Origin of the sequence: Xanthomonas sp. NCPPB 3583 (assembly GCF_041475715.2) — a bacterium.
Lineage (GTDB): Bacteria > Pseudomonadota > Gammaproteobacteria > Xanthomonadales > Xanthomonadaceae > Xanthomonas > Xanthomonas euvesicatoria.
On the sequence record NZ_CM191263.1, the window covers coordinates 4,938,098 to 4,995,768 of the forward strand.

Sequence of the window (57,671 nt, forward strand, 5' to 3'; positions counted from 1 at the left end):
AGGCCAAGCCAGACGCGCTCGGAGGTTCCCAACGCGGCGGCCAGACGCACGGCAGTGTCGGCAGTGATGCCGCGCTTGCCCAGCACGATTTCGTTGATACCGCGCGGCGGGACGCCGGTGGCGCGTGCCAGTGCGTTCTGACTGATGCCCAGAGGCTCGAGAAACTCCTCAAGCAGAATTTCGCCAGGGTGGATATTGGGTAGGACCGTCATCGACAGATGCCTCCTGCTCAGTGGTAATCGACGATTTCGACCTGGACCACATCGCCTTCCATCTATCGGAAGCAGATGCGCCATTGATCGTTGATCCGGATGCTGTACTGGCCGGGCCGCTCGCCCTTCGACGCTTCCAGCCGGTTGGCGGGCGGAATCCGCAGATTGTCGAGATGCGCGGCGGCATTGAGCATGCGCAACGTGCGGCGCGCGACCAATTGGATGTCGGCAGGCAATCGGCGGGAACGCTCACCCAGCCCAGATCTTTTCGGCTTCCTTGTCGGTAAAGCGCCTGATCATGTGACCAATGTGCAGTCGGCCATTGCGGGACAGCGCCGGCACCGACTGGATTGATCAGAACAGCGCACCTTGCACAGGTGCACTGGGCGGCGGTTGTGGAAGCGGCGCTGGCGTGGGTGCTGGAACCGGCGGTGGCTTGTCGTCTTTTGCACCCAACCGCCACGCCAAGCCCGAGATCCGTGCGGCGTGGCGTGCCAGCGCGGCGCGCATGACCGCTTCGCTGCCGGCCAGGTGCAGGGCGCGGCGGGCGCGGGTGATGCCGGTGTAGAGCAGTTCGCGGCTGAGTACGCGGGCGTCGCGGGTGGGCAGTTGCAGCCAGACCTCGTCGAATTCGCTGCCCTGGGCCTTGTGCACGGTCATGGCGAAGGCGCTTTCGTGCGCGGGCAGGGCGGCGGGATGGAAGCCGCGCACCTGGCCGTCGCCGTCGCCTTCGAACCAGGCGACCAAGGGGCCTTGGGCAGGGCGGTCGGTGGCGGGGGCGTCATGGCGTGCGCTGTCGCCAGCGTGGCCCGGCCTTGACGACGGTGCCGCGTGGCCGCGCGCGGTCACGGCACTTGCGTCGCCCTGCCCGGGGGAAGGGCCCGCGTCGCTGCGCAGGCAGATACCGACATCGCCATTGAACAGGCCGTGGCGATAGCTGTTTTCGGTGATCAGCAGCAGGCGGCCCTGGAACCAGGGCGAGGCGCCGCCCAGACGGCGGGCGCCGGAGCCGGTGTCGGCGAGCAGTTGTTCGATGCGGGCGTTGAGGCCGCGTGCGCCTTGCGGGCCGGCACGCACCGCGGTGAGCAGGCGCAGACGGCCGGCATCGCGCAGGGCGGCGGCGGGGTCCTGGGCGTTGGCCAGCGCGCGCCAGTGCGCGAGCAGCGCGTCGCGGCCGAGTACCAACGGATCTTCGCCGTCTTCGTGGAAGTGCACGCCGGGCAGTTCGCCGCTGCGCAGCAGGGCCAGGGCGGTGTCGGCATCGCCGGCGCGGATGGCGTCGGCCAGTGGCGCCAGTGCGAAATCCTGCGCCTGGCGATAGCCGCGCAGCAGGTGCACGCGGTGGCCGTCCAGGCCGCCGCTGCGGGTGGCGGAGGTGACCGCAGGCGGACGCTCGACGGGCGCGCTGCCGAGCAGCGATTGCAGTGCCTGGGCGTCTTCGGGCTGCAGGGCATCGCCCGGGCCGGCGGCCTGCAGGATGGCGGCCAGCACGTCGCCGGCTTCCACCGAAGGCAGCTGGTCGGCATCGCCAAGCAGGATCAGCTGGGTGCCATCGGCGACGGCGTCGACCAGTTTGCACATCAGCGGCAGGTCGACCATGGAGGCTTCGTCGACGACGATCAGGTCGAACGGCAGCGGGTTGTCGGCGTTGTGGTGGAAGTGCGGGGAATCCGGGATGACGCCGAGCAGACGATGCAGGGTACTGGCGCCGCTGGGCAGCAGCGCTTCCCAGCTGGGCGGCCCGCCCTGCTCTGAGGCGGCATGCGTCTGCAGTTCCAATCCGGCGCCGGTGGACGCGGGCGCGGCGGCGTTGGTCGGATGCGTGGACGTGATGAGGCCGGCGCTTGCCGATGGTGCGGGGAGCGAGCCGGCGGCCGGGAGCTGGATGCCGTCGGCGATGGCACGCGCGATGGCGGCGCGCAGGCTTTCGGCCATGCGCTCGGCGGCGCGGCCGGTGGGCGCGGCCAGGGCGATGCGTGGGGCCGGCGTGCTGGATGCCCGTGCCTGGGCGATGCGCAGCAACAGCAGGCGGGCGATGGTGGTGGTCTTGCCGGTGCCCGGGCCGCCGGTGACCAGCAGTAACGCGCGGCGTAGCGCGAGTGCGGCGGCCTGGGCCTGGCGGTCCGGGGGGTGGGATGGCGTGGGGGGGGTTGTTCCCTCTTGGTAGTGGATTGGCGCGGGCAGGCCCGTACCCTCACCCGCCCGTCGGGCACCCTCTCCCGGGGGGAGAGGGGTTGGCTCCGCGGTGCGAGGGGTTGGGATCGCGTTCGGGAACAACTGCGCGAACAGCGGCGCCAGCGTGGCGGCGTCGACCGGCGGCAGCGGTTGCGCGGCGATGCGTTGCAGGCCCAGGGCCAGGCGGCGTTCGTACTCGCGGTAGCGGCGCAGGTAGAGCAAGCCGCGTTCGAGGACGAGCGGGCAATCGGCGGCGGCCGGGGCGTCGGGCTGCGGTTGGTCGACCCAGCGCGAGGCAGCCAGGCTGCGTTGCCAGTCGGCGGGGTCCGGGAAGGTGGGCGCCGGGCCGTCGCGCGCGTCCAGCAACATGGCGGCGCGGGCGGGGTCCAGGCCGGCGTGGCCGCTGGTGACCGCCAGCGAGGCGAGCGCGGCGCCGGCCAGCACCCGTGGGTCGGTGTCAGGCTCCAGGCGTTGCAGGCTTTGCGCGAAGGCCAGATCCAGGGTGCGCAGGGCGCCGCTCTGGTTGAGGGCGGCGAGCAGGTTTGGATGGGTCATGGCGTCGGCATTCCCTTGGCGCACGCGCGCTCGCGCCCCGTCATGCTCCGCGCACCTGTGCTGGCATGCGTGGCGCTGGCTTGCTTTGCGGGCGCGCAGCAGCATTGGCGCCCGTGGCTCGCGGGCGGTGCCTGCTCGGCGCGATCACGGAGAGGCTTGGACGCGGTGCGGGTCGGCCATGCCAGTGGCGTGGTGCGTTGCTTCATGGTGTGGGGGTCCCTGCTGCGGACGTACCCTCGCCCCAACCCCTCTCCCGGGGGGAGAAGGGCTCGAGGCCGTTGCGGGAACCTTGCGCTGGCGCGTCATTGGACAGCGCATCTACGGGCTTGCCGGCGAACAAGGCGTCCACGGCCAGCACCAGCGCCGGTTCGAAGCGCCAGGCGTGGATGCCCGGTGCCGGATCGCCAAGCGGCGCGCGCGCATCGCCGGTGGTGGTGGCGCCGGCGTTCGGAGCGGAATCGGGTCTGTCGCCCGTGGAATCGCGCGCGGTTGCGAACATGCGCTGGCCCGCGATGGAATGGCCAGGGGTTTCGGCAACGGCTTCCGACCCGGCAGCCTCCGCAGGGCGCCCGGCATCCAGGCCGCGACAGAACAGATAGCGCACGCCGCCGAAGTCGCGGGCGTAGTCGTAGGCCTCGCCCAGGCGAAAGCGCAACCAGCGGTGCAGCGCCACGGTGTAGATCAGCGCCTGCAGTTCGTACTCGCTGTGCGCCATGGCCCGCGCCAGGGCGTCGGCATCGTAGCTGGGCAGGCGGTTGGATTTGTAGTCCAGCACATACCAGCGCCCGTCCACGCTGTAGGTGAGGTCGATCAGGCCGGTCATCAGGCCTTCCAGGCGCTGGCGCGCGCCGAAGGCCTGGCGGTCGCCGACCACGCCAAACCGATGCAGCAGGGCCAGCAACGCATCGACGCGAGTGGGCCGCATGGCGAAATGGAATTCCATTTCGTTGCGGCGCTGCGGTTCGGGCACGTCGGCCAGGCGGGTGCCTTCGGGCAAGGCCACGGTGAGCGTGTGGCCGATCAGCGCGGTGAGCATGCGCAGGCCGTCGTCGAGGTCGTCCTGGGCGTAACCGCCGCGTTGCAGGGCCTGGAGGATGGGTGCGGCCTGGCCGTCGGGGGCGGGTTGTCCCGGCCGCCAGGCCTGCCAGGCGGCGAAGTCGCAACGTTCGAACACATCGTGCATCACCACGCCGAAGCGGTTGCCGGCAAAGCGCGGATCGAACGGTTCGGCGTCGCTGGCAACGGCCACGGCAACCGCTTCGCTGCCGGACGGTTCATCGCTGCCGCCGCTGCCGACGACGGTGGCGCTGGCCATCGGGTCGGTGGCCGCGCCGGCATCGGCGTTGGCCAGTTGGGTGAAGCTATACACCCACCATTCCGGGGCGATGTGCCGTTGCACGCTGCGCGCGGGCGGCACCTGCGCCTCGCTCGGCGCCGGCAGCCGCGGCAAGTGGGCCGGCGGCGTGCTGGTGTCCACCACCACGGTGCCCTCGCCTGCCGCGCCCTGCAGCGCATCGAGCGCACGCAGCATGGCCGACAACGCAGTGCGTTCGTGCTGATGGAACGGGCCGCTGGCGATCCACAGCGCGTGCTCGGCGCGGGTCAGGCCGACATACAGCAGGCGCGCGTCTTCGGCACGTTGTTCCTGTTTCCAGGCGGCTTCGGCGGCGCTCCAGCTCGGGTCGTCCTTGTCTGTCTTCCAATGCAGCTGACGGCCGAGCTCCGGCGCATGCACCACGCAATGGCGGCCGGCGCCCTTGTCGCTGCGGCCGATGCCGATATACGGCAGGAACACCAGCGGATATTCCAGGCCCTTGCTCTTGTGCAGGGTGACGATCTGCACGCGGCGCGCGTCCGATTCCAGCCGCAACTGCTGGGCTTCGTCGTTGTCGTCGGCATTGGCGATGCGCCGCGACAGCCAGTCGACCAGGCCATGCGGTCCGAGTGCGCGCGCGTCGGCTTCCTGCAGCAGTTCGGCCAGTTGCAGATAGTTGGTGAGGCGGCGTTCGCCATCGACCAGGGCAAGCAGGCGTTGCCCGTGGGTGGCGCCGAGTTCGCCGATCAGGGCGAGCGGGCCGCCGCGCTGCCAGCGTTCGCGCCAGTCCAGCGCCTGTTGCTGCCAGTGGCGGTGACGCTCGCCGTCGCGTTCAAGTGCGGCGATGGCGATGGCGTCTTCGCCGATCAACACCGTGGCCAAGGCGGCGCGCAGGCGGCTGTCGTCGCCCGGATCGAGCAAGGCCTGCAGCAAGGCGAGCACTTCCAGCGCCTGTTCGGTGGCGAACAGACTTTGCTTGCCGGCGGCCACCGCCGGAATGCCCACCGCGCCGAGCGCCTGCTGGATGCGCGTGGCCTCGCCGTGGCTGCGCACCAGCACGGCGATATCGCCGGCCTGCACCGGGCGGCCGCACACCGTGGCCGTGCCGTCGCGGCCGCCGGCCAACCAGCCGCGGATCGCTGCAACGCAGGCGGCGGTGGCCAGCTCGCGTGCGCGGCCGGCGCTCCAGGGCTTGGGCTTACCTTTCGCAGGCGGCGGCGGTTCCGGCGCGCGCCACAACGTCAGTGCCGGCGCAGTGACGCCATTGCGTTGCAGGTCTTCATCCACGCGCTTGGTCCCTGCCCGCACCGGGTGGAAGGCGATGCCGTCGGTGAGGAAGGCATCGGCGTAGCCGGCCTGTGCGTACAGCGCGTCGATGGCTGCCAGCACGCCGGGGCGCGAGCGGAAGTTGTGGCTCAGCGGCGGCGCCAGTTCGGCGGTGACGGCCGCGGCCAGATAGGTGCGCACATCGCCGCCACGGAAGCCGTAGATGGCCTGCTTGGGGTCGCCGATCAGAAACAGCGCCGGTTCCAGCCCTGCTGCTCGTGCGAGCCGGCCTTCGCCGAACACGTTGGAAAAGATCGACCACTGGCGGTCGTCGGTGTCCTGGAATTCGTCCACCAGCGCGATGGCGTATTGCGTGCGCAGGCGTTTGACCAAGGCGTCGGCCTGCGCGCCCTGCAATGCGTGCGCCACCCCATCGACCAGGTCGTCGTAGGTCTGCACGCGGCGTTGCCGCTTGAGCAGCGCCAGCCGTGCGATGGCATCGTCGCGCAGCGCGTGCAGCAATGCGATACGGCGACGGCTGCGCCATTCTTCCACGCGCGCCAGCGCAGTGAGATAGCCATCGATCTGGTGGCTCATCGGCGAAGACGGCGTGCGATCGACGAACTTCTTGTTGGTGCCGGCAGCCAGTTCCGCCGCGGTCAACTTGAGCAACTTGGCATGCGGCGCGGTGTTGAGCGCAGGCGCAGCGGCGAAGGTTTCGAACCAGTGCCACAGCGATGCCAGCCACTCGGGTTTGTAGCTGACCTTGCTCAGGATGCCGCCCTCGATGGCCGCCATGATGGCGTCGAAGAATGCGGTGCCGTGCGTCTGGAATGCGGCGGCCAGTGCGTTGGCTGCCGCGTGCGCGGCCTGCAGCAAGGCAGGTGCATCGTCGGTGATTGTGGCGACTGCTGGCAACAGCGTCGGGTGCCGCACCAGCGCGCGCAGATCGCTGGCCAAGGCCTCGGGGCCGCCCGACCACAGGGCGATGAGATCTTCGGCCATCACCGCATCGGCGGCGCGCTGCCGCCACAGATCGGCCGCCACTTCGCCAAGCAATTGGCGATCGTTGGCGAGCAGTTCCGGCGCGGCGAACGCCTGGCCGCTTTCCAGTGCGTGTTCGCGCAGCACGCGCGCGCAAAAGCCGTGGATGGTGAACACCGCAGCCAGATCGATTTCTTCCACCGCCTGCTGCAGGCGGCGACGCAAGGCGACGGGCGTTTCGCTGCCGCCGCCCAGATGGGTGGCGAGGATGGCGCGGGTGAGTAACACGTCGGGCGCTTCATGGAGGAGCGGCCCTGGCTGCGACGGGGCATCGGCGAGGTCGGTCGCGCCCAGGGCCGCTCCTGCAGAAGCCGATGGGGCGTCGGGCGACTGGATTGCGGACGACTCGGTCGCGGCCGAAGCCGCTCCTGCGAGAGGCGATGGCGCCTCGGGAACCAGGCTTGCGGCCAGCACCAGGCGTTCGCGAATGCGGCGGCGCAGCTCCTGCGTGGCCGCTTCGGTGAAGGTCACCGCAAGGATCTGGCCGATGCGCAAGCCACGCTCGACCACCAGCCGGGTGAACAACGTGGCCAGCGTAAAGGTCTTGCCGGTGCCGGCGCTGGCCTCGATCAGGCGCACGCCGTTCAGCGGCAACTGCAGATACGGGTCGGTGACGGGGCTGACGCTCATTCGCCATCCTCCTGCGCGCCGTGCCAGTGTCGCCAGCTGTCGATCACGCGCTCGGTCTCGAGCGGCGCGCCGGTGTTTCCCTGTTCGAGCAATGCATACACCCGATGGCTGGTGGCGGCGAACTCGGCGAAGCGTTGCGCGTCGGCAAACGGGTCGCGGCCGCGGGTGACCAGGCGCAGTTCCGGGCTGTGCGATTCGCTCCAGCCGAAGCCCGATTGCCACTGCCCGGCCGCCTCCTTGATGGCCTTGTCCAGGTCGCCGCCGCGTGCGGCCTGGTGATATTTCCAGCTGCTGTACGGCGCGAACGCCAGCGGCATCTGTAAGCCCTGGCGATACAGCTGCAGCAGCTCGGCCAACGCGGTGCGCGCCTGTGTCTGCGACAGCGGCTGCGCGTCGATGGGATGCGGGCCCAGGCCGTCGTCGTGTTCGAAGAAACGCACGTACGGCGCGTGCTCACCGGCGGCGCGCAGCAGCAGCCATTCCAGGCCGTGGCGAATGGCGCTACGGCCGCTGAGCGCGCCGACCTGCACGCGCCCCACGCCGCTTGCGTACCAGCCCGGCACACGACCGTGCAGTTCGATCTCGTCAATCTGCACCTGCAGCCGGCGCGACTGGGCCGGGGATTCGCCACGCCACTGCCGGAACGCATCGGCATACGGGCGCAATTGCGCCACGCGCTCGTCGAGCTGGCGCCGCCCCAGCGGGCCGGATGGCAGCAGCGCGCGGGCACGCAGACGCGCGTACAGGTGCTCGGTGTCGCCGGCCAACGCAGCGTCGAATATCTGCTGCTGCAACCCGTATTGATCCAGCCCACGCGTGGGGGCGAGCAACGGCTCCAGATCGGCGTCCTCTCCGGCCGGATCGGGCAGGCGCATGCCCAATCGATGACGCAGGAACTGCCCGGCCGGGTCGGTCAACAGGCGGCGCAGCGCGTCGATGGACATGCTGGCCGGCAAGGCGATCCCTTCGGCCGGCAATGCACCGGCCACCCACGGCGCCAGCGGTTGCCGCTGGCCGACCAGGCTGTCCACCGCCGGCCGCCACTGCCGGCGATAACTGAAACGGCGCGGGTCGGCACCGTCGTCGCCCAGCGCGCCGAACGCGGCAGCGGCGAAGGGTTGCAACGGGTGTCGCACCACTAGCGTGTCGAGCGCGTTGCTGGCGGCGTGGTACTGCGCAGCGCTTGCCAGTAATTCGCTGACCAGCACCGACGGCTCGCGCACGCTGCCATCGCGCGCATCGGCGCCGAGATAGCTCAGATAAAACACGTCCTGCGCGGAAGCGAACAACTGCAGGAACAAAAAGCGGTCGTCCTCGCGCGTGGAGCGGTCGCCGTGCCGGCGACGCTCGGTGCCCAGTTCCGCGGTGAGGCGATTGAGCCCGGCGGCCGGGTCGCGCCGCGGGAAGTCGCCATCGTTCATGCCGAGCAGGCAGATCACGCGGAACGGCAGCAAGCGCATCGGCACCATGCGCCCGAAACTGATGCCGCCGGTAAGCAGCGGCGCGCGCGTATCCGATTCGCCCAGCACCGCCGCAAAATGCGCACGCACTACCTCGGCAGGCACCTTGCCGGCGTACTCGGCGCGTATCGCGTCGCGGGCGAATTGATCGATCAACGCGCGCAAGCGATCCAGCGCGCGTTGCGCGCGCGGCGCAGTCGGCGTGGTCGGAATCAATGCCTCGAGCAGGCCCAGCAGCCGCTCGCGCCACTCGACCGGTGTCATCGCCTCGGCCAGCGCGGCTTGATGCCGTTCGAGCACGCGCAACAACCGCAACAAGGTGTCCAGTGCGGCCAGCGCGCTGCCTTCCAGCTGCGGCCACGGCGCCACCCCATCGATGTCCTCGTCGGCGCCGCTGGCATGGCCGAGCAGCAGCCGGTCCAGCGCGAAACGCCAGGTGTAGGCATCGTCGCCCGGTGCCTGGTGCTGCCGCCGGTGCGCTGCGTCCAGGCCCCAACGCGCGCCGGCCGCGTGCAGCCAGCTGCGCAGGCGTTCCAGCCCGGCTTCGTCCAACCCGGCCGCTTCGGCGATCGGCGCGCTGGCCAGCAGGTCGAGGATCTCATGCAGCCCGAAACGCGCGATCGGCAAACCGAGCAAGGTGAGGAACACCTCGGCCAGCGGCTCGCTCGCCAACGGGCTGGCATCGGCCAGCGCATAGGGCAGCGCGTCGTCGTTGCCATGGCTGCCGAACACCGCATCCAGATACGGCACGTACGGGTCGATATTGGGCGACAGCACCGCGATCTCGCGCGGCTGCAGGGGCGGGTCGAAGCGTGCATCGTCCAGCAGCGCACGCAGTTGGTCGTGCAACACCTGCAACTCGCGCAGCCGCGTGTGGCAGGCATGCACCTGCAGGCTGGGGTCGTGCAGATTCACCGCCGGCAATACCGCGTGCGCCGCAGGCGCGCGGCGATGGAACAGATCGCTCTGCATGCGCCGCAACAGGCTGTCGCCCAACCCGCCATCGGCCAGCGTGCGGCGGCCGGAATCGAGCGGGTCGGCGTAGGCGGCGATTTCGGCCAGCGGGTGCACCACTTCGTAATCGCCCACCAACGCCATGAAATCGCGCCCGGCTGCGCCCCAGGCCTGCAGCAACGGGTTTTCCTGTACCTGCTCGGCGAACAGTTGCACGGCGCCGTCTTCGCGCCGGCGTTGCCACAAGGTCTGCAGGTCGCCCCAGTAGCCTTGCGTCGGCGTGGGCAGATAGAAGTGCAGCGTGCCCACGCGCGCCTGCGTGGCCAGCACGCGCAGGACGTCCGGCGAGATGTTCAAGATGGCGAATGCGAACACGCGCGGCGGCAGGCCTTGCGGCAACGGGCCGTCGGCACGCGCATGGCGATCCAGATACTGGCCGATGCGCCGGGCGCGGTATTGCCGGCCGGTGGCGATGCTGCGCCACAACCGTGCCTGCGGGTCGTCCGGGTCGGCGCCTGCTTCCCAGCGCAGCAACCAGTCGCGGCGCCATGCCTGGTATTTCTCGAACACGCTGGCCAGCTCGCCGGCCAGCGCCCATGGCTTGAGCGCATCGCCATCGGACAGGTATCCGGCCAGCGGGGCCAGGGCCGCGTCGCTGCCCAGGTCCGACTGCAGGGCCGCATACAACCGCCACTGCGTGGTGGCCATGTCCAGGTCGTCGTCGGCCGCGCCGAGGTTGCGCTCCAGCGCGCGCGCGACGAATTCGCCGGGCGTGAGAAATTCCAGATTCGCCGCAACACCGTGCTCGGCCGCAAGCGTGGACTGCAACCAGCGCCGCATCGCCACCTGCGGAATCAGCACCACCTCCGGCTGCAGCAACGGCTGCCCCGGCATCGGCCGGCGCAACTCCTGCGCGAGCAAGGCGGCCAGGGTATCCAGCGCATTGGATGGATAAAGACGGAAATCGGGCGCGGAAGTGGCGTGCATGCGTGGCGCATTGTGCCGGATGCGCGCGTGAGGCGTTGTTGCCGCGCTGGGACGCAAGGCCGCACGGCACCGTGCAACAGCGCTGCGCGGGAGATGCCGATCGACGGCGCGCCGCACACCGTGCGTCACCCACTGCCATCAGGCTCAACACCACATTCGACGTACTGCGGTCGTTACGTGCAACCTTCGAGACGCCCAACGCAGCCATTCACTGCGTCCGCGAGCGTCATCGCAACCACGCGCGCAACACGCCGCCGACATCACAAACGTGATGGGCCGGGGCGTTCGCCCGGCCCATCGCGTTGCATGACCGCGTGGCTTACAACCCGATCAGTATTTCTTTTCCAGATTGATCATCCAGGTCTGATCGTTGTTGCTGTCGCCGTCGGTGATGCCGCGGTATTCCAGCCGCGTCGACAGGCCTTGTTCGGTCAACAGCGCTGCACCGATGCCCACCATCAACCGGTTGCGGTCGAACGCGCTCTGCGCGGTGCGATAGAACGGGCCACCGGTAAGGTCGGCGTAGCTCAGGATCGCATCGCCACGGCCCTGGAAGTCGCGCTGGTACTCCACGCGCAACTGCGGGGTCAGCCGTCCCCAGGCAACCTCGCGACGCCATTCCAGACGCAGGCCGAGATTTCCGGTGGTGGTGGCCACATCCATGTCGGCATAGCGCAGCGCGAACGGGGCCACGCCTGCTTCTACATAGCCGTCCAAGGTGGCGCGTGCCACATCCACCCGTGCGTACGGGGTGATCTGCAGCGTGCCGCGTTGCAGGTCGGCACCGGTGGACAGCGAGGCGATCCACTGCTTGCCGTCGCGGTTGCCCTCGGCCAGCGAACTGTCATCGGTGACGAAGCGGCGCAGGTCGTAAGACAGCAGCTGGTAGCCGACCAAGGTGTCGAAGAAGAACGCCTTGCCCGGATGGAAGCTGGCGTACAACGCCATCGTGTAGGCAGTGGCCTTGCTGTGGCTGCCGTTGTTGCCCACGTCGCTGTCGTCGCGGCCCCAACCCAGGCCCGCGCCGATCGCCAGCGACGAGGCAACCCGGTAGTCGGCACCCACGCTCAACCCATCGGTCTGGAAATCCACGCCGTTGCTGTTGGTCTGGCGGTTCAGGCTGCCCGAGCGGATTGCGCCGCCCACCCACAGGCCCAGGTCACCCTGCGTCTGCGCGCTGCTGCCGGTGGTGCCGGTCGCCGCGGGCGCATCGCGGAAGTCGTTGTCGACGTCCTGCGTGTCCGGGCTGCACGGCTGCGCACTGATGCCGCGCTCGGCCTGGCGGCAATGCGAGGTCGGCTGGAAGCTCACTGCGTTGGTGAAGCTGCCGCCGCCGCGATGGGTGGCCTCCAGACGGCGCTGGAAGTTGTCGATCTGCGCCCGCGCAAAACGCCGCGTGGACTCGGACTGCGCATCGATCAGGCCACGCACTTCCGCATCCACGCTCGGGTCGCGCCGTGGCGCGATGTTGAACACCACACTGGCCGGGGCCGAGGTGGCGAATGCGTTGGACAAGGTGAACTGCACCGTGGCCTGGCCGACGAAGGCCGGGTTGGGTGTAAAGGTCAGGGTAAAGGTCGGCGTCTCGGCCATTGCAGCGGCCGCCGGCGACAGACCGGAGGCACGCGCCGCCGCCGCACTGGCGGTGCCGCCCACGCGGGTGATGGTGGCGGTGCCGGCCGAGGCCGGCAACACCGCAACCACCGCAGCCGCCACGAACGGCCCGCCGGTAGCGTTACGGGTGATGTCCACCTGTTGCGCTTCGCCCGGCACTGCCGCCGCAGTCACCGACACCGCCACCGGCCGCACGTTGACCGTGATGGTCAGCGTCACCGCTGCCGAGGTGCCGCCTGCGCCGCTGGCGGTATAGCTCAGCACGTCGGTGCCGGCAAAGCCGGCGTTCGGCGTGTAGACCACTTCCAGCCCGTTGACCACCGCCGTGCCGTTGGTGGGCGCGCTGGCAATGGCGATCGCGGTGATGCTGCCGGTGTCGTTGGCGGTGACCGCTGCGGTCACGGCGGTGTCGGTCATGGTGGCGGCAACATCGGCCACCGCCACCGGCGCCGCATCGTTCACCGTGAAGGTGTAGGCCTGCGTGGCGCTGGCATTGCCCGCATCGGCCACCGCAATGGTGAACGACGTGGTGCCCTGTACCGTTGGCGTGCCCGACAGCGTGCCGTCGCTGGCCAGCGTCAATCCGGCCGGCAACGTGCCGCTGGCAATGCTGTAGCGGTACGGCGCAACGCCGCCGCTGGCGGTGAGCACCTGGTTGTAGGCGGTGCCACGCACGGCCGGCGGCAAGGTGGGCTGCCCCGGCACCAGCGTTGCGGCGTTGATGGTCAGCGAGTAGCTCCGGCTGGCCTGCGCGGCGGGGCTGGGCGTGCTGTCGGTGACCGTCAGGGTGAAGGTGAAGGTCCCCGACACCGTCGGCGTCCCGCTGAGGCCGCCGGTGGCAGCGTCCAGTCCCAAGCCACCCGGCAGCGCGCCGGCAGTGACTGCATAGCTGTACGGCGCGGTGCCGCCGGTGGCCGGCGTGACCGCAGCTGCATAGGCCTGCCCGGCCGTCCCTGCCGGCAAGGTCGACGCCGGCAACACCAGGTTCGGGCCAGCCACGGTCAGGCTGTATGCCTGCGTGCCGGTGAAGCTGTTGGCGTCGGTGGCCTGTACGGTGAAGTTGAACGTACCCTCCAGCGTGGCCGTGCCCGACAAGGTGCCGTTGCTGGCCAAGGTGATCCCGGCCGGCAATGCACCGCTCGTGATCGCGTAGGTGTAGGCCGCCGTGCCGCCGCTGGCGGTCAGCGTCTGGCTGTAGGCGGTGCCACGTGTTGCGGTGGGAACCGTGGACGGCGCCACTGCAATCGTCGGCGCGGCGATGTTCAACGTGTATCCGCGCGTGCCCTGCGAGGGCGTGCCGCTGGTACTGTCGGTCGCAGTGACGGTGAAGCTGAAGCTGCCCACGCTGGTGGTGGTGCCGCTCAATGCGCCGCTACCGCTATTGAGCGTGATGCCGGCGGGCAACGCGCCGGCGGTGAGCGCGTAGCTGTAGGGCGCAATGCCGCCGGCGGCCGGAGTGATCGCACTCGAATAGGCCTGGCCCGCGGTGCCGGCCGGCAAGGTGGTGGCCGGCAAGATCACGTTGGCGCCGGCCACGGTCAGGGTATAGGCGCGGCTGCCGCTGGTCGGTGCCCCGCTGTCGGTTGCGGTGACGGTGAAGTTGAAGCTGCCGCTGGCAGTCGGCGTACCGGACAGCACCCCGGCGGCGTTCAGGGTCATTCCGGCCGGCAACGTACCGGCACTGATCACGAAGCTGTAGCCGGGGGTGCCACCGCTGGCGCTCAGCGTCTGGCTGTACGCGCTGCCTGCGGTTGCTGCGGGCAGCGACGCCGGCGAGATCGTCACCACCGCATCATCGTTGAGGATAGTGCCGGTGCCGGTGGCGCGGGCGATGGTCGCATTGCTGGCGCCGGACAGGCCAACGCTGAAGGTTTCGTTGGGCTCGACCGCGGTGTCGCCATTGACGGTGACGGCCACGCCTTGCGCGGTCACGCCCGGCGCGAAGCTCAGCGTGCCGGAGCGCGCGACATAGTCGCTGCCGGCGGTGGCGGTCCCGTCGGCGGTGGCGTAGTTGACCGTGACGGTCTGGCCGCTGGCAGCGCTCAGGCTCACCGTGAAGGTGGCCGTGGTGGTGCCGCTGTTGCCTTCGTTGACGCTCACATCGTCGATCGACAGGGCCGGCTGCGCATCGTCGTTGACGATCGTGCCCAGGCCCTGCCCGTCACTCACGCTGGCACCGGTGACGTTGCTGAGGTTGACGAAGAACGTTTCGTTCGGCTCGGCCAGCGTGTCGCCGGTGACCAGCACGGTGAAGGTGGCGCTGCTGCTGCCGGCCGGGATGGTCTGCCCGATCAGACTGGAGGCGACATAGTCCACACCCGCAGTGGCGGTGCCATCGGCCGTGGCGATATCGAAGCTGACGCCGCCGGCGCCGGCCGGCGCGCTCAACGACACGGTGAAGGTGGCGTTGGTGGTGCCGGCATTGCCTTCGTTGACCGAAACATCGTTGATCGACAGCGCCGGCTGGTCGTCGTTGAGGATGGTGCCGGTGGCGCTGTTCGGCGAACCGACCGTGTAGCCGCTGCCGGTGTTGAGGCTGATCACCACGGTTTCGTCGGGCTCGACCGTGCTGTCGGCGGTCGGATTGATGGTGATGGTGCCGGTGGTCTGGCCGGCGGCGATCACCAGCGGCGAACTCACGGCCGCATAGTCGGTGCCCGAGGTCGCGGTGCCGCTCACGCCAAAGCCGATGGACAGCGCGGTGGGCGACGGTTGGTTCAGGGTGACCGTGTAGAGGAGATTGGTGGCGCCGTCCTCGGACACGCTGGCCGGGGAAACGGCGATGCTCGCGGAAGGGAAGTCGTCGTTGACGATGGTGGCGGTGGCGCTGGACGGGCTGCCGGTGGAATAGCCGGTGCCATTGGCGACACTGAAGATCACCGTTTCGTCGGTTTCCACCGCGGTGTCGGCGATCGGGGTAACGCTGAAGCTGGCCGAGGCGGTATTGGCCGGCACCACCACGCTGGTCACGGCGCCGGAGTAGTCCGTGCCGCTGGTCGCGGTGCCGCTGCGGGTCAGGTTGACCGTGGTCGCCGAGGTATTGGTCTGGCTCAGCGTCACCGTGTAGACCAAGGAGGTACCGCTGTCCTCGTTGGCGGCGGACGGGCTGACCGCGATGCTGGCGGTCCGCGAGGGGGTAATCGTGATATTGACTGTGATGGTATCGCCAGCGCCGTCTTCCAGCGGAAACGTGTCGCTGGTGGCGCTGTCGCCATTATGCGTGTATGTGACGATCTGCGTTCCCTGTGCTCCGCTTGGATTAGGAACGGTCAGAGTGCCGTGGGGAGGCTGCACTCCGTCCCAGCCAACGCCGATGTCGTCTACGCCAGTGCCGTCGCAGGTGGTGACGTCGATCTGCACCGAGCCACCCTGAACTACAGTGGCGTTCAACGTCGGACAATATTGCGACGCCGCTGCTGCGGCCTTGCCGGAATACAGCGTACTCAACAGCAGCAGCGCGAACACCAGCGGCCAACGCAAAACGACGCGCACGCCTGCAGCCATATTGGTGCAATTCGTAGACATATTCCATTTCCCCGGAAAATCACGCCACCCCGCTGGCGCCGGCAACGCTCCTGGTGCCTCAGACAGCACGGTTATAGGCCTTGAAAGGCATATTCCCCACCATGCTGCGCTAGCATTTGAACAGTAAATTTACGTATTCGTAAAGCACCAAATACGTCGCCCCTGTCCGATTCAGCATTATCAATGCTTGCATTGCGCAGAAGACGTGATTAAGTAGAGCAGCGCCAGGCGCGATGTCGGCGTCAAACACCCTAGGGGAGATCCGCATGAGCGAGTTCTTCATCGGTCAGATCATGCTGACCGGTTTCGCGTTTGCGCCGAAGTATTTTGCGCAATGCAACGGTCAATTGCTGCCGATCAATCAGAACCAGGCCCTGTTCAGTCTGCTCAGCACGCGGTTCGGCGGCGACGGCAAGACCAATTTCGCGCTGCCGGACATGCGCGGCCGCACGCCGATGGGCTATGGGCCGTCGGCGGATCCGGCATGGCAGCCGACGGCGATGCCAATGGGTCAGGCCGCTGGTGCGGAGACGATGACGCTGGTGGAAAACCAGTTGCCTGCACACCTCCATCTGATGGAATGCGCCAGCGCCGCCGGCAATAACCGCAACCCAACCGGGCGCCTATTCGCCAACAATGGCGCCACGTCGGGAACGGCGACACCGCTGTACGCCGCGCCGGGGAGCGTGGTCCCGCTCTCGCAAGCCACGGTAGGCGCAGAGGGCGGCGGCCAGGCGCATCCGAACGTGCAGCCATACACCACGATCAATTTCTGCATCGCGCTGTCCGGCATCTTCCCTTCGCGCAGCTAGGCGCATCCGCACTCGGGTGCGCAGCGCACTGGTGCGCGGATCACCTCATCGACCAGGAAGAATCTCATGGGTACTCCCTTCATCGGCGAAATCCGCCTGTTCGGCTTTGGCCGCACTCCTCAGGGCTGGCAAGCGTGCGATGGCTCATTGCTGCAGATCTCCGAATACGAGCCGTTATATGTCCTGCTCGGCACCGCCTACGGTGGAAATGGCACCAGCACCTTTGCAGTGCCTGACCTGCGCGGCCGCGTGCCGGTCCACCAGGGCCAGGGGCCGGGACTGAGCAACTACGTGCTTGCCCAGAGTGCCGGTACCGAGACGGTGACGTTGACCGATCTGCAGATGCCGGCGCATACGCACGTCGCGCAAGCTACCACCGCGGGGGCGACAGCGACGGCACCCTCGGGCTTGTTGCCTGCAGCGGTGAGCGGCGACACTTTCTATCTCACCACCACCGGCGGCGCCACGGCGCAAGCGATGTCGGGGCAGAGCACCTCATTCGCCGGTGGTAACCAGCCGCACGACAACGTCATGCCCACACTGACGGTGCAGTACTGCATTGCCACCACCGGCATCTTTCCGCAGCAAGCCTGATCCCATGCGCCGCGTCGACGTGGCTGCGGCACGCATCCGCTCCATCGGAGGAATCCGCTCATGACCGAACCCTATCTCGGCGAAATCCAGTTGTTCGGCTTCGACTACAACCCTTACGGCTGGGCCCTGTGCAATGGTGCCGTCCTGCCGATCACGCAGAACAGCGCGCTGTATTCGCTGCTCGGCATCGCCTACGGCGGCAATGGCTCCAGTACGTTTCAGCTGCCGAACTTCACCGCGCGCGCTGGCTGCCAGCAGGGCCCCGGCCCTGGCCTGACCCCGCACACGCTGGGCAGCAATTTTGGTTCCGCAGGGGTGAATCTGTCGGGCTCGGAGATGCCGATGCACCAGCACGGCGTCAACTCGTTCTCCTTAGCGGACCAGACGAAGAAGAGCGGTGCGCCCGTCGGCGGCGCCGCGCTTTCGTCGCCAGGTAGCAGCAGCGCACGTCCATATAACGCAATTGCGCCCGACAAGCAGTTCTCTCCCGTTATGTTGATTCCCACCGGCAACGGCCAGGCCCACGAGAACCGGCAGCCGTATCTGGCGGTAAACTTCTGCATCGCGCTGTCCGGCGACTACCCTGTCTTCAGTTGATGTCATGACACGCCCGCTTTCCGGCGAGGTCGTGAAGGCATCCGGCGGCGCAAGCCAGACCACGTTGCCGGGTGCGCACGCCATTGCATTGCGCGAAGAGCAGGATGCGGATCTGCCCTGGTTGCAGGATCTGTACGCCAGCACGCGTCGCGAGGAGCTGGCACCGGTGCCTTGGCCGGAAGCGACCAAGCGCGCCTTCCTGCAGCAGCAGTTCGCCCTGCAGCGCGCGCATTACCGGCAGCAGTTTGCCGATGCGGACTTTCTGATCGTGCAGACCAAAGCTCTAGCGATCGGCCGGCTGTATCTGCACCGCGGCGCCGCACACCACACGCTGGTCGATATCAGCCTGCTGCCGGACTGGCATGGCAAGGGCATCGGCACGCAGTTGATTGCACATGCGCAGGCGTGCGCCCGCGATGCGGGATGTGCTTTGTCATTGCATGTGCTGCACGCCAACCCCGCCGCGCAACGCCTGTATGCCCGCCTCGGATTCGTTGCAGGCGACAGCACCCAGACCCATCTGCAGATGCACTGGCATCGGCACGATCACCTGCTCAGTTGAACGTGCAGCTGGCCGTATTCAATTGAATACGGCCTGATACAAGAACCCGTCGCGCTCGCGCGCCACCGGCACCAGGAAGATACCGATCTCGCCGAGCCGCGCATGCCGCATCTGATAGGTCTGCTGCGGAAACAAAAAGGCCGAACCATTCCGAAACAGCAGCGAGAACGGCGCACGTTGCGAATTGCGCGCGTGCTGCAAGGGCCGCGCCTCCACCAGCACGAACGGCACCTCGCCCTCATTCAAAGCGGCGGCAAAGGTCTCGTTGACGCTGCCGGCAAAGTGTTCAAGCGTCAGCAACTCCATGGAAGATTCCTGCAGCGACGAAGTAGCGTGGATCGTCACGTTTTGTGGCCGGTTCGACAAGATGCCGCTGCCGACAACGCGACATGCTAGGCAGATCGTTGCGCAACTGCGACAGGCAAGACGACCAGGGGCACATGCCAGTCTCAAGGTACACACTGCGTGCTGTGGCAACGTCGCTTACGTCCCTACCGCAGCGTACGTTTGCCGATCGCGACCGTATGCGTGGGCCTGGTTGCGTTGCAGGACACGCTGTTACGCAGACAGCGACACGCAACCCGCACATCGCCCTTCGGTGAATGCGACAATACTGCACGCGCCAGTCTGGTTATGTTCAGCGGTGCACGGGCTACTCTATCGCGTTGTAATTTTGTTAAAGGCACCGATGACGGCTTCCGCTTCCCCTGTCGTGCAGTTGTCCGGTGTCCGCATCGATCGCGGCGGGCGCACGATCCTGCGCGATGTGTCGCTGGAGGTGCCACGCGGCAGCATCACGGCCGTGCTCGGTCCGTCCGGTAGCGGCAAATCCACCATGCTGGCGGCGCTGACCGGCGAGCTGCGCCCGGTCGCAGGCACGGTCACGTTGTTCGGCAATCCCATTCCCACCGGCAGCCGCGCGTTGCTGGAGATGCGTCGCAACGTCGGCGTGCTGCTGCAGGGCAATGGCCTGCTCACCGACCTCAGCGTGGCCGAGAACGTCGCACTGCCGCTGCGCACCCACACGCGGTTGCCGGCAGCGGTGCTGCAGCGCCTGGTGCAGATGAAGTTGCATGCAGTGGGCCTGCTGGCCGCAGCCGATGCCTGGCCGCGCGAGTTGTCCGGCGGCATGGCACGGCGCGTGGCACTGGCGCGCGCGCTGGCGCTGGACCCGCCGCTGATGATCTACGACGAGCCGCTGACCGGACTGGACCCGATCGCCTCGGGCGTGATCATGAGCCTGATCCAGCGCCTCAACGACAGCCTGGGCCTGACCAGCATCATCGTCAGCCACCATGTGCACGAGACGCTGCCGATCTGCGACCAGGCGGTGGTGATCGCCAATGGCGGCATCGTGTTCGCCGGCACGCCGGCGCAGCTGCAGGACAGTACCGACCCGCTGGTGCAGCAATTCCTGCACGGCCAGCCGGACGGCCCGATCGCCTTCGATGCCGCCCCGCGCCGCGACCGGAGTGCTGCCTGATGGCCTTCGCCGATTCCATTCGCGCCTTCGGCCGCGCCGGGCTGTTTTCGCTGACGGTGCTGCGCGGCTCGCTGCCCACGCGCGATTTCATTGCCGAACTGGTCCGCGAGATCTACAAGGTCGGCGCGCGCTCGCTGCCGATCATTGCGGTGGGCGGCGCCTTCGTCGGCCTGGTGCTGACCTTGCAGGGCTATCGCACGCTCACCACCTACGGTGCGTCCGATGCGTTGTCCACCTTGTTGGGCCTGTCGCTGTATCGCGAACTGGCGCCGGTGCTGACCGCCTTGTTGTTCATTGGCCGCGCCGGCAGTTCGATCGCCGCCGAGCTCGGCCTGATGCGCGCCACCGACCAGATCAAGGCGCTGGAGCTGATGGCCATCGACCCGGTGGCCAAGGCCGTGGCGCCACGCTTCTGGGCGGCGGTGCTGACGGTGCCGTTGCTCACCGGCGTGTTCTGCTCGCTGGCCATCACCGGTGGCTATTTCGAAGCGGTGCATGTGCTGGGCATCGACAACGGCACGTTCTGGTCCGGGCTGAGCAACAGCGTGGACGTCTGGGACGACTTCGGCGTGGCGATGCTCAAGTCGGCAATCTTCGGCGGCACCGCTGCACTGGTTGCCGCCTACGTGGGCTTCCATGCCGAACCGACTATCGAAGGCACCTCGGTCGCCACCACCCGCGCGGTGGTGAATGCCTCGTTGCTGGTGCTGATGTTCAACTTCGTCCTTTCTGCAATGTTGTTTAGGTGAGTGGAATAACTATGGCCATGCGTGGACCACGACTCGAATTCGCCGTCGGCGCCTTTTTGCTGCTGACCCTGGCCTCGCTGCTGGTGCTGGCGGTGGCCTCGACCAACCAGCGCTGGGGCTTTGGCTCCAGCCAGTACACGCTGACCGCCCGCTTCAGCCAGATCGGCCAGCTGCGCGCGCAGGCACCGGTAAAGATCGGCGGGGTGACCATCGGCAAGGTGTCCAACATCAGCCTGGACCCGACCAAGTTCGATTCGATCGTGACCCTGTCGCTGGATACCAAATACAAGGACCTGCCGGCCGACACCTCGGCCGGCATCTTCACCAGCGGCTTGCTGGGCGAGAGTTATATCGGGCTGCAGCCGGGCGGCGACCCGGACACCCTCAAGCCGGGCGACGAAATCGGCTTCACCCAGCCGGCGGTGGATCTGCTGCAGCTGGTTGGCAAATACATGTTCAGTGGTGGCGGTGGCGGCAGCAATGCCCCGGCCGCCGCCAACGGCCAGGCGCCTGCGCCTGCCCAAACCGCTCCTCCCTCTACGGAACCACACCAATGAAGACCACTGTGCTTTCTGCCGTCCTGGCCTCGACCCTGCTGGTGTGCGCACCGGTCACCGTGCTGGCGCAGCCGGCCGCTGCCAGCGCACCTGCGCAGGGCGCAGCGACCAAGACCGTCATCGACAGCAGCACCCGCATCCTGAGCACGCTGGACCAGCGCCGTGCCGAGTTCCGCAGCAATCCGGCGGCGCTGCGTCAGTTCATCAATGGCGAATTGAACAAGGCCTTCGACCGCGACTACTCGGCCCGCCTGGTGCTGGGCGTGCATGGCCGTGGCGCCTCCGATGCCGACGTCAAGCTGTTTGCCGATGCGCTGGCCGACAACCTGATGCAGCGGTATGGCACCGCGCTGCTGAATTTCGAAGGCAAGCCGACCTTCCGCGCCAAGTCCGAGAGCGCGCTGCCGGGCAACCGCGGCGTCAAGGTCTCCACCGACCTGCTGCGTGCCGGCAACGACCCGACCCCGGTCGACTACCTGATGCGCAATACCGGCGGCCAGTGGAAGATCTTCGACGTGATGATCGAAGGCATTTCCTACGTGCAGACCTTCAAGACCCAGTTCGACGGCCCGCTGCGCGAGAAGGGCATCGCCAAGGTGGCCGCCGAGCTGCGTAGCGGCAACCTGCAGGTCGGTACGGCACCGGCCAATGGCAACTGATACCGTGCAACGCTCGGGCGACACGCTGGTCATCACCGGCGTGCTCGACCGTGCGGCGGTCACCGCGGCCTGGCCGCAGGCGATCGCACAGCTGGATGGCGCGCGCACGCTGGACCTGTCGGGTGTACAACGCCTGGACAGTGCCGGCGTGGCGATGCTGGCCGAACTGGCTGCCCGGTTACGCCAAGCCGGCAGCGGCGCGGTGGTGGGCGAGGCGTCCGGTCTGGACGAATTGCGCGCCGCCTACCGGTTGTCCCCCACTCTCGATTTTCAGGCCTGAGCGCCAGCCCATGACCCAGTTCCGTTCTCTCCCGTTGTTGGCCAGCCTGCTGCTGGGTGCCTGCGCCAGCCAGGCGCCCAAATCCGCACCGCCGTCGGGCGGTACCGCCATCGCGCCTGCGACCGAGGCGCCGGTACGCGACGATGCCGGAGTGACCGCGCAGCCGGCCGCCGCCGGGATGGCCGCCCCGGACGCGCTGCCGGCGAGCGCTGCTGCTCCTGCCGATGCGCAGGCCGCGGCGGGTACCGGCACCGCCGCTGCAGGCGCGCCCACCGATGCCGAAAGCGATTTCGATGCGCTGTATGGCCCGACCACCCCGCAAGCAGGTGCCAACGGTGCGCCGGCACAACCGGGCGCGGCGCCGGCATACGACCCGTGGGAGCGCTACAACCGCGGCATGCACCGCTTCAACATGGCGGTTGACCGTGGCGTGGCGCGTCCGTTGGCGACGGCCTACACCAAGGTGGTGCCGAGCCCGGCGCGTCTGGGCGTGACCAACTTCTTCGACAACCTGGGCACGCCGCTGACCATGGTCAACCAGCTGCTGCAAGGCCACCCGGTCCATGCGATGCAGTCGCTGGGGCGCTTTGTGATGAACAGCACCCTGGGTGTGGCTGGGCTGTTCGACCCCGCCTCGGCGGCCGGCATCCCGCGGCGCAGCGAAGACTTCGGCCAGACGCTGGGCGCGTGGGGCTGGCGCAATTCGCGTTACTTCGAACTGCCGTTGTTCGGCCCGCGCACCGTGCGCGACACCTTCGGGCTGGCGGGCGATATTCCGCTGTCGTGGATTCGCCAGGTGGACGACGGCGGTACGCGCTTCGCCCTGCAGGGCTTGCAGCTGGTGGACACGCGCGCGCAGCTGATGTCGCTGGATTCGCTGCGCGACCAGGCGCCGGACGAATACGCGCTGACCCGCGATGCGTGGATGCAGCGCCGCAATTACCAGATCACCCGCGATCTGCGCAGCCATCGCGAGAAGAACAACGAGCTGCCGGAATACCTGCGCGACGACAAGGACAATACCGTGCCGGGTAACGCCATGCCGATCCCGAACTGGGTGCGTTGAGCGGTTAGGGTTTTGGCGAGTGATGAATGTAAAAGCCCGGGAGCGATCCCGGGCTTTTTTGTGTGTTAGGCACCAGGCGGACCCGTTGCGACGTCACGACGAACGCCCGCATTGCCAAGCGCCTCGGTGTGACAGCAGTGCTAGGTGCCGTCGTTGCGAGGCGGTGTCGGTACCGCTGCATCCTGCGCAGCGATGATTTGCCACCGACCACTCCGCTTGATCCAGATATCGGTCCAGACATACCGGCCCGTAGACCCGTCTTTACGGGTCCACGTTTCGCTCCCGTGTGCGATCGCGGTCTCTCCGAAGAATCTGACGTTTATTTCGTCGAGTGTGTTGGACATGATCTGTTTGGCAGGACCGGTCTCGCGAGTGACCTGGGATTTATCGTATCTGCGGCCCTTGGTGTCAGTCCCGATGAAGTCGTCGGCAAAGTAAATCCTGCGCTTTGACCGATCTCCTGTCACGACAGACTCTGCCCAGTCGCGAGAACAGTCGACGATGTACCGCTCCGCCTGCGTGTCAGGGGTGGACGCCGTGCCGGGCATGTGCGAGCAGCCAGTCACCATCGACAACGCGAGTATTGAAGAGCTGAAGAAGTGATTGAAGGTCATTGCCTGTTCCCTGGCTCCCGATAAGAACGTGACGCGTCATCGCAATGCCGCCAGCGCGCTATGCGTGGGTGGCCAGCGCCGCATCCACTGCCGCACGCAGGCGCGCATCGTCGGCGGGAATATCCGGAGCGAAGCGGTCGATGATCTTCCCGTCGCGGCCGATCAGGAATTTTTCGAAGTTCCACACCACGCCGGGCGCGGGGTTGGGGGCGATGCCGTAGCCGGCCAGTTTTTCGCGCATCGGGCCCTCGCCGGTGGTGTGCGGATGGGTGCTGGTCAGTGCGCGATACAGCGGGTGCGCCTGGTCGCCGGTGACGGCGATCTTGGCAAACATCGGGAAGGTGACATCGTAGGTGAGCTGGCAGAACTGCGCGATTTCCGCTTCGCTGCCCGGCTCCTGGCCGTTGAAGTCGTTGGCCGGAAACCCCAGCACTTCCAGGCCCTGTGCGCGCTTGTCGCGATACAGCGCTTCCAGGCCATCGTACTGCGGGGTCAGGCCGCACTTGGAGGCGACGTTGACTACCAGCAGCACCTTGCCGCGGTAGTCGGCCAGGGTGGTGGGCTGGCCGTCGATGCGGGTCACGGGAATGTCGTACAGCGTCTGGCTCATCGATGCGTCCTGGACAGGTAGAGCCGAGAGCATAAACGGCCAGGGTGGAGCGAGCGATGCCGCTGGCTCACGCGGCTGGCAGTTGTCTGCAGCGGCGCCCACGGGCCGAAAGGCTGACCGGCCAGGACCCGCGCTCGGCCATCTTCGAAGCCCTCAATCGATGCACAACGCCGCCTGGCCCTTGCCGCCGACCACCTCCTGGCGGCAACCGAAACGATCGCTGTCGCGCTGGCAGGTCCCGGTGGCCGCCGCGCCGGTCGGCACGATGCTGGTGGCCAGGCAGTCGCCGCTGCAATCGCTGTTGTCGGTGCAGGTCTTGCCGGCATCGGCATACGGCACGATGCAGCGCGGAACCTGCATGCGGCCGACCGGGCGCAGTTGGCCACCCTTTGCGGTGCAGGCAGCGGCGTCGGCGCTGGTTTGTGCAGCAGGGGCCTGCGCGGCTGGCGAGGCAGGGGAGGCGGTTGGCGCATTGCTGCAGGCAGTCAGCAGCAGCGCGCAGAGCCCTGCGTGGATCCATCGGGTCGCCATGTTGAAACTCTCGTCTTGAATCAGGTGGGTGCAAGCATCGCGGTGGCGATGTCTGCGCGATGTGCTGGCGATCGGCGCAAGCACGTGCCGAAAACCTGCATTCGTAGGAGCGTACCCGGGCGCGATGAAGCGTTATCGGTAAAGCGGCTCGCGCCCGGGTGCGCTCCTACGTGTGCTGTCGCCTGCGCAGGCCATGCATCGGCGTCGGCAGCCAATCACGCCTGCTCGTCGGTGCTGTCGTCTTCGCTGCTGGTGCCGGTGTCGTCGCTGCCATCGTCCAGCAGCGCCTGCGATTGCTCGCCGGCCAGGGTTTCCACCCCGCGCAGGCGGCGTTCGATGGTGCGGGTCTTGCGGCTGGCTTCGCCCAGGCTCTTGCCGACGGTGCTGATCTGCCGCTCGGCCTTTTCCAGAATGCCGGCGAACTTGCCGAACTCGCTCTTCACCGCGCCCAGCACCTGCCAGACCTCGCTGGAACGCTTTTCGATCGCCAACGTGCGAAAGCCCATCTGCAGGCTGTTGAGCAAGGCAGTAAACGTGGTGGGGCCGGCCAGCACCACGCGGTGTTCGCGCTGCAGCAGATCGACCAGGCCGGCACGGCGGATCACTTCGGCATACAGCCCTTCGGTGGGCAAAAACATCACCGCGAAGTCGGTGGTGTGCGGCGGGCAGACGTACTTGTCGCTGATCGACTTGGCCTGGATGCGGATGGCGCGTTCCAGTTGCACGGTCGACTGCTTGATCGCGTCGAGGTCGCCCTTTTCCTGCGCGTCGATCAGGCGTTCGTAGTCCTCGCGCGGGAACTTGGCGTCCACCGGCAGCCAGACCACCTGCTCGTCGCCGCGGCCGGGCAGGCGGATTGCGAAATCCACCGCTTCGGCACTGTCGGGCTTGACCCGCACGCCGCGGGCGTATTGCTCCATCGTCAGCGTCTGCTCGAGGATGTTGTCCAGCTGCACTTCGCCCCAGCCGCCGCGGTCCTTGACGTTGGTGAGCACGCGCTTGAGGTCGCCCACGCCGGTGGCCAGCTGCTGCATTTCGCCCAGGCCGCGTTGCACCTGTTCCAGCCGTTCGGAGACCAGCTTGAACGAGGCATCCAGGCGTGTGTTGAGCGTGGTCTGCAGTTTTTCATCGACGGTGGCGCGCATCAATTCGAGCTTGCTGGCGTTGTCGTGTTGCAGGTTGGCCAGCTGTTGCTCGAGCGTGGCGCGCATCTCGCCGATGCGCAGTTCGTTGCGCTGGGTGAGTTCGTTCAAGCGCTGGCCCAGCGCTTCGGTGAAGCGTTGTTGCGATTGGCCGGCTTCGGCGCGGCCCTTGCGGGCGTCTTCGGCCAGCGCGTCGCGCAGCGCGGCCATGTGCGTATCGGTGCGCGCGATCAGCTCGGTCAGTTGCTGGCCGAATACGTGGATGCGGGTTTCCTGTTGCTGGCCGAAGCCTTCGAGCTGGGTGCGCAATTCGGTGAGCCGCAGGGTCAGCAGCTCGCCGGTGCGTTGTTGTGCAAGGCCGCTTTCTTCGCGCGCCTTGCGGGCGTCTTCGCCGAGCGCGTCGCGCAGCAGGTCCAGGCGTTGGTCGGTGCGCGTGGACAACTCGGTGAGGTTGCGCGCGAAGGTTTCCAGGCGGGCGTCCTGCTGCCGCGCCAGGCCTTCGAGTTGCTCGCGCAATTCGCCGCGGCCATCGCGTTGCTCGGCGCGCAGTGCATGTTCCAGCGCGGTGGTGGACGGACGTCGCAGCAGCGCCAGCAGCTGCAACACGAGGACTACGACAAGCAGCCCGAGAAGGATCAGGGATTGAGATGACATGCGCGCAGTGTAGCGGCGCCTGTCGCAATAGCTGCGTCGCGGATCTTGGCCAGCGGCGATCGCGTGCCAACGCTGAAGGGTGCGGCTGCACGACAGCGGCCATGCCAGAGCGCTGTCGTGCGTGAGGCCTCTGCGCTCAGAAGCCTTCCAGCACCAGCTTGCCGCGGGTGCGGTGCGATTCCAGCGCGGCGTGGGCGCGGCGCAGGTTGTCGGCGGTGATGCGGCCGTAGTGCTCGCCCAGGGTGGTGCGCAGCACGCCGGTATCCACCAGCTCGGCGACGCGATTGAGCAGATGGTGCTGGGCGATCATGTCCTGGGTTTCGAACAGCGAGCGGGTGAACATCAGCTCCCAGTGCAGCGACACGCTCTTGCGCTTGAGCGGCAGCGCGTCCAGCGTGGCCGGGTCGTCGATCAGCGCCAGCTGACCTTGCGGGGCCAGCACCTCGACCAGTTGGGCGAAGTGCTGGTCGGTGTGGGTGAGGCTGGCGACGTGCTGCACCTGCGCGATGCCGATCCGCTGCAGGCCCTCGCCCAGCGGCTGGCTGTGGTCGATCACGTGATGCGCGCCGAGTGCGTGCACCCAATCCTGGGTTTCCGGGCGCGAGGCGGTGCCGATGACGGTCAGCTTGGTCAGCGTGCGCGCCAGCTGCACCAGGATCGAGCCCACGCCCCCGCCCGCACCGACCACCAGCAATGCCTGGCCTTCGCCGCCGCCTTCGGCAATGCCGAGCCGGTCGAACAGCAGCTCCCAGGCGGTGATGGCCGTGAGCGGCAATGCGGCGGCCGCAGCGTCGTCGAGCGTGGCCGGCTTGCGCCCGACCAGGCGCTCGTCCACCAGGTGGAACTCGGCATTGGTGCCCGGGCGGGTCAGCGCGCCGGCGTAGTACACCGCATCGCCGGGGCGGAACAGGCTGACCGCCTCGCCGACCGCATCGACCACGCCGCTGGCGTCCCAGCCCAGCACGCGCGGGGCATCCACTGCCGCGTTGCTGCGCACCTTGGTGTCGACCGGGTTGACCGACACGGCGTGGATGCGCACGCGCAGGTCGCGCGGGCCGGGGGTGGGCAGCGGCAGCTCGAGTTCGATCAGCGCGCGCGCATCGTCGATGGGCAGGCCGTGTTGCGGGTAGGCGATGGCTTTCATGGCAGGCGTCGTGCGGGAGGGAGTTGCATCGTCAACCACCTGGATTCACGGAAAAACCGGCAAACTGCACAAGCACTTTCACCACTGGAGTGAAGATGGTCCGCTTCGACGACCTGGCGCTGTTCGTGCGGACCGCGGCGCTGGGCAGTTTTTCCAGCGCAGCGCGCGAGGCCGATCTGTTGCCGGGACAGGCCAGCGCGGCGGTGGCCCGGCTGGAACGCGCGCTGGATCTGCGTCTGTTCGCCCGGTCTACGCGCAGCCTGCGGCTGACCGCCGAGGGCGAGCAGTACCTGCCCTATGCGCGCGGCGTGCTGGAGTTGCTGCGCGACGGGCGCGAGCATGTGCGGGGCGCCGACAGTGCGCTGCAGGGGTTGCTGCAGGTGACGGCGCCGTCGGACCTGGGGCGCAACGTGCTGCTGCCGTGGCTGACCGAATTCCGCGCCGCGCACCCGAAGCTGACCCTGCGCCTGCACCTGTCCGATCAGGTGGCCGACCTGTATCGCGCGCCGGTGGATGTGGCATTTCGGCTCGGCCGTATCGACGATGCAGAGCATGTGGCATTGCCGCTGGCACCGGACAACCGCCGCGTACTGGTGGCCGCGCCCGCCTACCTGCAGCGCCACGGGCGCCCCGCCACGCTGGATGCGCTACGCGAGCACGCCTGCCTGCTGTACGTGCTGGCCGGGCGCGCCTACGACCGTTGGCAATTCGACCTGGACGGCCGCCGCCACGTGGTGCCGGTGCGCGGGGCGATGCTGTGCGACGACGCCGATGTGGTGCGGCGTTGGGCAGTCGCCGGCGAAGGCATTGCCTACAAGTCGTGGCTGGATGTGTGCGCAGACGTGCAGGCCGGGCGGCTGGAGGCGCTGTTGCCCGAGTACGGCGATCGGCTGCCGCTGCAGCTGGTGTGCCCGCACCGCAAGCAGTTTTCGCCAGCGATCCGGCAATTGCATGCGCTGTTTGCGCAGCGCTGCCAGGCGCTGACGGCGTTGTACCCGCTGCAGGCCGATGGGGTTGGTATGGGGTGATGCGGTGATCGCAGTGGCGCGATCGGCGCGATCGCTTGGCTAGACAGAAGGCCGGCGGTCGATGCGATGCGCGCAGACGCGCATCATCCACACGCCACACCTGCATGCGCTGCGCCATCTGCCACACGCGCGGTACCTGCCATCACGGCGGCCCTCGCGTGGCCGGCGTGCAAACGGTGGCTGCACGGCTGGGCCATGACGCTGAAATGGCCAGCACACCTGTTTCGATGTCGCATGGCCTGCGGGCTGCAGCGCGTTATTGCCGTGTTCGTTGAAGCGCCCATCACTGCAGCGGTTCTAGCCTGCCGGCATGACCGCACCCCGCCCGGTTCGCATGCAGCGCTATGGCAATCGCGACGGCCACTCGGGCGTGGTGGCCTACGCGCTGGCCGACGACGCCATCGCCGTGCGCTTTCGCAGCGGCGAGACCTATGTGTATACCGCCGATAGCGCCGGTGCCGAGGCGGTCGCGACCATGCAGCGGCTTGCCACGGCCGGACGCGGGCTGAGCACCTACATCAGCCAGAGCGTGCGCGATGCATACGCGGGCAAGATCGAGCTGTAGCGGCGCAAGAGTACAGCGGCGAGAATGCACCGCTCTGCGACTGACCGCAGCGTGCATGGATGCACTCGGCTGCGCGCGCTGCACAAGGCGCGTGCGGGGTTGCAGGCAGCACGGATCACCACCGCCAACGGCCGGCCATCACGCGCATCACCGAGGAACACATGCTGGAGATCTACGGAAAGCCGAGCTCGATCAATGTGCGCAAAGTGTTGTGGTTGTGGGATGAGCTGGGGCTGGACTACACGCTGCATGCCTATGGCAGCGGTTTTGCTTCGGTGCAGACGCCGGAATTTCGCGCACTCAACCCCAATGCGCTGGTGCCGGTCATCCGCGCGGGTGAACTGGTGCTGTGGGAATCGAACACGATCTGCCGCTACCTGGCCGCGCGCAGCCAACGCGATGATCTGCTGCCGGCCGCGCCCGCCGCGCGCGCATTGGTCGAGCAATGGATGGATTGGCAGGCCACCGAACTCAATACCGCCTGGCGCTACGCATTCATGGCCACCGTGCGTGGCAGCGCCGCGCATACCGATGCGCAGGCGATTGCGGCGAGCGTGGAGCAGTGGAACCGCCACATGGCGATCCTCGATGCGCAGCTGCAGCGCGGCGGTCCGTTCGTTCTGGGCGCAGGCTTTACGCTTGCCGACATCGTACTGGGGGTGTCGACACAGCGCTGGGTCGCCAGCCCCATCGCGCATGCGGCATTGCCTGCGGTGGCGGCGTATTACGCATACTTGCAGACACGCGCCGGATTTCAGCGCCATGGCTGCACGGCACCGTGATGCTGCACGTCGCCTTTGTGCGAAGCGAACCAGACCGCCGAAGCGATGCATGCAGCACGCTCGCACTGCATTGACCTGGGCATGGGTAGGGTGAGGGTCTGCTTTTGCGAGACTTGCCGATGACCACTGCCACCAACCAAACCCGCCTGCTGGCGCTTGGCCTGTTCGTTTTTCTGGGCACGTTCGCAGCGATCGTCTGGTACCTGATGCGCCCCTACGGCACGGCGTATTTTTTCCCGGTGCATTTTCTGATCGGAGCGGCGTTGCCGTTTCTGATCTATGCGATCGGCGGAACCCGGCTGTGGTTCTGGATGGGCATGGGCATCACCGCGTTGGTGCTGCTGTGGTTCAACCTGTGGGGCCATGACGCCAATGGCGCGGCGCCGCGGGTGCTGGACTGGAGCCACTTCGCTGCCGGTGTGGTTGGGCTTGCCGGTGCCTGGGCGGTGCAGCTGATCTATCGCAACGCGCGCCCGCCGCATCGCGCCTCGATTGAGTGAGCGGCAGTGTGGTGGGCGAACGCGTGCCGTCGATCGCGCACGCCGTGATGGATGGTGGTGCTTGGCCAAGGATAGGCACGATGCGCCGCGCATGAGTTGATGCCGTCGCGTGCCCGCCTTGCCCGGGCATAGCCACCGCATGACCTTGGACCGATAGCTTTGCTGCGCTGCGTTGGGCGACACTCGCGCATTCTTTTGATTCCTGCGAGGTCCGCATGTCGTCTTGGCTCAGGCGCAAATCCATCGATCAGGTCACCGTGCACGAGACTGGCCGGCAACTGGTCCGCAGCCTGAGCTGGCCGCATCTGATCGCGCTGGGCATCGGCGCCATCGTCGGTACCGGTATCTACACGCTGATCGGCGTGGGCGCCGACAAGGCCGGCCCCGCGGTGCTGCTGTCGTTCGTGGCGGCTGGCATCGTCTGCGCCTGCGCGGCGCTGGCGTATGCGGAGATGGCCACGATGATGCCGGCTGCCGGCAGTGCGTATACCTACAGCTACACCGCGCTGGGCGAGAGCATTGCCTGGGTGGTGGGCTGGAGCCTGGTGCTGGAATACTCGCTGGTGGTCAGCACCGTGGCGGTCGGCTGGTCGGGCTATTTCGTCGGGTTCCTGCAATGGCTGGGAGTGGGCTTGCCGCATGAACTCATTGCCGGGCCGCATGCCGGCGGCATCGTGAACCTGCCGGCGGTGGTGATCACCTTCCTGGTGGCTGGCCTGTTGATGGCCGGTACCAAGGAAAGCGCCACGCTCAATGCCGTGCTGGTGGTGTTCAAGATCATCGCGCTGGGCGTGTTCGTGGCCATTGCGCTGCCGGCCTTCAACAGCGCCAACCTGCAGCCGTTCATGCCGTATGGCTTCTCCAAGGCAATGGGTCCCGATGGCGTGGAGCGCGGCGTGATGGCAGCGGCGGCCATCATCTTCTTCGCGTTCTATGGCTTCGATGCGATTTCCACCGCCGCCGAAGAAACCAAGAACCCCGGACGCGATCTGTCGATCGGCATCGTCGGTTCGATGATCGGCTGCACCTTGATCTATGTGCTGGTGGCGCTGGCGGCGGTGGGTGCGATGAGCTTTACCGTGTTCGGCAAGAGCCCCGAGCCGTTGGCGCTGATCCTGCGCGAACTCGGCCACGGCAAGGCGGCCCTGGTGATCGGTGCGGTGGCGATCATTGCGTTGCCGACGGTGTTGCTGGCGTTCTTGTACGGGCAGAGCCGCATCTTCTTCGTGATGTCGCGCGATGGCTTGTTGCCGCGCGGCCTGTCCAAGGTCAATGCACGCACCGGCACGCCGGTGGCGATCACGCTGTTCACCGCGGTGCTGGTGGCAGCACTGGCGGGCGTGGCCCGGCTGGACGAAATTGCCGCGTTGGCCAATGCCGGCACGCTGGCCGCATTCACCGCGGTGGCGGCCTGCCTGTTGGTGTTGCGCGTGCGCGAGCCCGGCCGCGCGCGCGCCTTCCGCACGCCGCTGGCGTGGGTGGTGGGACTGGTGGCGATCGGCGGCTGTCTGTACCTGTTCTGGAGTTTGCCGAGCAAGACGCAGGTCTGGTTCCTGCTATGGAATGCGCTGGGCGTGGTGGTGTACCTGGCATATGGGCGACGCAATAGCCGGTTGAATCAGGCGGGCTGAGCGTCCTTCTCTCTTCGGGACCTTCTTCCCCTTCATGGAGGAGAAGGTGGCGCGTAGCGCCGGATGAGGGTGCGAGCGTAGCCGCGCGCAGTGCGATAACGCGAGGGCTTTGCCCCGTACCCTCACCCCACCCCCGCTCCGCGCCCCAGCCCGTGCTTGCGGCGCGGGCGCTCCAAGCCACGCGCGCCAGTAGCGCGCAAGCTGTGCCTTTTCGCCCCGCAGGGCGAGGGGCTTCAACCGCCGTGGTGTTACTGCGCCTGAGGTGTGGCGCAGAATGAAGTGGGCAATGCATCCGCTTGCGTACCCCAGCCTTGGGTGGGCGCCTGCGGGGTGAGCGCAAACGACAGCGTGCCGCCCTGCTGCAGCTGCGCCCAATCCAGGAACACCTGCGGCTGCGGCTTTCCATTCCAACGCACGCTGTCCACGTATTGCAGCGCGCGGCCGTTGGCGCCGGGCGCGTCGATGCGCAGGCGCTTGCCGTTGCCCAGATTCAGCGTGACCCGCTTGAAACGCGGTGCATGCAGCAGGAATTGCCCGCTGCCCGGCACTGCCGGATACAGGCCGAGCGCGCTGAACAGATACCAGGCCGACATGGTGCCAAGGTCGTCGTTCCCGGTGACGCCGTTGGGTGCATTGGTGAACAACTGCTGCGCGGCGCGCACCACGGTGGCGGTCTTCCACGGTTGCCCGATCAGCGTGTACATCCACGGTGCGTGCAGGTCCGGTTCGTTGTTGGGGTTGTAGCGGTACTGGTTGTAATAGCTGTACGGGCCGACCACCCAGTGCGTGCGTGCGGCAGTGAGCGGATCTTTCAGTAGATCGTCGTAGGCGAAGAAGGCGTCCAGGCGTTTACCGGTGTGTTCGCGGCCATGCATGGCCTGCAGCATGCCGGGGATGTCCTGCTGCACCAGCCACTGGTATTGCCAGGCGGTGCCTTCGTGGAAGCCGTGCTCGGAGCGTGGGCTGTAGCGATCGTCGGATGGCGCATACCAGCTGCCGTCTTCCAATCGCGGGCGCGGGAAGCCGGCAAAGCCGGTCTCGGTATCGCGCACATCCGCATCCCAGACGTTGTGCCAGTTGCCGCCGCGTTTGCGCAGCTGCGCGCTGTCATCGCCGTGACCCAGCGCTTGCGCCATCTGTGCGAGCGCGCAATCGGCCAGCGCGTATTCCAGCGTGGCCGAACCGCCGTGATGCGGGTCCACGTCCATGCCCTTGGAGGGAAACGCACGGTCGTATTGCACGAAGCCGTTGGCCAGATAGTTGGCATTGCCCGAGCGCCCGGCGTGGCGCGAATTGATCGGCGGCTGGCCGAACGCATTCTGGCGCAGCGCTGCATACGCCTGCGCCTCGTTGCCCTGCAACGCGCCGAAGCGCCACAGATCCACCAGGAACGGGGTGACCGGGTCGCCGGTCATGATGTTGGTGTCGAAGTTGGCGTAGCCCCAACGCGGCAGCCAGCCGCCTTGCTGCTGGATCGCCAGCAACGAGCGGCCGATGTCGCGCGCGCGCGTCGGCTGCAGCAGGGCCAGCAGCTGGTTTTGCGAGCGATAGGTATCCCACAGCGAAAAATACTCGTAGTAGGTCCAGCCATCGGCACGATGGATCGCATCGTCGTAGCCGCGATAGCGGCCATCGGCATCGCTGCCGGTCAGCGGCTGCAGCAAGGCGTGATACAGCGCGGTATAGGCCACGGAACGCTCGTCGTTGCTGGCGCCTTCCACTTGCATGCTGGCCAACGCATTGCGCCAGCCCTGCTGCGCGCGCTGGCGCATCTGTTCAAGACTGAGCAGTTTGCCGCCCTGCATGCCATCAGCACGCAGGTTGCTGCGGGCGCCTTGCGCATCCACATGCGAGATGGCGCTGACCACGGTCACCGCACGCGCGCGCTTGTCTTTGCCCAGCGGGAAGCTGAGCCAGGCGCCGTTGGGTTTGAGTTCGCCGCCCATGCCGTGACGCGCGCCGGGCACACCGCCCTCTTCGCCCCAGACGCCATGCGCGGTGAACGGGCGATCGAATTCCAGCCGGAACCAGGTGGTGTATTCGTGGCCGCCGCAGAAACTCTGCGTGGTCAGTTTGCCCTCGACCACGCGGTCGCCGACGATCTGCACCTGGCTGCCGATCACCACATGGCGGTCGTTGGCCTGCGCCACGTTGACCAGCACATGGCCGGTGTCAGCGCCCGGCGCGAAGGTGTAGCGCTCGGTCGCGGCGCGGGTCAGCGCGCTGGCTTCGGCGTCGATGCCGCCGTAATCGGTGAGCCGCACCTTGTAGTAGCCGGCCTGGCCGACTTCGCCATCGTGCGTGTAGCGCGCGGCATAGCGTTTCTGGTCGAAGGCCTTGGCATCGTTGGTGTCGAAGTCGCCGCCAGGGCCGATGCGGCCGGTGACCGGCAGCACCGAGACCTGGCCGCCCTGCTCCCAGCAGCCGGCGCCGGACAGGAACGAATGGCCGAAGCCCCGAATGCTGGGGTCGTCATAGCGCCAGCCGGCGTAGTGCGCGCCGATCGGGCTGACCTGGATCAGGCCAAATGGCGCCGAGACGCCCGGATAGGTATTGCCGTCGTCCTTGCTGCCGATGAAGGTGTTGACCTGCGCCGGGTCTTGCGCGGCCAGCGGGCCAGACATGGCCACGCCAAGCAGGCACAGACCGACCGCGGCGCGGCGCCAGAACGGCGTGCGCGCAGCACGCGCGGTGGAACGGTTGGGCGGTACGACTGACAGCATGCAGAACCCCTTGGGGGAGAGGGCGGCCAAAGCCGCAGGTAGAAGGCGCGTGCCCGCCGCTGCGATGCGCAGCGACCGACGCACGACACGTGCGCGCAACACGAGACACCAAGGCGCCGGCATCGTCGTGCGTTTTGGCCGTGCCCGGAATCGGCAGGCATCTTGCGTGCCCGGACGATGCCGCAAACACCACCTGTCCATATCCGACGCACGCGTCGCCGATTGCGCGCTTCAAAAATCGAACACGTATTCTGCCGCGATCTCGCGCCCGACCGGGCTGAACAGGCGGCTGTTATAGAACTCGTAATCGAGTTTGTACGGATCCTTGTGGTTGTAGCCGGTGCTGTTGAAAACGTTGTTGACGTACAGGTTGAGCTTCATCGCCGGCGTGATGCGGTAGCCGACATTGACATTCCAGGTGATCGCCGGGCCGATGCGGCCGTAGTACTTGCGGGTGCTCTGGCCGAAGGTGGGGCTGGCCGGATCGGTGTCGGTGCAGTTGGCGCGGTCGTCGGGCACGCCGCCATCGGCGAACGGCACGCAGCCGCCGGGGTTGTCCAGCCGGTCCAGGCCCCAGTGCGAACGCACGCCCGGCACCGCGCCGACGCGATCGCCATAGACGGTGGCATTCCAGTTGCCGTACAGCCAGCTCACGCTGCCGCGCAGCTTGCTGCGGATATCGCGGTCGCGACGCTCGGGATTGGGGTCGGTGCGGTAGGTCTGCTCGCGCATCGAGCGCAGGTTGGTGTAGTCGAGCCCCATCTGGAAATCGCCGACACCGGTCTTGAGCTGGTAGCGCGCCGACAGGTCGATGCCGCTGACATCGCGCTGGGCCAGGTTGATCGGCCCGCGCTCGATGGCGGTGATGGCGCCGGCCGCATTGCGCTGCACGCGCGCCAGGATCGAGGCGCAGTAATCGGCGCCGCCCGGGTTGGACCAGGCCTGGCCAGGCGTGATGGTCAGCCCGGTGCGGCAGCCGGCCTCGTCGCGCAGGATGGTGGTTTCATCGATGTCGCGGATCTCTTCTTCCAGATGGATGCGCCAGAAGTCGGCGGTCAACGACAGGTTCTCGAACGCATCCCAGACAAACCCCACCGTCCAGGAATTGCCCAGTTCCGACTCCAGATCCGGGGTGCCGCGGCGATTGATCGCGAAGGGATAAGTCACCTCGGTGTTGTCGCCGGTGCAGTTGTTGATCTGGTAGGCACCGCTGGCGATGCAGCGGTACTGGTCGAGCGTGCGCACCTGCGCCGAGCTGGGTTGTCCGAGCAAGTAATGCATGTCCGGGGCGCGGAAGCTGGTGGCGTAGCTGCCGCGCAGCAGCAGGCTGTCGATCGGCCGCCACTGCAGGCCGGCGCTCCAGGTGGATTCCTTCTGGGTGCCGATGTCCAACTGGTCGGCGGCGTCGTTGAATGCGGTGTAGTCGCCATAGCGATCAAAGCGGCCGGCCAGGGTGGCGGTGAGCGTGGCGGTCAACGGCACGCCGAACTCCAGGCCGCCCGAGTAGCGGGTGCGCTCGCCGCCGCCGCGGTCGACGTTCTGCACTTCGTAATCGACATTGGCACGCGGGTCCGGATTGAGCCGATACCCTTGCTGGGCCGCTTCCAGCACCGCGGCGAATTCGACCGGCCCGGCCCAGCCCTCGAACAGCCGACCGCTCAGGCTGAGCGCTCCCTGGTTGACCCAGGACGCGGCGCGGTTGACCGAATGCGCGCCGATCTGCGCGTACTGGCCTGGCGTCAGCGGGGTCCACCAGCGCGCGCGGTCCAGCGTGTAGGCCGGCAGCCCGTCCACCGTGCCCTGCTGCGGGCCCAGGAAGTAGTCGTTGGCGCGCTGCCAATCGACCGTGGAAATGCGCTCCTGTACCCGGTAGTACGAGCGCCCCAGCGAGGCTTCCCAGTCGAAGCGGCCGTCGGCCAGGGTGCCGCGCAGCCCGGCGCTGATGTCCCAGGAGCGCTCGCGATTGCGGTTGCGCAGGCCGGCCTGGCTGCCGACCTCGCTGGCGGTGAACTGGCGCACGCCGATCAGCTGCTGGCCGCTGGCGGTATCGTAAAAGGCCGGATAGTCCAGCCCGGCCGGCAGTTGCACATAGGGCGGCGAGGTGCCCCACTGCGCTTCGGAGTCGAACACCGCCAGATTGGTCCAGGCCTGTACGCCGTTGCCGAACTCCCAGGTGCCGTACAGATACCCGGACAGGTCCTTGCTGCCGCTGCGCAGCAGCCATTGGCCGTAGTCGGCGCTCAGCCCGCACAGCTGGCCGGTATTGGTGGTGACGCCGGTATTGCGGTTGTAGAGCAGCCGGTCGGCCAGGTAGTACTCGCCGCCGAACTGATCGCAGGCACCGGGCGGCGGCGCCTGGCGGGTGCCGGTGGCATTGTCGATCAGCGCAATGCCGCTGCTGGGGCGAAACCCCACCCGCCGCTGTTCGGTGGTCCAGGCGCTATAGGGCGCATCGCTGGCGTCGTCCATCTGCGGGCGATCGCGGCCGAACAGCGGGTCGCGGCTGGTGTACTGCAGCGCGTAGGTCACGCTCCAGTGGTCGCCGGTGCGCCCGCCGGCCCAGGACACGTCGGCGGTGTCGCGGCCGCCCTCGGTGGAGGTGCCGCCGCGCATGCGGAACTGATCGCCGCTGTAGTTCTGCTTGAGGATCACGTTGACCACGCCGGCGATCGCGTCCGAGCCGTAGATGGCCGAGGCGCCGCCGGTGAGCACTTCCACCCGGTCCACCGCCGCGGCCGGGATGTTGCTGTAGTTGGAAACGTTGCTCTGGCCGTTGTACGGCAACGGGTAATCGGCCACACGGCGGCCGTTGACCAGCAACAGGCTGCGGTTGGGGCCGAGGTTGCGCAGGTTGAGCGGGCTGGCATTGGGCGTATGCGAGCCCCAGCTGACGTCCGCCTCCACCGTGCCGATGGCCTGGTTGAGCGTGCCGAGCATGTCGTAGACGGTGGTGAAGCCCTGCGCGCGGATCTCGTCGGCGCCGATGATCTGCACCGGCGCCGGGCCTTCGGCCTGCACGCGCTTGATGCGCGAGCCGGTGACGGTGACCGCGTCCAGCTGTTGCGGAGCGGGGGTCTGCTGGGCCAGGCCAGCCAGGGGCGACAGTGATGCGAGCAGCAGCGCCTGCGACAGGCGGGTGTGGCGGCAATGGCGGAAAGCGGTCATTCAAGCGTCTCGTCGAGGGTAATGGTGCGACGGAAAGACAACGTCTTTTCAAACACTTGCGGGCGATTGGCGCGCTTGGATCGATCTAAAACCAGCAGGGCGGTGTGTCATGTGTTGGCAAAGATTAAGCATGCGGCAGCACCCGCACCACGCCGCGACGCAACAATCCGGGCGGTCTCAAGCGCGTCTTCGAGGTAGAGACGTCTTTTGGATCAATGGTTTGGAGTACTGAACCCAAACGCCTTGCTAGCTTCGCTAACGGATGAGCCCGGCTATGACTTCCGACGCTGCCCGGATGGCAGTTGGTCCGGCGCCCATTTCCAGGGCCAAGCGCCGCTGCGGCAGCCGTGGCGCTACCGGATCTGCAACGGATGGGTGCCCTGCGCCGACAACCCGCTCGCGGCGTGCGCGGGAGGGCTGCCCAGGACGCATGGCCGTGCAGCGAGGCCTATTCTCAAATCCTGGCGTAGCTGCGATCGCGTCTGTGCCTGCGCGGCATGAGTCGCGTAGGGCGAGGATTGAATGCGCTACTCCCGCGATCCTCTGCCATCTGGCATGCAAATGATGCCCATATGCTTGTCCTTAGGCCGGCGCGCTTGGCCCACAAAAAAGCCCGGTCACAGGACCGGGCTTGGCGGCAGGGCGTCGGTGGGAGGGTCCGCGCCCGGCGGTGGCTTACCAGCGCATGCCTTCGAACGGGTTGAAGCTGGTGCTGCCCTTCACCTTGTCCAGATAGTAGGCGTAATTGGCGCTCATGCCGGCCAGCAGGGCCATTGGAATGCTCAGCGCGTTACCGATCGATGCGGGCAGGAACGAGGCTACGATGCCGACCACCAGGCCGACGCCGATCAGGCCCAGCGCCTTGCGCCACAGGCCCAGGATGAAGAAATAGATGAAGCCGAAGAACAACGCGTAGAAGTTCATGCCCACCTTGAGCTTCTCCCCGAACGGCAGGGTCTTGAGCGCCTCTTTGTAGGCAGGGTCCCTGGGACCGCCGTGACGGTCGAAGAAGGCGAAGCGGAATTGCCACTTGGGGCTGAGCTGGGTGCGATCGAAGGTATCCATTCCAATCCATGTAGTTGTAAACGTTTACATGATAGGTGATCGCGTATTCATCTGCACGCATTTCAGCCGGTCACCTGGGTTCGGTGCAGCTTCCGGGTGTGCGCAGGCTCAGCGCTGGTCGCTGGTGCCGGTGCCGCGGCGGGCGCGGCGCAGCGAATACAGCGAGTGGTCGGCGCGATCAACCACCGCCGCCAGCGCTTCGCCGTCCTGGCGCAGGGCGGTGCCGAGGGTGAAGCGGATCGGCGCGTCCTCGATGGCCCCCATGTAGTCGCGCGTCAACGCATCCAGCTGTGCCTGGGTGGCCTGGTGCAGCAACACCAGGAATTCGTCGCCGCCCAGGCGTACCAGGCGGTCCTGGGTGCGCAGCGGCTGGTTGAGGAACCATGCCATCTGCACCAACACCTCGTCGCCGCGTTGATGGCCATGGGTGTCGTTGACCAGTTTGAACTTGTCCAGGTCCACCACGATGCAGCCCCAGCGCACGCTGGGGTCGCGCTTGTCCAGTTCGTCCAGGAAGCGGCGGTTGTAGCAGTTGGTCAGCGGGTCGGTGAACGACCATTCCAGCAGCTGCTTCTCCTGCCGGTACTGGTTGGTGATGTCCTGGGCATGCGCCAGCACCACCGTGGCGTCGGATTCCACGTCCAGCACGTTGTGGTACTGCCAATGGCGCAGGCTGCCGTCGCCGGCCACCAGTTCGATCACTCCCGAATCCTGGCCATCGAGCACCATCCGCGAGAGGTACCCGCGCAAGGCGGCGTGGCGCTCGGGGCGCACGAATTCCACCAGCGAGCGGCCTTCCATCTGCTCGACGCTGCGGCCGAGCGAGCGTGCGGCGGCCGGGTTGATGCTGACCAGCCGGCCATGCATGTCGTGGGTGCAGATCAGGCCCAGGCTGTACTGGAACATCTTGCGGAACTTGCGCTCGCTGGCGGCCAGCGCGTCCACGGCCTGGTGCCGGTCGGTCACGTCCTGGACCGCACCGATCAGGCGCATGCGCCCATCCACGTGTTCCACCGAGCCGGTGCTGTGCACCCATAGCCGCCGCCCGGTGGCGCTGGTGAGCGGCAGCTCCAGATCCCAGGACGTGCCGTCCCGCACGCAGGCTTCGACCGCTTCGGTGATGACCGCGCGCGCTTCCAGCGGATAGAAGCCGATCGCCTCGGTCAGGCTGGGCCGGTAACCGGGCGGAACATCGTGCAGGCGGCAGGTCTGGTCCGACCAGATCAGCGTGCCGCTGGCCACGTCCACCTCCCACCCGCCGACCCCGGCCACCCGGCCGGTGCGCTCCAGAAACGCTTCGCTCTCGCGCAGCCGCTGCTGCAGCTGGGCATTGGCCGCCTCGCGCTCGAGCATCACACGGCGTTGCTCCAGGCCTTCGGCGGCCACCCTGGCCAGTTGCTGCAAGGCCTGCAACTGCGCCGGCTCCAGCGCGCGCGGGCGCTGGTCGATCACGCACACCGTGCCCATGCGTAAACCATCCGGCAGCACGATGGGGGCGCCGGCGTAATAACGGATACCGGGCGCATCGGTGACCAGGGCGTTGTCGTGGAAGCGTGGGTCGGCCGGCGCGTCGCGCACTTCCATCACTGCATCGCCCTGGATGGTGTAGGCGCAGAACGCCAGCTCGCGTGGGGTTTCCGAAACCCCCGGCAGGCCGATGTTGGCCTTCCACCACTGCCGATGTTCGTCCACCAGCGAGACCAGCGCGATGGGGGTACCGGCGATCGCCTGCGCGGCAGCGGCCAGCGCGTCGAAGAACGGCTCGGCGGCAGTGTCGACCACCTGCAACAACGCCAGACGTGCCAGGCGCTGGGCCTCGCTAGACGCAGATGACACGACGGTATCGCACTGGTTCAACGGAGCGCTCGCGGCCGGGCAATCCGCGCAGTCTAGCGGACTGCGCATACCTACCAGCCAAGGCGGCGTTCCGTGCGCCACTGCACAGGGCAGCGTTGCGGCGGTTGTGGCGCCGCTCAGTCGGGGGCGTGCGCGTCGGTGTTCGGCGTGGTTGCGGCGCTGTCGTGGCGCATCTGCAGCGCCAGGTACAGGCGCATGCAGTCGTCGGTGTTGCCCAGGTCCACCGCGCACAGTTCCTGGATGCGCTGCATGCGGTAATCCAGGGTGTTGCGATGAATGCCCAGCGTCTTGGCGGTGGGGGCCATGCGCATGCCGGCGCCGAACCAGACCGACAAGGTCTTCAGCAACTGACTGCGACGGTCCTGCGCCAGCAGTGCCTGCAGCGGCTTGCGCAATTCCTCGGCCTGCCAGGCCTGGCGCAGGTCGTCCACCAGCACCGGCAGGCGGTAATCGTCGTAGAAGAAGGCGTCGGCATGCGGGGTGCGCGCCTTGCCGATGCGCATGGTGGCGCGCGCGATCTGGTGCGACAACGCCAGGCCGTTGGCCTGCGGAAAATACTGGCCCAGGGCCAGCCGGATCCGCAGCCGGCTGCTGGCGCGCATGCGCTCGAGCAGGCTGTGCGCGCGACGGCGTTGCTCCGCCACGTCCCAGTGGCCACGCCGGTCCAGTGCCGGCTTGAGCACCACCAGCTCGTTGAGCGCGGTGGCGGCGATCAGGTTGCCGCGCTCGGGCGTGGACAGCAGGGTGTGCAGGCGCTGCAGTTCCACCAGCATCGCGTCCAGGTCCAGGCTATCGCTTTCCACTTCGATCACCGCGGCCACGCGCGGCAGGTCCAGCGCGATCCCGAGCCGCTCGGCCCAGCCGGCCAGCGCCGGGGTCGGGCCATCGGGCCGGATCAGGCCCAGCGTGACCTCTTCGCGCAGGCGCGCGTCGCGTGCCAGCAGGCGCAGCAGCCCGGCCTGTTCCAGCATCGCTTCGGCGGCCATGCGCACCAGCTCGGCCTGCTGCCCGATGCGCTGCGGGTCGCCGGTCAGCCCGACGCAGCCGACGATGCGGCCCTCGGCGATCAGCGGCAGGTTGACGCCGGGGCGCACCGCATCCAGCTGCTGCGCCAGGGCGGCGTCGATCTCCACCCGGCCCTGCCGGGACAGCACCAGCAACGCACCTTCGTGCAGCTGGCCGATCCGGGCCGGCTCGCCGCTGGCGATGATGACGCCGGAGTGGTCCATCACATTGACGTTGCCGTCGATGATGGTCATCGCGCGGTCGACAATGGACTGCGCCAGGGTGCGGTCGAGCGTGAGCATGGGCGGGGGTCTGTTGCCGCGATCAGGGGCGGTCACGGTGGCATGTTCGCTTCGCGGATGTTTGGCAGGTGTATGACGGGAGGAGTTGCGGCCGATGCCCGGGATCGGTGCGAAGAACGCTGATTACCTTTGCGGATCGGCCGTACATGCCGTGGGCGCGCACCCTGTCCAGGAGGCCGCCCCGAACGCAAGCGCAGGTGCCCCACCCCTCCGAGCCACCCGGGCACTGCCGTCAGCCCCGCTCGCGCCCCGACCCGACCTGTGCCAATGCCCCGCCCAGCTGCAGCGCCGCGGCCACATTGCGGGCGGCGATGCGCACGTTGCTGGCGGCTTCGGCCAGCGCCTGCTCCACCGTGCAGGCGCGATGCACCACCGCAAACATCGCGTCGATGCCGTGCCCATGCAGCAGCGCGGCGCCGTTGCCCAGGCAACCGGCGATGGCGATCACCGGCTTGCTGTGTCGTTGCGCCACCCGCGCCACGCCCACCGGGGTCTTGCCGTGCAGGCTCTGGCTGTCCAGGCGGCCTTCGCCGGTGATGACCAGATCGGCCTGGGCGACCAGGGCATCCAGCCCGAGCGCCTGCGCGACGATCTCCACCCCGGGCCGCAACTGCGCACCCAGGTAGGCCACCAGCGCCGCGCCCAGGCCGCCGGCCGCACCGCCGCCGGGCAGGTCGTGCAGGCGCAGTCCCAGGTCGCGTTGCAGCACATCGGCGTAGCGCTGCAGGTTGCTGTCGAGCTGGCGCACCATGCTGGGGGTGGCACCCTTCTGCGGGCCGAATACCGCCGAGGCGCCGGTCGGGCCGATCAGCGGGTTGTCCACATCGCAGGCCACTTCGAACTGGCAGTCCTGCAGCCGCCGGTCCAGGTCCTGGGTATCGATCCGCGCCAGCGTCGCCAGCGCGCCGCCACCGGGGCCGATCGACTCGCCCTGCGCATCCAGCAGCCGCACGCCCAGCGCCTGCGCCAGGCCGGCGCCGCCGTCGTTGGTGGCGCTGCCGCCGATGCCGATGATGAAGCGCCGCGCGCCGGCATCCAGCGCGGCCAGGATCAACTCGCCCACGCCCGCGGTACTGGTGCGCAGCGGCGCGCGCTCGGCCGGCGGCACCAGTGCCAGGCCGCTGGCGGCGGCCATTTCGATCACCGCGGTACGGCCGTCGCCGGTCAGGCCGAAGAACGCCTGCACCGGGGTGCCGAGCGGGCCGCTGACCGTGCAGTCGATCACCCGCCCGCCGGTGGCCGCCACCAGCGCATCGACCGTGCCTTCGCCGCCATCGGCGACCGGCACCTTGCGGTACTGCCAGTCGGGGAACACCTCGCGGAAACCGGCCTCGATCTGGGTGGCGACCTCCAGCGCGGACAGGCTTTCCTTGTAGGAATCGGGGGCGATGACGATCTTCATGGGCACACTCGCTGGGACGGACGCATCACTGGTTCACCGCGCGTGCCGGCACCCGCAGCACCAGCGCGGCGCCCAGCAGCATGGCCCCGGCCAGCACATACAGCGCCAGCTCGGTGCTGTGGGTGGCGTCCTTGATCCAGCCCACCAGGTACGGGCTGACGAAGCCGGCGACCTGGCCGGTGGAGTTGATCAGCGCCAGCCCACCAGCCGCGGCGGCGGCGGTGAGAAAGCCGTTGGTCAGCGGCCAGAACAGCGGCAAGCCACTGACCGCGCCCATCGTGGCCAGGGTCATGCCGAACAGGGCCAGAGCCAGGTTGTCGGTGACGCTGGCGGCGATGCACAGCCCGGCCGCTCCCATCAGCAACGGGAGTACCAGGTGCCAGCGGCGCTCGCAGCGGCGATCGGCCGAGCGGCCCATCAGCACCATGAACACCGCCGCGGCCAGGTACGGGATGGCGCTCATCAGGCCGATCCGGGTGGGGTCGGTGACGCCGCTGCCCTGGATGATCGACGGCAGCCAGAAGTTGATCGCATACACCCCGCTCTGGATGCAGAAGTACACCGTGCCCAGCAGCCACACCGCCGGATTGCGCAGCACTGCGCCCAGCGAGGTGGACGCGCCGGCCGGCTTGCCTGCTTCGTCCTCGGCCAGCACGCGTGCCAAGGCCTGTTTTTCCTGCGGGTTGAGCCAGCTGGCCTGTTGCACGCCGTCGCTGAGCAGGAACCACACCCCGATGCCCAGCAACACGGTCGGCAGGCCCTGCAACAGGAACATCCATTGCCAGCCGGCCAGGCCGCCCTGCCCGGCCGAGAAGTGATCCAGGATCCAGCCGGACAACGGCCCGCCCAGCACCCCGGAGATCGGGATCGCCGACATGAACACGGTCATGACCCGGCCATGCCGGGCACGCGGGAACCAGCGGGTCAGGTACAGCACGATGCCGGGAAAGAAGCCCGCCTCGGCCGCACCGGTGAGCAGGCGCAGGGTGTAGAACCCGGCCGGGGTGCGCACGAACAGCAGGCAGGTGGAGAGCAGGCCCCAGCTGACCATCATGATCGCCACCCAGCGCCGGGCACCGATGCGCTGCAGGATCAGATTGCTCGGCACCCCGCAGGCCAGGTAACCGATGAAGAAAATGCCCGCGCCCAGCCCGTACACGGTCTCGCTCATGCCCAGGTCGCCCAGCATCTGCAGCTTGGCAAAGCCCACGTTGACCCGGTCCAGGTAATTGAACAGGTAGCAGACGAACAGGAACGGGATCAGCCGCCACAGGATCTTGCGGTAGGTCGGACCCATGTCATCGGAGGGCGGCAGGGGCCGGGTGGCTTGGGTCATCGCACGCTCCAGCAGTCGGAAGGCCAGCCGGTGCGCAGTGCGGCAGCACCGACACCAGGCAGGTGGTCGACGCATTCTAGATTGAGCGTTTTCCCGGAATCATCGTCAGGGTGTTGCCTGTCTGCGGGCTGACACGCGCAAATTTTCGTGCAAATGCCCAAATCAACTGCAACCGCTCCCGGCGTGTGCCGGGTTCGGAACGCAACAGCCACCATGCTGTTGGTGCAGGGCTGGCCGCCCCGATGCAGCGACGGCGCCCCGTGACCCACCGCTTGGCTGACACCTAGCGGCGCACTCCGCGCGCGCCCCAACCAGCCCATCCGGCGAAGGAGCCCGCGGCAGCAACGCTGCCTCTACCCCAGCCCTGCACCCACAACCAAGCCGGCGGCCAGCACCCAGCCCCACACGACACACCGCCTCGGCTTTGCGAATCCCGATTCCCGAATCCCGAATCCCTGGTCCCCCAGCACTACCTCCCCACTCCCGATTCCCGTTTCCCGGCCGCATACGCCTGCGCCTGGCCCATCACCCGCAACAGGTTGCCGCCCCAGATGCCGGCGATCTGCTGCTCGGTGTAGCCCTTGCGCAACAGCCACGCGGTGATGCGCGGCAGGTCGGAGACATCTTCCAGGCCCACCACCCCGCCACCGCCGTCCCAATCCATGCCGATGCCCACGTGCTCGGGCCCGACCACTGCCAATAAGTGCTCAAGATGCGCGAAGAAGTCTTCTTCGGTGGCGCGCTTGATCGGGTAGCGCGCATCCAGCTCCTTCAGCGCGGCGCTGAGCTTGGTACCGTCGGCGATCTTGACGTGCTCCCAGCCGCCGTATTGGTCGGTGAGCGCCTTCTCGGCGGCCTTGCGCTCGGGGCTGGCGCCGCTGTCCACCAGGTAGCCGCCGTAGGAATTGACCTGGATCACCCCGCCATGCGCGGCCAGCACCTTCAGGCGCGCATCGTCGATATTGCGCGGGTGGTTGTAGACCGCGCGCGCACCGCTGTGCGAGAGCACGATCGGCACCGGCGACAGCGCGATCAACTGGTCGAACACCGCATCGGAGGCATGCGATTGATCGATCACGATGCCCAACGCCTGCGCCTGTTGCACCAGCTGTTTGCCGGCCGGGCTCAGGCCGTTCCACTCCGCGCCCTTGGGGTCGGTGGCCGAGTCGGCGAACTCGTTGTTGAGAAAGTGCACGGTGCTCATCAAGCGCAGCCCCTGCGCGTAATAGAAGCGCAGCAAGGTGGGGTCGGCTACCAGCGGGCTGGCGTTTTCCATGCTGATGTACACCACGCGCTTGCCGGCGGCCTTGATGCGCGCGGCATCGGCCGGCGTGGTGGCCAGTGCAAAACGCTGCGGTTGCGCGGCCACCAATGTGTGGATCTTCAGCAGGCGCTGCAGACCGGCATCGCGATCGTCCAGGTGCGCGGCTGCACTGCGATCGCCCTGCCCGGTGTAGACCGCCCAGAACCCACCATCCAGCGCGCCTTCGACCATGCGCGGGTAATCCACCTGGGACAGGCGGTTGCCGGCATGCGCCTGCAAGACGTCGAAGTCGGCGCGTTCCAGATTGGCAGGCGTGTCCAGATGCGAATCCAGCGTGACCAGGCGTTTCTGCAGGGCAGTCGCGCGCGCCAGTTCGGCCTTGGAAAACTCCAGCGCATGTGCGGGCAGCGCAGCGGCCAGCAACAACGTGGCAGACAGGCAAAGCGAACGCAGGTGCATGCGATCTCACAGGCAGTGGGGGTGAGCCGATCATAGCGGCTGGCTACACGCACTGCGGCCACACGTGGGACGCTGCAGCGCTGCGGTCGATCCGCACGGCGTGGCGTGCGATACGCGCGCTGCAAGCGCAGTTCTGCGGCGATGCCGATGGCGTGCGCACGCGCGATGCTGTCGAGCGACGCCGCCATGCCGGCAACCACGGCGCGGGCGGCCGCTCGTCGTTGCAGATCGGTTTGATCTGCCTGGCAGCGCGAGCAAACCGCCTCGCGCGCTGTATCGCTCAGTCGTCCAGTTCTGCCAGACGCGCGCGCACGCTGTCCACATCGATGTGTTCGCGCACATGCGGCCACTGCCGCGCCCACACCGAACGGAACACGATCCACGCACCGAACACGCCCAGACAGGTCGAGCCCAGCGCCAGCAGCAACGGGTGCAGCGGCGAACCGTCGCCGGTCTGGAACAGATACATGAAGGCCCCGGAAAACAGCAGCCAGACGCCGAACACCGGCCAGTTGCTGGCCAGCAGGCTGGCATTGGGCCGCTCGATCTGCCGCAGCAAGCGGCGCAGGGCCTTGCGTTCGTCTTCGTCGCTGGAGGTCATCGGCTGCCGGCTCCTGGTTGCATGTCTGCGTTGACCTACTGCTGGCCGGCGATGGCATCGCGCCGCGAAAGACGCTGCCTGCCACACGGCAGCGGGCGTCTTTCGCCGCAACGCGCTGCTACATCACCCGGCAGAACACCGCTTTCAGATAGCGCGATTCCTGCACGTGCGCCATGAACGGATGATCGGGACCGGCACCGGCCACCTTCAGGATCTGGATGGTGCGCCCGGAGAAATACGACGCGCGCCGCAGCATGTCCAGGAACTCCTGCTCGGCCACCAGGCCGGTGCACGAGAAGGTGGCAAACAGGCCGCCCGGCTTGACCACGCCCAAGGCCAGCTTGTTCATGTCCAGGTATTTCTTCAGCGCCGGAATCACCTGATCGCGGTCGCGGGTCATCTTGGCCGGGTCCAGGATCACCACATCGAACTGCTCGCCGCGGTTGGCCGCATCGCGCAGCCAGGGAAAGATGTCGGCCTGCACGAACTTGGGCCGCACGTTGTTGAGCTTGGCGTTGCCCTTGGCAATGGCAATCACGTCTTCGTCGATGTCCACGCCCAGCACTTCGGCCGCACCGCGGGCGGCGGCATACACCGCAAAGCCGCCGGTGTTGCAGCACAGGTCCAGCACGCTCTTGCCTTCCACCTGCTCGCTCAGCCACTGGCGGTTGTCGCGCTGGTCGGCGAAGAAGCCGGTCTTGTGCGCACCGGCCGGGTCGGCGCGGAACTTGATGCCGTGCTCGGTGATCACCGCCGCTTCGGTGGTGGTGTTGCCGTGGAAATCGAAGCTTTCCTGCTTTTGCACATGTTCGTCGGCAAAGCTGTGGAAGCGGCAGCCAGGGAACTGTTCGCGCAGCGCCTCGTAGATCCATTCGCGATGACGGAACATGCCGGCGGCGAAGAACTCCACCACCACCAGGTCGCCGTAGCGGTCCACCACCAGGCCGGACAGGCCGTCGCCCTCGCTGTGCACCACGCGCCAGGCGTCGGACACGCCATCGAGCTTGAGCCAGTCGCGGCGCAGGCTCACTGCCGCGGCGATCTTGCGCGAGAACCAGCCCGCATCCACCGGTACCGACTGGTCGGTTTCCAGGATGCGCACGGCAATGCGCGAATGGCCGTTGTAGAAGCCGCGGCCAATCCATTCCCCATCCACGCCGACCACATCGACGATGGTGCCGGGCTTGGGCTTGGCGGCGGGCTTTTCCACCAGCTTCTGGAAGATCCACGGGTGGCTGGAGCGCCAGGCATTCTTGAGACGGACGACGGGGACTGGAATATTCATCGGCCCATTGTATCCGGCTGGATTGACGTGCCTGCGCCGTGCACGCAGAATCGGGCGCAGAAGGGGAGTAGCTCCCAGCGTTGTCGCCGTCATTACGAGCCCGCCATGTGCAGCGCTCCGGTGCAACGGCAACCGGCCCGGCCGGTTGCGAGCGAGACCTTCGCCGCGCAGGCGAAGGTCCGTCACCCGGAATCCACGATTTCCGTGTCACAAGGCCTCAGCCCGCCGGCTGTCCAGGCCGCTTTCACTTTTTTCGGGATTCTTATGCAAACCATTGGCAACGTGTGGTTATGGGGTGGCTTCGCGGTGGTGGTGATCGCCGCGCTGCTGATCGATCTGGTGCTGATGCGCCACGGCGGCGCCCACAAGGTCACCTTCAAGGAAGCCACCTGGTGGAGCATCGGTTGGGTGCTGCTGGCGCTGGCCTTCAATGCCGGGCTGTGGTGGTACCTGCAAGGCAGCGTCGGCGACGCCCAGGCCGACCAGATCGGGCTGCAGTTCCTCACCGGCTACCTGGTGGAAAAATCCCTGGCGGTCGACAACATCTTCGTCTTCCTGATGGTGATGACCTACTTCGGCGTGCCCGAAGAACAGCGCCAGCGCGTGCTGATCATCGGCGTGCTGGGTGCCATCGTGCTGCGCGCGATCATGATCTTTGCCGGCTCGATGCTGCTGGCCAAGTTCCATTGGCTGCTCTACGTGTTCGGTGCGTTCCTGCTGCTGACCGGCATCAAGATGTGGTTCTCCGCCGGCAAGGAGCCGGATCTGGAAGCCAACCCGGTGCTGCGCTGGATGCGCGGGCACCTGCGCCTGAGCCCGCAGTACCACGGCAACCTGCTCAGCGTGATCAAGGACGGCAAGCGCTGGTTTACGCCGCTGTTCGTGGTGCTGATTTTGATCGCGGTGATCGATGTGATCTTCGCGGTGGACAGCATCCCGGCGATCTTCGCGATCACCACCGACCCGTTCATCGTGCTCACCTCCAACGTGTTCGCGGTGCTGGGCCTGCGCGCGATGTTCTTCCTGCTGGCCGGCATGGCCGACCGCTTCCACCTGCTGCCCTACGGCCTGGCGGTGATCCTGGTGTTCATCGGCATCAAGATGATGATCATCGATCTGTACAAGATCCCGGTGCTGGTGTCGCTGGGCGTGGTGGTTGCGATCCTGGTGGCGACCATCGTGCTGAGCCTGCTGCGTCCGCCCAAGCCTGCCGGGCACTGAGGGGCCGGGATTGGGCAGTCGGGATTCGGGATTGGTGGCGCAGCCTGCACTGCTGGCAACCATGCGCGTCGACCAACTCGACAGGTCCTTGCCCGCTCACCGGCGCGGGACCCTACGCGGCATGGACGCCGCGCCAGCGCTTACAAGGACGTCCGTGTAGCGTGTCTCGCGATGGTGGGCGGGCAAGGGCCCTGCAGCCAAGCGACAGATCAACAATCAAAAGCCAGGTGAGTCGAGGGCGCGGTGCCCTCACCGCTCGCGGGACACACCGTGAACCCATCCCTGGGGGCTCGATGGCGGCATCCATGCCGCCATCGGTCCCGCAAGCGGCGAGGACACTGCACCAAAGAGTTGCAGGTGGCTTTGTTGAAAACAGGCGCAACGACCATCTCCCTTGGTCCTTGCCCGCTCACCGTCGCGGGACCTTGCGCGGCATGGATGCCGCGCCAGAGCTTACAAGGACGTACGTGCAGCGTGTCCGGCGATGGTGGGCGGGCAAGGACCCTGCAGCCAAGCAACAGATCATCCGTGATGCGGCGCAGGCGGATGCGCCAACGATCGGCGCCGGGATTGGATTATCCCGTCGCCGGGCCTGCTTATCCCGCGCCGGGCAGCTTGTAAAAACCCCGCGTGACGCCATCCGTGAAGGTATGACACCGCATCCTGTTGCCGCCGCAGAAACCACCACCCAAGCTCGCCTGGATCGTTACCGGGTCTTGCGTGCCTTCAACATCAGCCTGGCCGCCGTGTTGTTGCTGGTGGCGGTGTTCACCGCCCAGGGCATGTTCGACTGGCGCGCCTGGGCGGTGGCACCGCTGCAGGCCGACGGCCTGCGCGGCATCCTCACCGCACCGCTGCTGCATGGTTCGCTGGCCCACCTGGGCGCCAACGCCGCGGCGCTGCTGATCCTGGGCACGCTGGCCGGCAGCGTGTATCCGCGTGCCACCGTCATGGCGCTGCCGCTGTTGTGGCTGGGCTCGGGCCTGGGCGCATGGCTGCTGGGCGAACCCGGCAGCCGGCATCTGGGCGCCAGCGGCGTGACCCACGGGCTGATGTTCCTGGTGTTCGTGCTGGGCCTGCTGCGCCGCGACCGCCCCGCGATCGCCACCAGCATGATCGCCTTCCTGTTCTACGGCGGCATGCTGATGACCATCCTGCCGCACGAAGCCGGCGTGTCCTGGCAATCGCATCTGGGCGGTGCGGTGGCCGGCCTGATCGCCGCCCTGCTGCTGCGCTTGCGCGACCCGCAACAGGCCAAGCCGCGCTACAGCTGGGAAGACGAGGACGAAGACGCTGCCTGGGAGGTGAGCAACTCCGAACACGCGATGCTGGAACCGCCACCGCCGCGTCAGGTGCCGGTGCTGTGGCAGCGCCAGGACGATGGCTCGCAGAGCGTGGTGCTGCATTTCCCGCCGCGCGAACGGCCGCCAGGTGCCTAAAAAATTTTCAGGCGACTTTCGAATCAATCAACGCCGTTGCTCCGCTCGCGCGATCGACGGCGTTGCTCTGCCCTGCGTAGGCGCGTGCCTGCGCGCGACGGGCTGTACCGCTAGAGCCCGTTGCGCTCTGGCGCGCTCCTACAGATGCTGATTAGCGCGCGGGGCGCCCGCTCAATGCGCGCCGCGCCAGGCCCGGGTCGTCGGCGAAGAACGCATCGATGCCCGCATCCAGATACGCCTGCAACTCGACCAACGCACCGGCGTCGTTGCGCTCGGTCACCGCGCCGCTGCTGCGGTTGTTGGCGGCCAGAAAATAATTTTCTGGACGGAACGTATACGGCTGCACCTGCAACCCGGCCGCATGTGCGTCGTGCACCAGGCTGGTGGGCGCGCCCAAACGTTGCTGCGCATCCAGCGGGATGATGCTGCGGATGTCGGGGCCGATCGCATCGGCATATGTCGCGACCTGCTTCAGGCCGTCGGGCGTGATCATCTGCCCGTAGGTCTTCGGCGCATCGTCCGTGCCGGCGGGCAGCGCCATCTGCGCGCCACCGAGCAACTGCAGCAGGCCGATGTTGCTGGTGCGCCCGATCTTGTCGCGCAGATAGCGCAGATTGCCGGTCTCGAACGACTGGATGATCACCGGCGCAGTCCGGGTATAGGCATGCGCCTGCAAGGTGGCCAGCACCTTGTCTTCCATCGGCAGGCCCAGCGCCTTGAAATAGCTGGGGTGCTTGATCTCCGGAATCAGCCCGATCGTGCGGCCGGTCGCTGCCGATTCTGCGGCGACGAAATCGATGATCTCCTCGAAGGTCACGATCTGGAATTGCCCGTCCCAGCGCGTGCCACGCAGCTGCGGCAGCCGCTCGCGCGCACGTAGCGTCTTCAACTCGGCCAGGGTGAAATCTTCGGTGAACCAGCCTTCCATCGCCTGACCGTCGATGGTCTTGCGGGTCTTGCGCGCAGCGAATTCCGGGTGGCTGGCCACATCGGTGGTGCCACCGATCTCGTTCTCGTGCCGCGCGATCAGTACGCCATCCTTGGTGGACACCAGATCCGGCTCGACAAAATCGGCGCCATCGACAATGGCTTTGGCATAGGAGGCCAGGGTGTGTTCCGGACGCAGCGCACTGGCGCCGCGGTGCGCAAAGATCTGCACCGTCTTGGCCAGCGGCGCCTCGGCAACTGCCGGGCCGTTCATGCCAACCATCATCGCTCCCACCAACCAGATACGACCGAACTGCATCATGCATCTCTCCAACGAAAAACAGGTACCGAATCGACGCCTGACCGCCGGGCGAGTCTGGTCGATAGGCGGCGCGGGAGGTACGACTGTACATCCCGCTTCCGCTGCATCGTCCGCACCCGCCGGAACATCACTCGCGACGTCTTGTTCGCCAGCCTGAAACTGTCTGCGTCGATCGAAACCGGAATTCGGTAAGCAACCGCAAGACCGGCTCTTACGATTCCCAATCCCGATTCCCGTCCTCAGAACTTCGCATCCAGCGTCAAGAACACTTGCCGCGGTGCACTGGCATGGAAGGCCAGCTGGCGGCCGTTGGGATCGCTATTGGCGAAGGCCGTCAGGTTGGAGGCGTAACGCTTGTCGGTGAGGTTGGTGACATTGAGCGAAAGCTTGAGCCCCTGCAGCACGCCAACCTGGCCGAAGTCATAACCACCGCCCGCATCGAAGGCGGTGTAGCCGCCGAAGCCCTGGTCGTTGGTGTAGGTGTAGTAGCGCTGGCCGGTGTATTTGCCGCGCAGGTTGAGATTCCACGGCCCGTAATTGAAGGCCAGTTCGCTGGCGAACATGCGCTTGGGCGTGTCGACGGTGTACTTGCCGGCGGTGGGAATCACCACGCCGTTCTGCACGTAGTTGTCGTCGTAGGTCGAACGGTTGATCGAGGCCGAGTTGTACCACTGCAGGTAGCTGGTCGGCTTCCAGATCACCGTCAGTTCGCCGCCGCGGCTGCTCACCGAGCCCACGTTGAAGAAGCGCGTGGTGCATGCGGGGGTGGTGCCCTGCTGGATGCTGGCGCAGGGGTTGAGCGAAAGCAGGCGGTTATCGAAGGTGACGTCGTAACCGACCAGCGAGGCTTCGAAGCGGTCGCGCACGAAGCGATAGCCCGCTTCCAGCGTGCGCGATTTCTCCGGCTCCAATGCGCCGACGCTGGCATCGAACGAGGCCTGGGTCACCAGCAATGGACCGCCGGCGCCGCCGCCCTGGAACGCGGCGATGTTTTCCGCGTACGAGGCGAACACTTCCTGGCCTTCGGCCAGGCGATAGCCCACGCCGATCTGCGGCAACACCGATTCGCTGGCCTTGAGCGAACCGGTGGCCACCGGCGCTTCCACTGCCACGCCCGGCGTCTCGCGCGCGGTCATTTCGGTGCTTGGGCTCTTGACGCCCAGGTCCAGGCTCAGACGCTCATCCAGGAACTTGAAATTGCCCTGCACGTAGAACTGCCGCGTGGTGATGATGTAGTTCTGCGAGAACAAACGGCGATTGGGATTCTGAAGGAACTTGTCGTCGCTGACCGGACCATCGATCCAGTAGAAATTGCGCTCCACATCGTGGTGATTGCGCTCGTACCACAGGCCCGCTTCCAGATGATGCGGGCCAAGGTCCCAACCGAGCGAGGCGATGCCGCCGGTGCGGTTGATCCAGTAATTGGTGCTGCGGATGGAGATCGGCAATGCCTGCGGCGTACCCGGATTGGACGCCTGCCCTGGCGACCACCAGTGGCCCTGGCCCTTGTTTTCGTGGTGATAGACCTGCGTGTGCAGGCTGATCGCATCGTTGGGCCGGAAATCGCCGGCCACGTAGAACAGGTCGTCGTCGCGCAAGGCGCGGCTCTGGTAATACGCATCGTCGATGTTGTCGACACCGCCGCTGAAACCGCAACGCGCGGCATTGCGCGTGGCCGGTGCGCAATACGCCGCAGCCAATGCGCGGTTCCAGTCCGGCGCGTACAGATTCCAGTCCCAGCCCAGGCCGCGCGCCATGCCGCTCTTGGACAGGTACGCATAGTCGGCCTGCGAAGTACGCGAGGTATCGGCGAATGCGGTCAGCTTGCCGCCATCGAACTGGTACACGCCCTTGGCATTGAACTGCCGCGTGGTGGTCGGCGATTCCGGGCGCGCCCACATGTCGGCTTCGGCATTGATGCCCGACACATACGCCGAAAACCCGTTGTAATCGCCGGTATCCACGCGCAGGAAGGTGCGCCGATTGGCATCGGAGCCCACCGTCTGCGACACCTGCCCGCCGAATACGCTGGACGGATCGGCCGAGTAATACTGGATGGTACCGCCCAGGTTGCTGGTCGACGCCGTGCCCAACGCACCGATGCCCGAGGCCAGCTCCACGCCGCCGAAGTTTTCCGCAATCAATGCGCGGCTGATGTTGAGGCCGTTGTAGTTGCCATAGGCGTTGTCGCCCAACGGCAGGCCGTCGAGCGTATAGCCCAGGCGCGTACCGTTGAAGCCGCGCAGGCTGATCGTCTGCGATTCTTCGTTGGCACCGAACGCATCGTTGGATTGCACGTTTACGCCCGGCATGCGGTTGAGCAGCTTCTGGATGCTGGTGCCCGGCGGCAACACCGCAATGTCCTGCGGGGTGATGCGCTGCACCTGGCGGGTTTCGCCCTGGCCGATCACCGACACCGCATCGAGTTGCTGCACGGTCGCACCGGTATCGGCAGACACCTCAGGGTCGGCGGCGTAAGCGGCAGGCGCGAGCACGAGCGCGGCGAGAACGGCGGCACTTAACTGATGGGTCTTGGGCATGAGCGGCGTTGGGGACGAGTCAAAAGTTGGCGGCAAGCGTGCGACAGTTGTCTTGCGTCGATGCGACCGAAACATGACAGTGCAACGACAACCGTTTCGCATCCCTGGCCGTTGCTGCGTCGCGTTGGCATGCAGCTGTCATCGAGCCGTCGTAATCTGCGGGCTCTTCCATTCGTGTTGTCTGAGGTTGCCATGTCGCAGCGCATTGCTTGCCACTCTCACCGGACGCTGGTCAGCGTTGCCATCGCCGCATTGTTGATCGGCAGCGGCATCGCAAGTGCACGGGACAAGGCAGCCGCGAAAGATTCGGTGCTAGCCACCGACGCGCATGGGTACCTGGAGAAACAACAACTGCCCGACAGCGTGCAGCTGGTGCCACCGCCACCGCAGGAGGGCAGCGCTGCGCTCGCCAACGACGAGGCAGTCGCCAAGGCCATGCTCGCCCTGCGCGGGACACCGCGCTGGGAGCTGGCCGCGCAGGACGCGGTGCTGAGCTTTCCGGCTGCGGCCACGCACTTCAGCTGCGCGCTCGGCATACAGATCGACCAGACCAGCACCCCGCATCTGATCCGTCTGCTCGAACGCAGCATGCGCGATGCCAGCACCGCGACCAGCGCCGCCAAGGCACTCTATCAGCGTCCACGCCCGTTCATGCGCAACGCGCAACCGATGTGCACCCCGGCCGATGACGCGGCCCTGCGCAAGAACGGTTCCTACCCCTCCGGCCACACCGCCATCGGCTGGACCTGGGGCCTGATCCTGTCCGAAATCGCCCCCGCCCACCGCGACGCCCTGCTCGCGCGCGGCCGCGCCTTCGGCGACAGCCGCCTGGTCTGCAACGTGCACTGGCAGAGCGATGTCACCCAGGGCCGCGTGGTAGGCGCTGCCACGGTCGCCGCATTGCACGCCAATCCTGCGTTCGAAAAAGACCTGGCCGCCGCACGCCGCGAGATCGAACAGGCGCAGGCCAAGCAGCCGGCTGCGTCCTCGGTGGCTGCGTGCAACGCGGAAAACCAAGCGCTAGGGACCGCATTGCCTGGGGTAATGTAGTCCACGGCAGGCGCATGGCCGATGCGCCTGCAGTGCTCGGACGACGTGCGAGAGTTTGCGCCCGCATCGCCGTCCACGCAGATGATGTGCGGCGGCAGCTGCGTCTGGATGCGGCCGGTTCCGACGGTTCCCGCGCGCCTCATCGCGCTGGGCATCGCCGCATCACTTGCCGATGCAAAAACTCGAGAAGATCTTGCCGAGCAGGTCATCGGCACTGAGCTTTCCGGTGATCTCGCCGAGTGCTTCATGCGCCAGGCGCAGTTCTTCGGCAGCCAGTTCCAGCTGCTCGAAACCCAGTTCCAGATCGGCAGCGTCCACGTGTTGTTCGGCGCGACGCAGCGCCTGCACATGCCGCGTGCGGGCAGAGAATTCGCCCTCGACGCTGTCCACGCCATCGCCGAGCGCAAGCGCGCGCAGGCGGATGTGCAATTGCTCCAGTCCCTGTCCGGTCACGGCAGAGACAGCGATCGCATTGGCATCGAGCGATACGGCATTGCCGAGCAGATCGCATTTGTTGTGGATCCACAGCTGACGCGGCACGGCATCGATGGCATCGCCAATGGCATCGCGGGCGGCCTGCGGGTCGCGTGCATCCAGCACCACCAGTGCCAGGTCCGCGCGCTCCAGCTCGGCGCGTGCACGGCGCATGCCTTCGCGTTCGATCGCATCGCCGCCATCGCGCAGGCCGGCGGTATCGACCAGGGTCAACTCGAAGCCGTCGAGCTGGATGGCTTCGTGCAAGGTGTCGCGGGTGGTGCCGGCGACATCGGTGACGATCGCCCGATCGCTACCGGCCAGCGCATTGAGCAAGGAACTCTTGCCGGCGTTGGGCGGACCGATCAACACCGCATGCAGGCCGTCGCGCAACTTGCGTCCGCGTTCGGCATCGCGCAGCAGCTGGGCGAGCACGTTGCGCGCCTGACCCAGACCATCGCGTAGTTGGTTGCCGCCCAAGGTGTCGAGCGGCTCGTCGGCAAAGTCGATGGCCGCTTCCACGTGGATACGCAGGCGGGTCAGTGTGTCCGCCACCGCATCGACCCGTCGCGAAAACACCCCGTCCAGTGCGCGCCGCGCGGCGCGTGCCGCCCGCAGGTCGCCGGCTGCGATCAGGTCGGCGATCGCCTCGGCCTGCGCAAGATCGAGCTTGCCGTTGAGAAATGCACGCTCACTGAATTCACCGGCGCGTGCCTGGCGGGCGCCCAGTTCGATGCAGCGGGCAACCAGTTGCCGCAACAGCACCGGGCTGCCATGGCCTTGCAGCTCGACGACGTCTTCGCCGGTAAAGCTGTGCGGCGCGTTGAACCACAGCGCAATGCCATCGTCGATGATGGCGCCCTGCCCGTCGCGAAAACGCGCGTAGTGCGCATGCCGCGGCTGCATCCGCGCAATTCCCAGTTGCGCTGCAATCTGC

General features: G+C 67.2%; 42 protein-coding genes, 1 other RNA gene and 2 pseudogenes (2 of these 45 running past the window's edge). 19 read left to right on the top strand and 26 right to left on the bottom strand.

Annotated elements, in window-relative coordinates:
- From ACCQ07_RS21135 to ACCQ07_RS21165, 7 genes and pseudogenes are all read right to left on the bottom strand, one after another.
- Positions 1-212, bottom strand: partial view of a HigA family addiction module antitoxin gene (locus tag ACCQ07_RS21135; protein WP_372363643.1) — the 5' portion only. It extends 79 nt beyond the left edge of the window; the window shows 212 of its 291 coding nt (coding positions 1-212); the start codon lies at positions 210-212; the stop codon falls past the left edge of the window.
- Positions 213-274: 62 nt separating this feature from the next.
- Positions 275-512: pseudogene (locus tag ACCQ07_RS21140) on the bottom strand (type II toxin-antitoxin system RelE/ParE family toxin).
- Positions 513-566: 54 nt separating this feature from the next.
- On the bottom strand, positions 567-872 hold the full coding sequence (locus ACCQ07_RS21145) for an ATP-binding domain-containing protein (protein ID WP_372163425.1): 306 nt from the start codon (positions 870-872) through the stop codon (positions 567-569).
- A gap of 212 nt (positions 873-1,084) precedes the next feature.
- A pseudogene (locus tag ACCQ07_RS21150) lies at positions 1,085-2,942 on the bottom strand (AAA family ATPase); the annotation flags it as partial.
- Between the two features lie 202 nt (positions 2,943-3,144).
- A complete protein-coding gene (gene recB, locus ACCQ07_RS21155) occupies positions 3,145-7,197 on the bottom strand; it encodes an exodeoxyribonuclease V subunit beta (RefSeq protein ID WP_372363644.1) in 4,053 nt (1,350 codons plus the stop codon).
- Positions 7,194-10,598, bottom strand: a complete 3,405-nt coding sequence (recC, locus tag ACCQ07_RS21160) for an exodeoxyribonuclease V subunit gamma (RefSeq protein ID WP_109290563.1) — start codon at positions 10,596-10,598, stop codon at positions 7,194-7,196. The genes recB and recC overlap by 4 nt, the downstream gene beginning before the upstream one ends.
- 330 nt (positions 10,599-10,928) lie before the next feature.
- Positions 10,929-15,737, bottom strand: coding sequence for a putative Ig domain-containing protein (locus ACCQ07_RS21165; RefSeq protein ID WP_372363645.1), 4,809 nt, complete (start codon positions 15,735-15,737; stop codon positions 10,929-10,931).
- 266 nt (positions 15,738-16,003) lie between these two features.
- Here ACCQ07_RS21165 and ACCQ07_RS21170 point away from each other — a divergent pair, with 266 nt between their 5' ends.
- The 4 genes from ACCQ07_RS21170 (at position 16,004) to ACCQ07_RS21185 (ending at position 18,302) form a co-directional block, all read left to right on the top strand.
- Positions 16,004-16,549, top strand: coding sequence for a phage tail protein (locus ACCQ07_RS21170; protein ID WP_071118195.1), 546 nt, complete (start codon positions 16,004-16,006; stop codon positions 16,547-16,549).
- Between the two features lie 66 nt (positions 16,550-16,615).
- Complete coding sequence (locus ACCQ07_RS21175) at positions 16,616-17,143, top strand: phage tail protein (protein ID WP_057682050.1); 528 nt, start codon at positions 16,616-16,618, stop codon at positions 17,141-17,143.
- Between the two features lie 60 nt (positions 17,144-17,203).
- Positions 17,204-17,740 carry a phage tail protein gene (locus tag ACCQ07_RS21180; protein ID WP_011349185.1) on the top strand — a complete coding sequence of 179 codons (537 nt, stop codon included), beginning with the start codon at positions 17,204-17,206 and terminating at the stop codon, positions 17,738-17,740.
- A gap of 4 nt (positions 17,741-17,744) precedes the next feature.
- Entirely contained in the window at positions 17,745-18,302 is a 558-nt protein-coding gene (locus ACCQ07_RS21185; RefSeq protein ID WP_014091557.1) for a GNAT family N-acetyltransferase, read from the top strand.
- An 18-nt stretch (positions 18,303-18,320) separates the two neighbouring features.
- Here the strand turns inward: ACCQ07_RS21185 and ACCQ07_RS21190 are convergent, their stop codons facing one another.
- Positions 18,321-18,608: a DUF6916 family protein gene (locus ACCQ07_RS21190; RefSeq protein ID WP_011257259.1), complete on the bottom strand. Its 288-nt coding sequence runs from the start codon at positions 18,606-18,608 to the stop codon at positions 18,321-18,323.
- Positions 18,609-18,990: 382 nt separating this feature from the next.
- On the opposite strand from ACCQ07_RS21190, the gene ACCQ07_RS21195 reads away from it, so the two are divergent.
- From ACCQ07_RS21195 to ACCQ07_RS21220, 6 genes are read left to right on the top strand one after another with little or no spacing between them, the layout of a single operon-like run.
- Complete coding sequence (locus tag ACCQ07_RS21195; RefSeq protein WP_011349187.1) at positions 18,991-19,785, top strand: ABC transporter ATP-binding protein; 795 nt, start codon at positions 18,991-18,993, stop codon at positions 19,783-19,785.
- Positions 19,785-20,534, top strand: a complete 750-nt coding sequence (locus ACCQ07_RS21200; protein WP_011349188.1) for an MlaE family lipid ABC transporter permease subunit — start codon at positions 19,785-19,787, stop codon at positions 20,532-20,534. Before ACCQ07_RS21195 ends, ACCQ07_RS21200 begins: the two co-directional genes overlap by 1 nt.
- Before the next feature lie 11 nt (positions 20,535-20,545).
- Entirely contained in the window at positions 20,546-21,091 is a 546-nt protein-coding gene (mlaD, locus tag ACCQ07_RS21205; protein ID WP_008575276.1) for an outer membrane lipid asymmetry maintenance protein MlaD, read from the top strand.
- A complete protein-coding gene (locus ACCQ07_RS21210) occupies positions 21,088-21,750 on the top strand; it encodes an MlaC/ttg2D family ABC transporter substrate-binding protein (RefSeq protein ID WP_008575277.1) in 663 nt (220 codons plus the stop codon). Before mlaD ends, ACCQ07_RS21210 begins: the two co-directional genes overlap by 4 nt.
- Complete coding sequence (locus ACCQ07_RS21215) at positions 21,740-22,030, top strand: STAS domain-containing protein (protein ID WP_029820564.1); 291 nt, start codon at positions 21,740-21,742, stop codon at positions 22,028-22,030. Before ACCQ07_RS21210 ends, ACCQ07_RS21215 begins: the two co-directional genes overlap by 11 nt.
- A gap of 10 nt (positions 22,031-22,040) precedes the next feature.
- Positions 22,041-23,096, top strand: coding sequence for an MlaA family lipoprotein (locus ACCQ07_RS21220; RefSeq protein WP_071118269.1), 1,056 nt, complete (start codon positions 22,041-22,043; stop codon positions 23,094-23,096).
- A 140-nt stretch (positions 23,097-23,236) separates the two neighbouring features.
- On the opposite strand, the gene ACCQ07_RS21225 is transcribed toward ACCQ07_RS21220, so the two are convergent.
- The 5 genes from ACCQ07_RS21225 to ACCQ07_RS21245 all read right to left on the bottom strand — a co-directional run bounded on the left by ACCQ07_RS21225 (position 23,237) and on the right by ACCQ07_RS21245 (position 27,791).
- Positions 23,237-23,710, bottom strand: coding sequence for a nuclear transport factor 2 family protein (locus tag ACCQ07_RS21225; protein ID WP_122273453.1), 474 nt, complete (start codon positions 23,708-23,710; stop codon positions 23,237-23,239).
- A 58-nt stretch (positions 23,711-23,768) separates the two neighbouring features.
- On the bottom strand, positions 23,769-24,320 hold the full coding sequence (locus tag ACCQ07_RS21230) for a glutathione peroxidase (RefSeq protein WP_372363649.1): 552 nt from the start codon (positions 24,318-24,320) through the stop codon (positions 23,769-23,771).
- Positions 24,321-24,473: 153 nt separating this feature from the next.
- Positions 24,474-24,875 (bottom strand): hypothetical protein, encoded by a 402-nt coding sequence (locus ACCQ07_RS21235; RefSeq protein WP_031425245.1) that lies wholly within the window; start codon positions 24,873-24,875, stop codon positions 24,474-24,476.
- A gap of 191 nt (positions 24,876-25,066) precedes the next feature.
- Positions 25,067-26,599: a DNA recombination protein RmuC gene (locus tag ACCQ07_RS21240; protein ID WP_186379751.1), complete on the bottom strand. Its 1,533-nt coding sequence runs from the start codon at positions 26,597-26,599 to the stop codon at positions 25,067-25,069.
- A 184-nt stretch (positions 26,600-26,783) separates the two neighbouring features.
- Complete coding sequence (locus ACCQ07_RS21245) at positions 26,784-27,791, bottom strand: zinc-binding alcohol dehydrogenase family protein (RefSeq protein WP_218497362.1); 1,008 nt, start codon at positions 27,789-27,791, stop codon at positions 26,784-26,786.
- A 95-nt stretch (positions 27,792-27,886) separates the two neighbouring features.
- On the opposite strand from ACCQ07_RS21245, the gene ACCQ07_RS21250 reads away from it, so the two are divergent.
- The 5 genes from ACCQ07_RS21250 to ACCQ07_RS21270 all read left to right on the top strand — a co-directional run bounded on the left by ACCQ07_RS21250 (position 27,887) and on the right by ACCQ07_RS21270 (position 32,297).
- Positions 27,887-28,819, top strand: a complete 933-nt coding sequence (locus ACCQ07_RS21250) for a LysR family transcriptional regulator (RefSeq protein ID WP_126952606.1) — start codon at positions 27,887-27,889, stop codon at positions 28,817-28,819.
- Positions 28,820-29,153: 334 nt separating this feature from the next.
- Complete coding sequence (locus ACCQ07_RS21255; RefSeq protein ID WP_029820556.1) at positions 29,154-29,384, top strand: hypothetical protein; 231 nt, start codon at positions 29,154-29,156, stop codon at positions 29,382-29,384.
- A 161-nt stretch (positions 29,385-29,545) separates the two neighbouring features.
- Positions 29,546-30,166: a glutathione S-transferase family protein gene (locus ACCQ07_RS21260; protein ID WP_372363650.1), complete on the top strand. Its 621-nt coding sequence runs from the start codon at positions 29,546-29,548 to the stop codon at positions 30,164-30,166.
- A gap of 119 nt (positions 30,167-30,285) precedes the next feature.
- Complete coding sequence (locus ACCQ07_RS21265) at positions 30,286-30,666, top strand: hypothetical protein (RefSeq protein ID WP_008573095.1); 381 nt, start codon at positions 30,286-30,288, stop codon at positions 30,664-30,666.
- A 215-nt stretch (positions 30,667-30,881) separates the two neighbouring features.
- Positions 30,882-32,297 (top strand): amino acid permease, encoded by a 1,416-nt coding sequence (locus tag ACCQ07_RS21270; protein WP_372363651.1) that lies wholly within the window; start codon positions 30,882-30,884, stop codon positions 32,295-32,297.
- 248 nt (positions 32,298-32,545) lie between these two features.
- Here the strand turns inward: ACCQ07_RS21270 and ACCQ07_RS21275 are convergent, their stop codons facing one another.
- The 10 genes from ACCQ07_RS21275 to ACCQ07_RS21320 all read right to left on the bottom strand — a co-directional run bounded on the left by ACCQ07_RS21275 (position 32,546) and on the right by ACCQ07_RS21320 (position 48,761).
- On the bottom strand, positions 32,546-35,020 hold the full coding sequence (locus ACCQ07_RS21275; RefSeq protein WP_372363652.1) for a GH92 family glycosyl hydrolase: 2,475 nt from the start codon (positions 35,018-35,020) through the stop codon (positions 32,546-32,548).
- Between the two features lie 231 nt (positions 35,021-35,251).
- Positions 35,252-38,185 (bottom strand): TonB-dependent receptor domain-containing protein, encoded by a 2,934-nt coding sequence (locus ACCQ07_RS21280; RefSeq protein ID WP_127171044.1) that lies wholly within the window; start codon positions 38,183-38,185, stop codon positions 35,252-35,254.
- A gap of 675 nt (positions 38,186-38,860) precedes the next feature.
- On the bottom strand, positions 38,861-39,250 hold the full coding sequence (locus ACCQ07_RS21285) for a DUF2628 domain-containing protein (RefSeq protein WP_372363653.1): 390 nt from the start codon (positions 39,248-39,250) through the stop codon (positions 38,861-38,863).
- A 108-nt stretch (positions 39,251-39,358) separates the two neighbouring features.
- Positions 39,359-41,107, bottom strand: a complete 1,749-nt coding sequence (locus tag ACCQ07_RS21290) for a sensor domain-containing diguanylate cyclase (protein WP_029820551.1) — start codon at positions 41,105-41,107, stop codon at positions 39,359-39,361.
- Positions 41,108-41,223: 116 nt separating this feature from the next.
- Positions 41,224-42,414, bottom strand: coding sequence for a sugar diacid recognition domain-containing protein (locus ACCQ07_RS21295; protein WP_372363654.1), 1,191 nt, complete (start codon positions 42,412-42,414; stop codon positions 41,224-41,226).
- A 232-nt stretch (positions 42,415-42,646) separates the two neighbouring features.
- Positions 42,647-43,816, bottom strand: coding sequence for a glycerate kinase (locus tag ACCQ07_RS21300; protein ID WP_031425264.1), 1,170 nt, complete (start codon positions 43,814-43,816; stop codon positions 42,647-42,649).
- A 25-nt stretch (positions 43,817-43,841) separates the two neighbouring features.
- A complete protein-coding gene (locus ACCQ07_RS21305) occupies positions 43,842-45,152 on the bottom strand; it encodes an MFS transporter (protein WP_029820546.1) in 1,311 nt (436 codons plus the stop codon).
- A 469-nt stretch (positions 45,153-45,621) separates the two neighbouring features.
- Positions 45,622-46,875 carry a dipeptidase gene (locus ACCQ07_RS21310; RefSeq protein ID WP_008573114.1) on the bottom strand — a complete coding sequence of 418 codons (1,254 nt, stop codon included), beginning with the start codon at positions 46,873-46,875 and terminating at the stop codon, positions 45,622-45,624.
- A gap of 280 nt (positions 46,876-47,155) precedes the next feature.
- Entirely contained in the window at positions 47,156-47,476 is a 321-nt protein-coding gene (locus ACCQ07_RS21315; protein WP_003482258.1) for a hypothetical protein, read from the bottom strand.
- A 118-nt stretch (positions 47,477-47,594) separates the two neighbouring features.
- Positions 47,595-48,761 (bottom strand): class I SAM-dependent rRNA methyltransferase, encoded by a 1,167-nt coding sequence (locus tag ACCQ07_RS21320; RefSeq protein WP_029820545.1) that lies wholly within the window; start codon positions 48,759-48,761, stop codon positions 47,595-47,597.
- Positions 48,762-49,025: 264 nt separating this feature from the next.
- Here ACCQ07_RS21320 and ACCQ07_RS21325 point away from each other — a divergent pair, with 264 nt between their 5' ends.
- Both ACCQ07_RS21325 and ACCQ07_RS21330 read left to right on the top strand, forming a co-directional pair.
- Positions 49,026-49,982, top strand: coding sequence for a TerC family protein (locus ACCQ07_RS21325; RefSeq protein ID WP_016851395.1), 957 nt, complete (start codon positions 49,026-49,028; stop codon positions 49,980-49,982).
- Positions 49,983-50,632: 650 nt separating this feature from the next.
- Positions 50,633-51,421 (top strand): rhomboid family intramembrane serine protease, encoded by a 789-nt coding sequence (locus tag ACCQ07_RS21330; protein ID WP_338339562.1) that lies wholly within the window; start codon positions 50,633-50,635, stop codon positions 51,419-51,421.
- Positions 51,422-51,572: 151 nt separating this feature from the next.
- Here the strand turns inward: ACCQ07_RS21330 and ACCQ07_RS21335 are convergent, their stop codons facing one another.
- Entirely contained in the window at positions 51,573-52,670 is a 1,098-nt protein-coding gene (locus ACCQ07_RS21335) for a glycerophosphodiester phosphodiesterase (RefSeq protein WP_372363656.1), read from the bottom strand.
- A 75-nt stretch (positions 52,671-52,745) separates the two neighbouring features.
- Here ACCQ07_RS21335 and ACCQ07_RS21340 point away from each other — a divergent pair.
- A non-coding RNA gene (locus ACCQ07_RS21340) (sX9 sRNA) lies at positions 52,746-52,820 on the top strand.
- Between the two features lie 89 nt (positions 52,821-52,909).
- On the opposite strand, the gene ACCQ07_RS21345 is transcribed toward ACCQ07_RS21340, so the two are convergent.
- Entirely contained in the window at positions 52,910-55,210 is a 2,301-nt protein-coding gene (locus tag ACCQ07_RS21345; RefSeq protein WP_372363658.1) for a TonB-dependent receptor, read from the bottom strand.
- A gap of 192 nt (positions 55,211-55,402) precedes the next feature.
- Here ACCQ07_RS21345 and ACCQ07_RS21350 point away from each other — a divergent pair, with 192 nt between their 5' ends.
- Positions 55,403-56,260, top strand: a complete 858-nt coding sequence (locus ACCQ07_RS21350; protein WP_071118821.1) for an acid phosphatase — start codon at positions 55,403-55,405, stop codon at positions 56,258-56,260.
- 162 nt (positions 56,261-56,422) lie between these two features.
- On the opposite strand, the gene mnmE is transcribed toward ACCQ07_RS21350, so the two are convergent.
- Positions 56,423-57,671 carry the 3' portion of a tRNA uridine-5-carboxymethylaminomethyl(34) synthesis GTPase MnmE gene (gene mnmE, locus ACCQ07_RS21355; RefSeq protein WP_372363659.1) on the bottom strand. It continues 92 nt past the right edge of the window, so only the last 1,249 of its 1,341 coding nucleotides appear in the window; the start codon falls outside the window, past its right edge — the gene reads right to left on this strand; it ends in the stop codon at positions 56,423-56,425.

Bases quoted from the DNA above. Each gene is read 5' to 3' on its own strand.
- ACCQ07_RS21145 (WP_372163425.1), bottom strand. From the start codon at position 872: ATGACCGTGCACAAGGCCCAGGGCAGCGAATTCGACGAGGTCTGGCTG.
- recB (WP_372363644.1), bottom strand. From the start codon at position 7,197: ATGAGCGTCAGCCCCGTCACCGACCCGTATCTGCAGTTGCCGCTGAAC.
- recC (WP_109290563.1), bottom strand. From the start codon at position 10,598: ATGCACGCCACTTCCGCGCCCGATTTCCGTCTTTATCCATCCAATGCG.
- ACCQ07_RS21165 (WP_372363645.1), bottom strand. From the start codon at position 15,737: ATGTCTACGAATTGCACCAATATGGCTGCAGGCGTGCGCGTCGTTTTG.
- ACCQ07_RS21170 (WP_071118195.1), top strand. From the start codon at position 16,004: ATGAGCGAGTTCTTCATCGGTCAGATCATGCTGACCGGTTTCGCGTTT.
- ACCQ07_RS21175 (WP_057682050.1), top strand. From the start codon at position 16,616: ATGGGTACTCCCTTCATCGGCGAAATCCGCCTGTTCGGCTTTGGCCGC.
- ACCQ07_RS21180 (WP_011349185.1), top strand. From the start codon at position 17,204: ATGACCGAACCCTATCTCGGCGAAATCCAGTTGTTCGGCTTCGACTAC.
- ACCQ07_RS21185 (WP_014091557.1), top strand. From the start codon at position 17,745: ATGACACGCCCGCTTTCCGGCGAGGTCGTGAAGGCATCCGGCGGCGCA.
- ACCQ07_RS21190 (WP_011257259.1), bottom strand. From the start codon at position 18,608: ATGGAGTTGCTGACGCTTGAACACTTTGCCGGCAGCGTCAACGAGACC.
- ACCQ07_RS21195 (WP_011349187.1), top strand. From the start codon at position 18,991: ATGACGGCTTCCGCTTCCCCTGTCGTGCAGTTGTCCGGTGTCCGCATC.
- ACCQ07_RS21200 (WP_011349188.1), top strand. From the start codon at position 19,785: ATGGCCTTCGCCGATTCCATTCGCGCCTTCGGCCGCGCCGGGCTGTTT.
- mlaD (WP_008575276.1), top strand. From the start codon at position 20,546: ATGGCCATGCGTGGACCACGACTCGAATTCGCCGTCGGCGCCTTTTTG.
- ACCQ07_RS21210 (WP_008575277.1), top strand. From the start codon at position 21,088: ATGAAGACCACTGTGCTTTCTGCCGTCCTGGCCTCGACCCTGCTGGTG.
- ACCQ07_RS21215 (WP_029820564.1), top strand. From the start codon at position 21,740: ATGGCAACTGATACCGTGCAACGCTCGGGCGACACGCTGGTCATCACC.
- ACCQ07_RS21220 (WP_071118269.1), top strand. From the start codon at position 22,041: ATGACCCAGTTCCGTTCTCTCCCGTTGTTGGCCAGCCTGCTGCTGGGT.
- ACCQ07_RS21225 (WP_122273453.1), bottom strand. From the start codon at position 23,710: ATGACCTTCAATCACTTCTTCAGCTCTTCAATACTCGCGTTGTCGATG.
- ACCQ07_RS21230 (WP_372363649.1), bottom strand. From the start codon at position 24,320: ATGAGCCAGACGCTGTACGACATTCCCGTGACCCGCATCGACGGCCAG.
- ACCQ07_RS21245 (WP_218497362.1), bottom strand. From the start codon at position 27,791: ATGAAAGCCATCGCCTACCCGCAACACGGCCTGCCCATCGACGATGCG.
- ACCQ07_RS21250 (WP_126952606.1), top strand. From the start codon at position 27,887: ATGGTCCGCTTCGACGACCTGGCGCTGTTCGTGCGGACCGCGGCGCTG.
- ACCQ07_RS21255 (WP_029820556.1), top strand. From the start codon at position 29,154: ATGCAGCGCTATGGCAATCGCGACGGCCACTCGGGCGTGGTGGCCTAC.
- ACCQ07_RS21260 (WP_372363650.1), top strand. From the start codon at position 29,546: ATGCTGGAGATCTACGGAAAGCCGAGCTCGATCAATGTGCGCAAAGTG.
- ACCQ07_RS21265 (WP_008573095.1), top strand. From the start codon at position 30,286: ATGACCACTGCCACCAACCAAACCCGCCTGCTGGCGCTTGGCCTGTTC.
- ACCQ07_RS21270 (WP_372363651.1), top strand. From the start codon at position 30,882: ATGTCGTCTTGGCTCAGGCGCAAATCCATCGATCAGGTCACCGTGCAC.
- ACCQ07_RS21275 (WP_372363652.1), bottom strand. From the start codon at position 35,020: ATGCTGTCAGTCGTACCGCCCAACCGTTCCACCGCGCGTGCTGCGCGC.
- ACCQ07_RS21280 (WP_127171044.1), bottom strand. From the start codon at position 38,185: ATGACCGCTTTCCGCCATTGCCGCCACACCCGCCTGTCGCAGGCGCTG.
- ACCQ07_RS21285 (WP_372363653.1), bottom strand. From the start codon at position 39,250: ATGGATACCTTCGATCGCACCCAGCTCAGCCCCAAGTGGCAATTCCGC.
- ACCQ07_RS21295 (WP_372363654.1), bottom strand. From the start codon at position 42,414: ATGCTCACGCTCGACCGCACCCTGGCGCAGTCCATTGTCGACCGCGCG.
- ACCQ07_RS21300 (WP_031425264.1), bottom strand. From the start codon at position 43,816: ATGAAGATCGTCATCGCCCCCGATTCCTACAAGGAAAGCCTGTCCGCG.
- ACCQ07_RS21305 (WP_029820546.1), bottom strand. From the start codon at position 45,152: ATGACCCAAGCCACCCGGCCCCTGCCGCCCTCCGATGACATGGGTCCG.
- ACCQ07_RS21310 (WP_008573114.1), bottom strand. From the start codon at position 46,875: ATGCACCTGCGTTCGCTTTGCCTGTCTGCCACGTTGTTGCTGGCCGCT.
- ACCQ07_RS21315 (WP_003482258.1), bottom strand. From the start codon at position 47,476: ATGACCTCCAGCGACGAAGACGAACGCAAGGCCCTGCGCCGCTTGCTG.
- ACCQ07_RS21320 (WP_029820545.1), bottom strand. From the start codon at position 48,761: ATGAATATTCCAGTCCCCGTCGTCCGTCTCAAGAATGCCTGGCGCTCC.
- ACCQ07_RS21325 (WP_016851395.1), top strand. From the start codon at position 49,026: ATGCAAACCATTGGCAACGTGTGGTTATGGGGTGGCTTCGCGGTGGTG.
- ACCQ07_RS21330 (WP_338339562.1), top strand. From the start codon at position 50,633: ATGACACCGCATCCTGTTGCCGCCGCAGAAACCACCACCCAAGCTCGC.
- ACCQ07_RS21335 (WP_372363656.1), bottom strand. From the start codon at position 52,670: ATGATGCAGTTCGGTCGTATCTGGTTGGTGGGAGCGATGATGGTTGGC.
- ACCQ07_RS21345 (WP_372363658.1), bottom strand. From the start codon at position 55,210: ATGCCCAAGACCCATCAGTTAAGTGCCGCCGTTCTCGCCGCGCTCGTG.
- ACCQ07_RS21350 (WP_071118821.1), top strand. From the start codon at position 55,403: ATGTCGCAGCGCATTGCTTGCCACTCTCACCGGACGCTGGTCAGCGTT.